Source organism: Carboxylicivirga sp., assembly GCF_982718395.1.
In genome coordinates, this window is record NZ_CEXQWX010000022.1 from 1 (window position 1) to 53,776 (window position 53,776).

At 38.6% G+C, this 53,776-nt stretch carries 34 protein-coding genes and 1 pseudogene; 13 read left to right on the plus strand and 22 right to left on the minus strand.

Features of this window, described 5'->3' with window-relative positions:
* Together AC4MRQ_RS06460 and AC4MRQ_RS06465 are read right to left on the minus strand one after the other, a co-directional pair.
* The coding region (locus AC4MRQ_RS06460; protein ID WP_491196840.1) for an ATP-binding cassette domain-containing protein at positions 1 to 1,081 on the minus strand (1,081 nt) is incomplete at its 3' end.
* A gap of 106 nt (positions 1,082 to 1,187) precedes the next feature.
* Complete coding sequence (locus AC4MRQ_RS06465; protein WP_491196841.1) at positions 1,188 to 2,000, minus strand: hypothetical protein; 813 nt, start codon at positions 1,998 to 2,000, stop codon at positions 1,188 to 1,190.
* A 583-nt stretch (positions 2,001 to 2,583) separates the two neighbouring features.
* On the opposite strand from AC4MRQ_RS06465, the gene AC4MRQ_RS06470 reads away from it, so the two are divergent.
* A complete protein-coding gene (locus tag AC4MRQ_RS06470; RefSeq protein ID WP_491196842.1) occupies positions 2,584 to 3,483 on the plus strand; it encodes a DMT family transporter in 900 nt (299 codons plus the stop codon).
* On the opposite strand, the gene AC4MRQ_RS06475 is transcribed toward AC4MRQ_RS06470, so the two are convergent.
* The gene (locus AC4MRQ_RS06475; protein WP_491196843.1) at positions 3,480 to 3,893 is read right to left on the minus strand and encodes a DUF6146 family protein; all 414 of its coding nucleotides are present in this window, start codon (positions 3,891 to 3,893) and stop codon (positions 3,480 to 3,482) included. The two genes, AC4MRQ_RS06470 and AC4MRQ_RS06475, sit on opposite strands and share 4 nt — an antisense overlap.
* 310 nt (positions 3,894 to 4,203) lie before the next feature.
* Between AC4MRQ_RS06475 and AC4MRQ_RS06480 the strand changes: the two genes are divergently transcribed.
* Positions 4,204 to 5,511: an acetyl-CoA hydrolase/transferase family protein gene (locus tag AC4MRQ_RS06480; RefSeq protein WP_491196844.1), complete on the plus strand. Its 1,308-nt coding sequence runs from the start codon at positions 4,204 to 4,206 to the stop codon at positions 5,509 to 5,511.
* A gap of 146 nt (positions 5,512 to 5,657) precedes the next feature.
* Here AC4MRQ_RS06480 and AC4MRQ_RS06485 read toward each other — a convergent pair whose 3' ends face one another.
* The 8 genes and pseudogenes from AC4MRQ_RS06485 to AC4MRQ_RS06520 form a co-directional block, all read right to left on the minus strand.
* On the minus strand, positions 5,658 to 7,097 hold the full coding sequence (locus tag AC4MRQ_RS06485) for a sulfatase family protein (RefSeq protein ID WP_491196845.1): 1,440 nt from the start codon (positions 7,095 to 7,097) through the stop codon (positions 5,658 to 5,660).
* A gap of 26 nt (positions 7,098 to 7,123) precedes the next feature.
* Positions 7,124 to 8,146 carry a hypothetical protein gene (locus tag AC4MRQ_RS06490; protein ID WP_491196846.1) on the minus strand — a complete coding sequence of 341 codons (1,023 nt, stop codon included), beginning with the start codon at positions 8,144 to 8,146 and terminating at the stop codon, positions 7,124 to 7,126.
* Between the two features lie 82 nt (positions 8,147 to 8,228).
* On the minus strand, positions 8,229 to 9,368 hold the full coding sequence (locus AC4MRQ_RS06495; protein ID WP_491196873.1) for a glycoside hydrolase family 97 catalytic domain-containing protein: 1,140 nt from the start codon (positions 9,366 to 9,368) through the stop codon (positions 8,229 to 8,231).
* Positions 9,354 to 10,193, minus strand: a pseudogene (locus AC4MRQ_RS06500) (glycoside hydrolase family 97 N-terminal domain-containing protein); the annotation flags it as partial. The pseudogene AC4MRQ_RS06500 and the gene AC4MRQ_RS06495, both read right to left, overlap by 15 nt.
* 11 nt (positions 10,194 to 10,204) lie before the next feature.
* Positions 10,205 to 12,586, minus strand: coding sequence for a discoidin domain-containing protein (locus AC4MRQ_RS06505; protein ID WP_491196847.1), 2,382 nt, complete (start codon positions 12,584 to 12,586; stop codon positions 10,205 to 10,207).
* Between the two features lie 78 nt (positions 12,587 to 12,664).
* On the minus strand, positions 12,665 to 14,347 hold the full coding sequence (locus AC4MRQ_RS06510) for a RagB/SusD family nutrient uptake outer membrane protein (RefSeq protein ID WP_491196848.1): 1,683 nt from the start codon (positions 14,345 to 14,347) through the stop codon (positions 12,665 to 12,667).
* Positions 14,348 to 14,366: 19 nt separating this feature from the next.
* Positions 14,367 to 17,630, minus strand: a complete 3,264-nt coding sequence (locus AC4MRQ_RS06515) for a SusC/RagA family TonB-linked outer membrane protein (protein ID WP_491196849.1) — start codon at positions 17,628 to 17,630, stop codon at positions 14,367 to 14,369.
* A 156-nt stretch (positions 17,631 to 17,786) separates the two neighbouring features.
* Positions 17,787 to 18,773 (minus strand): FecR family protein, encoded by a 987-nt coding sequence (locus AC4MRQ_RS06520; RefSeq protein ID WP_491196850.1) that lies wholly within the window; start codon positions 18,771 to 18,773, stop codon positions 17,787 to 17,789.
* 128 nt (positions 18,774 to 18,901) lie between these two features.
* Between AC4MRQ_RS06520 and AC4MRQ_RS06525 the strand changes: the two genes are divergently transcribed.
* On the plus strand, positions 18,902 to 19,474 hold the full coding sequence (locus AC4MRQ_RS06525; RefSeq protein WP_491196851.1) for an RNA polymerase sigma-70 factor: 573 nt from the start codon (positions 18,902 to 18,904) through the stop codon (positions 19,472 to 19,474).
* A gap of 172 nt (positions 19,475 to 19,646) precedes the next feature.
* On the plus strand, positions 19,647 to 20,270 hold the full coding sequence (locus AC4MRQ_RS06530) for a carbohydrate-binding family 9-like protein (RefSeq protein ID WP_491196852.1): 624 nt from the start codon (positions 19,647 to 19,649) through the stop codon (positions 20,268 to 20,270).
* Between the two features lie 113 nt (positions 20,271 to 20,383).
* Here AC4MRQ_RS06530 and AC4MRQ_RS06535 read toward each other — a convergent pair whose 3' ends face one another.
* The 10 genes from AC4MRQ_RS06535 to AC4MRQ_RS06580 all read right to left on the minus strand — a co-directional run bounded on the left by AC4MRQ_RS06535 (position 20,384) and on the right by AC4MRQ_RS06580 (position 42,611).
* Positions 20,384 to 21,802, minus strand: a complete 1,419-nt coding sequence (locus AC4MRQ_RS06535; protein WP_491196853.1) for a sulfatase-like hydrolase/transferase — start codon at positions 21,800 to 21,802, stop codon at positions 20,384 to 20,386.
* 23 nt (positions 21,803 to 21,825) lie between these two features.
* A complete protein-coding gene (locus AC4MRQ_RS06540) occupies positions 21,826 to 23,349 on the minus strand; it encodes a family 16 glycosylhydrolase (RefSeq protein ID WP_491196854.1) in 1,524 nt (507 codons plus the stop codon).
* On the minus strand, positions 23,342 to 25,576 hold the full coding sequence (locus tag AC4MRQ_RS06545) for a sulfatase-like hydrolase/transferase (RefSeq protein WP_491196855.1): 2,235 nt from the start codon (positions 25,574 to 25,576) through the stop codon (positions 23,342 to 23,344). Before AC4MRQ_RS06545 ends, AC4MRQ_RS06540 begins: the two co-directional genes overlap by 8 nt.
* Positions 25,577 to 25,616: 40 nt before the next feature.
* Positions 25,617 to 28,748: a beta-galactosidase, LacZ type gene (lacZ, locus tag AC4MRQ_RS06550; RefSeq protein ID WP_491196856.1), complete on the minus strand. Its 3,132-nt coding sequence runs from the start codon at positions 28,746 to 28,748 to the stop codon at positions 25,617 to 25,619.
* Between the two features lie 134 nt (positions 28,749 to 28,882).
* Positions 28,883 to 30,514 (minus strand): right-handed parallel beta-helix repeat-containing protein, encoded by a 1,632-nt coding sequence (locus AC4MRQ_RS06555; protein WP_491196857.1) that lies wholly within the window; start codon positions 30,512 to 30,514, stop codon positions 28,883 to 28,885.
* A gap of 209 nt (positions 30,515 to 30,723) precedes the next feature.
* Positions 30,724 to 31,482, minus strand: a complete 759-nt coding sequence (locus AC4MRQ_RS06560) for a T9SS type A sorting domain-containing protein (RefSeq protein ID WP_491196858.1) — start codon at positions 31,480 to 31,482, stop codon at positions 30,724 to 30,726.
* Positions 31,483 to 31,572: 90 nt separating this feature from the next.
* On the minus strand, positions 31,573 to 32,949 hold the full coding sequence (locus tag AC4MRQ_RS06565; protein ID WP_491196859.1) for a glycosyl hydrolase: 1,377 nt from the start codon (positions 32,947 to 32,949) through the stop codon (positions 31,573 to 31,575).
* Between the two features lie 77 nt (positions 32,950 to 33,026).
* Positions 33,027 to 34,580, minus strand: a complete 1,554-nt coding sequence (locus AC4MRQ_RS06570) for a RagB/SusD family nutrient uptake outer membrane protein (protein ID WP_491196860.1) — start codon at positions 34,578 to 34,580, stop codon at positions 33,027 to 33,029.
* A gap of 19 nt (positions 34,581 to 34,599) precedes the next feature.
* Positions 34,600 to 37,716 carry a SusC/RagA family TonB-linked outer membrane protein gene (locus AC4MRQ_RS06575; RefSeq protein ID WP_491196861.1) on the minus strand — a complete coding sequence of 1,039 codons (3,117 nt, stop codon included), beginning with the start codon at positions 37,714 to 37,716 and terminating at the stop codon, positions 34,600 to 34,602.
* Positions 37,717 to 38,537: 821 nt separating this feature from the next.
* Positions 38,538 to 42,611, minus strand: coding sequence for a hybrid sensor histidine kinase/response regulator transcription factor (locus AC4MRQ_RS06580; protein WP_491196862.1), 4,074 nt, complete (start codon positions 42,609 to 42,611; stop codon positions 38,538 to 38,540).
* A gap of 221 nt (positions 42,612 to 42,832) precedes the next feature.
* Here AC4MRQ_RS06580 and AC4MRQ_RS06585 point away from each other — a divergent pair, with 221 nt between their 5' ends.
* The 9 genes from AC4MRQ_RS06585 (at position 42,833) to AC4MRQ_RS06625 (ending at position 51,853) form a co-directional block, all read left to right on the plus strand.
* Positions 42,833 to 44,032 carry an Lcl C-terminal domain-containing protein gene (locus tag AC4MRQ_RS06585; RefSeq protein ID WP_491196863.1) on the plus strand — a complete coding sequence of 400 codons (1,200 nt, stop codon included), beginning with the start codon at positions 42,833 to 42,835 and terminating at the stop codon, positions 44,030 to 44,032.
* 105 nt (positions 44,033 to 44,137) lie between these two features.
* Positions 44,138 to 45,394 (plus strand): Lcl C-terminal domain-containing protein, encoded by a 1,257-nt coding sequence (locus tag AC4MRQ_RS06590; protein ID WP_491196864.1) that lies wholly within the window; start codon positions 44,138 to 44,140, stop codon positions 45,392 to 45,394.
* Between the two features lie 265 nt (positions 45,395 to 45,659).
* A complete protein-coding gene (locus AC4MRQ_RS06595; RefSeq protein WP_491196865.1) occupies positions 45,660 to 46,049 on the plus strand; it encodes a hypothetical protein in 390 nt (129 codons plus the stop codon).
* Between the two features lie 190 nt (positions 46,050 to 46,239).
* Positions 46,240 to 46,983, plus strand: a complete 744-nt coding sequence (locus AC4MRQ_RS06600) for a polyphosphate polymerase domain-containing protein (RefSeq protein WP_491196866.1) — start codon at positions 46,240 to 46,242, stop codon at positions 46,981 to 46,983.
* Positions 46,984 to 46,997: 14 nt separating this feature from the next.
* Complete coding sequence (locus AC4MRQ_RS06605; protein ID WP_491196867.1) at positions 46,998 to 47,696, plus strand: DUF4956 domain-containing protein; 699 nt, start codon at positions 46,998 to 47,000, stop codon at positions 47,694 to 47,696.
* Positions 47,697 to 47,796: 100 nt separating this feature from the next.
* The gene (locus tag AC4MRQ_RS06610; protein ID WP_491196868.1) at positions 47,797 to 48,441 is read left to right on the plus strand and encodes a DUF2490 domain-containing protein; all 645 of its coding nucleotides are present in this window, start codon (positions 47,797 to 47,799) and stop codon (positions 48,439 to 48,441) included.
* A gap of 10 nt (positions 48,442 to 48,451) precedes the next feature.
* Positions 48,452 to 49,879 carry a CotH kinase family protein gene (locus AC4MRQ_RS06615; protein ID WP_491196869.1) on the plus strand — a complete coding sequence of 476 codons (1,428 nt, stop codon included), beginning with the start codon at positions 48,452 to 48,454 and terminating at the stop codon, positions 49,877 to 49,879.
* A gap of 166 nt (positions 49,880 to 50,045) precedes the next feature.
* The gene (locus AC4MRQ_RS06620; protein ID WP_491196870.1) at positions 50,046 to 51,143 is read left to right on the plus strand and encodes a sensor histidine kinase; all 1,098 of its coding nucleotides are present in this window, start codon (positions 50,046 to 50,048) and stop codon (positions 51,141 to 51,143) included.
* A complete protein-coding gene (locus AC4MRQ_RS06625; RefSeq protein ID WP_491196871.1) occupies positions 51,140 to 51,853 on the plus strand; it encodes a LytR/AlgR family response regulator transcription factor in 714 nt (237 codons plus the stop codon). The genes AC4MRQ_RS06620 and AC4MRQ_RS06625 overlap by 4 nt, the downstream gene beginning before the upstream one ends.
* A 249-nt stretch (positions 51,854 to 52,102) precedes the next feature.
* Here the strand turns inward: AC4MRQ_RS06625 and AC4MRQ_RS06630 are convergent, their stop codons facing one another.
* Positions 52,103 to 53,113 (minus strand): helix-turn-helix transcriptional regulator, encoded by a 1,011-nt coding sequence (locus tag AC4MRQ_RS06630; protein ID WP_491196872.1) that lies wholly within the window; start codon positions 53,111 to 53,113, stop codon positions 52,103 to 52,105.
* Between the last annotated feature and the right edge of the window lie 663 nt (positions 53,114 to 53,776).

Here is a 53,776-nt window from a genome sequence, read left to right on the forward strand (position 1 = left end):
CTTTCTCAAAATGACTAAAACAAAGGCGTGCATTGAAATACAGGTTCTCAAATACGGTTAATTCCTCTTTCAATAAATCGTCTTGAGGTACATAACCAATGACACCTTCCAACGTTTCTGCATCTTTGTGTAAATCAAACCCATTAATATGAATCCGGCCTGAATTATATTTAAGATTACCATTCAACACATTGAGAAGTGTTGATTTTCCGGTACCACTTCCGCCCATTACGGCCACTAATTGCCCCGACCGTCCTGAAAAGCTGAATGGATGAATACCTATTTGATTATTATTAAACTTATACGAAACATCAAGTGCGCGGTAAAGTATCCTTGCCCGTCCGGGACGAGCAATAAAGTTTTCGGCTACGCGACCATAATACACCGGTGCCATCCGGGAAGTTTTGATTACTGCACCTGGCCGGAATGCTACACCTTTATTCTGCTCAATGATGTGTCCGTTAAGGTATAAATTTCGGTTCCCTGAATAACGAAAAAACAGCAGGTTGGTTTCTTGCACATGTAACACCCACACAAATATTTGCTGTTTTGGATTGTAAATGTGCTTTATATTCTCATCAGGTTTTTCTTTCTGACCACTAATTAGTAAAAGACGTTCTTTATCCTCTACCTCTAAAGGATACTCCAGAATAAAAGTCCGAAGGTTACTATAATCCTGTTCATCCAGTTTCAGGAATTTGGCCAAAGCATCTGTAAACACACCCTCTTCATCAGAAACATGTCCATCACGCATAATATAATTCAACATGTTTGTGATTAACATGTATTTCTCCGACTGCTCCAGTTCCTGATTAAGTTGTTCACTGATTTCAGCTAACCGATCCAAATTCGATGAGGCTTGTTTATCCCTGATCTTCTGGTCCTGACTATATGAATCTTTGTGGTATTCACTAATGTAAAATTCATAACGAGCTAAAGCCTGATCGGCAAATTCTTTATTCAGGTTACGAAGCAAGAAGTTTCTGACTTCCACAGTACCATCCCCTGTTTTTTGCTCTTCCCGCAAATCGGTCAGAAGAGCAAAAATTTGCATCAAGGCATCCAAAAAAAGTTCACTCATTATAGTGTATTATGGGTTGGTTTGAAAGATAGTAATTTTATTTTCACAGAAGAAAAAAGGGAAACCGATGTTGGCTTCCCTTTCATAATTTTATATTCTAAGCTATTTACGATACATACTTCTCACGTAAAACAGCAACGTTTTTTTCAATAGCTTCTAATTGCTCAATTGTAATACTTCCGGCATCAATGCTATTATATATTTCATGAAGTATTTTAAGATCATCAATGGTAGACTTAACATCTTCATTTGCAGCATGAACTTCAAGCATAGTCATCAGCTTATTCAATGGCTCCTTTTGCTTCATAATAATGGCAACCATTTCTTTATTGCTAAACGTTTCGTCCGAAATATGGCAAGCAATATACAAAGCTTCAACCCAGCTTCCTGATACAACCAATAATGAAACAGGTGCACGATCATTTTTATTTAAATACTCGTAAGTGTTATAGAATGAATTAGAAATAACATTAACCAACTCATCTTTATTATCTAAATTATTCTCAATTGCTTCCAGTAATTTACCATCCAATGCAGCTGAAATATCCAGTTTATCGATCAATGCCTTCGAAGCATTCATAAAATCCAAAGTCTCCTGCTGTTGACGATAGGTGCTGGCGTAACTTAAATCGGAACTATAGATACCTAAGTTTAAAGCTTGTGATTTCTCGGTTAAATACTTGTCAACATTTGAAACCGGATTCGACAATGAAAGAATATAAGAAGCTTCAATTCGATTGAGCATTTCAGCTACTTCAAATGAGGTAGGTAAGGGATAAACAAACTCTCTTACTTCTTTTTCAACGTTTTCTTTTTTTATTTCCGGCGCCTTGCTCTGTTTTGTTTTTTTACTGTTACAAGCCGTCAACATCATAGTAGCAGCGACAATCAAAGATGCTATTCGAATAGTGCTTTTCATGTGTTTAAATTTTTCTTCATTTACCACATAGAACTTCCATGAATTTTAATCATTCTTCTTTCAGTATCTTAGAATGCTAAAATTCGTGTTCGTTTCATGTGTTTAATATTAATTTCACTTGACACATTTCTTTTAGCTTATATGTGTCTATGGTTTTGGTTTTATTTTAATCGAAATCCAGGATTTTCCAAGCCAGAATCTTTAGTTTCAATCCATTGATATAAACACGATTCTTAGTATCTATTCAGGATAAAAAAATCCTGAAACAAATATAAGTGATTTTAAAAATAATCTATTCTGCCGCTGTTATTATTTAAATGATTAATGCATTTTTAATAAGTTCTGGCTAACAAATCATTGTTTTATTCAATTCCAGCACCAATTTTTGCAATCATTTTATATAAAAAATCGCACTTCAGTAAACCAAATAGATGTTTTGATGTAGTATTATACTGGAAGTATTGATTTTTAGAAATACTTGTTGCCAGTTTAAAACAACATGATACCTAATTATTCAAACTGCAAGTGGCAACATTGTAAGTTTTATAAGCAATTCCAGATATGGAGATGTAAATATTAAAGTATGAAAGGAATATTATTAGCAGCCACAACAGCCATTTTGTGGGGTATTTTGGCCATTGCACTTAAGGTTGCATTAAACTATTTTGATTCATATACCATTGTATGGTCTCGCTTTTTGGTGGCAAGTGTAGTTTTAATAGCTTATTATGCTTTTAAAAAGCCAGATTTTTTGAAAATATATAAAAAGCCTCCAATCATGATGTTAGCTGGTGCCGTCTTATTGGCCGGCAACTACATTGGCTACGTACAAGGCATTCATTATGCTGGTCCCGCAGCTACACAGGTCATTATTCAAACCGGACCTGTAATGCTTGGAATTATTGGATTTACCGTTTTCAAAGAGAAAATTACTTTTATTCGAATGATTGGTTTTGTAATTGCGACCATTGGGTTCTTTGTTTTTTACTACAATCAGATCAATGAACTTATAACGCAAAAACAAGCTTTAATCAGAGGTGCTCTCTGGACTCTTGGTGCTGCAACAAGTTGGGCCGGATATGCGTTTTTTAACAAAAAGCTTGTACGCAAATATCACCCTCAACACATTAACCTGATTATATTTGGTCTACCAGTTATCTTATTTACACCAGCGGTTAACTTCGAATTGTTTACTCAAACCTACGACTTGTGGGTATGGATATTATTAGTTGCATTAGGCTTAAATACAGTGGTTGCATACGGCACCTTATCAGCGGCTTTCAAATACACCGAAGCCAATAAGATCAGTATTGTCATCATAATGAACCCAGTTATTACTTTTATCGTATTAGAGCTTTTGGTAGCACTTAATGTGAATTGGTTTCCTATTAATAAGGTAACACCAATGGCATATGTTGGTGCACTATTGGTAATTATTGGAACAATACTGGCTATTGGCCTGGTAAATCAAAAAAAGAATTAGCGCCCACGTCGACTTATTAACACAATACCATATTCTCTATCAATAAATTGAAAATACTGGTAAAGCGTGAAATTAAAATCAACTCCATAATCAACACTAAGATCATAGGGAATTTCCGTTTGGTAAAAATCGCCATAACGAATCGGATTAGAATGGCGAATATTCCACTCAACACAGTAGCGGTAGTTCCAGTTTTGATAATAATCGTTCGAATAAAACTCTTTAGGATATGGTTGTGTAGCTAAAAAGGTATCAAACCTAGGATCAAAAACGATCAACTCATATTCTGTTGAATCGCTGGCCTCAACGCTCAACTCCTGAGCAGGTGCATCAGAAGCTGACACAGGCTTGCTTGATTGACATGAATACAATGCAAGCGTCAGAACAGATATAAATAACAGGTACTTCATGGCATCAGTCGTTAATAGTTATCATTCAAGTTAAGCAAATTTTGAGCCAATGAGGTCAAATACACAGGCCTTTTTACTGAATAGTTAAAATTACTTAAGCACATGAGAACCTTTACAGTAAGTAATTGATTACAATCTGGTATTCTTACAATTTCACTTTCATTTCTAATCGTTAAAAAGTGTTTTATTTCAGATTTGTTTTAAATATTGAGTTTCTTCTTAATAATTATTAATTAACGCTTGCATCCACCTTTATTTTCCTAAATTTGCAGCCTTTAAATAAAGAAAAATATCTATAAATAATAAAGTCATGAGTTATAAAGCGATATCGGCTGAAGAGGCAGTAAAAGTGATTAAGACAGGCGACCGTGTTCACCTTAGTAGTGTGGCTGTAACACCGCACAAATTAATTAAGGCTATGGTTGACCGTGGACGCAACAAGGAATTCTATGATGTTAAAATTCAGCATATTCATATTGAGGATAAAGTAGACTTTGCTGATCCTGAATTTGAAGGTGTTTTCGTATCAGAGCAATTCTTCGTTGGAGGAAACCTTCGCAAGCAAACACAAGCCGGTTACGCTGATTACATTCCTGTATTCTTGAGTGAGACGCAAAAGTTGATTCGTGAAGGTGTATTGAAAGTAAATGTAGCCATGATTATGTGTTCAGTTCCAGACAAGCACGGCTTTGTTTCACTTGGAACTTCTGTTGACGCTACCCGTGCTGCTATTGAATGTGCTGATATCGTAATAGCAGCTGTTAACCCAAATGTTCCTCGCGCATGGGGTGATGCTATCTTCCACATGAGTGAAATCGATTACTTTGTGGAAGACGACAGTCCGCTGTATACACATGATATGGGGGCATTAACTGATATGGATATTGCCATTGGTAAAAATGTAGCCGAATTAATCGAGGACGGAGCTTGTCTTCAAATGGGTATCGGTGGTATTCCAAATGCTGTGTTAGCGCAGCTTGGTAACCACAAGGATCTTGGAGTACATACAGAGATGTTTGCAGACGGTATTCTTCCATTGGTTGAAAAAGGAGTTGTAAACGGTAAGCGCAAGCAACTTGATCCTGGTAAGATGGTTGCTTCTTTCCTAATGGGTTCACAAAAGCTTTATGATTTTATTGATGACAACCCAATGGTTGCCATGATGGATGTTCGTCACACTAACAGTGTGCACATGATCCGTCAGAACGATAAGGTTACTGCTATTAACTCTGCACTTTCAGTAGATATTACAGGTCAGGTTTGTGCTGATTCAATTGGTACCACACACTATTCAGGTGTAGGAGGTCAGATTGACTTTATCCGTGGAGCAGGTTATTCTAAAGGTGGTCTGCCAATTATCGCAATGCCATCGGTAACCGGTAAAGGTATTTCAAAGATTGCTCCAACATTATTACAAGGTTCAGGTGTTGTAACCACTCGTGCCAATATGCACTGGTTTGTAACAGAGCATGGCGCTGTTAATTTGTATGGAAAAACCATGCAGGAGCGTGCTAAGCTAATCATCTCTGTTGCTCATCCAGACCATCAGGAGATGCTTGACAAAGCAGCATTCGATCGATTTGGAGGACATTTTCACTATGTAAATCCTAATATTTAATCGAAACCAAACATTCGATATATTCCAAGAGTCATCCTGATTGGATGGCTCTTTTTTATATAAAAGAAGCCGACTCTCTCAAGCCGACTTCCAGACATTTATCACACTAATTAACACTAAAATTTTACATCAGGATTAAAGTCTATTCAATTATTTTTAAACTGTTCATATTCCGGATTAACACACCTATCACCCCAACGATTGTACATAAAACGTAATCCTTCTGCACTTTCAGGATATTGCCCTTTATCATCAGTTGCTTTTTCCCACTTCGCCAGAATTTCCCGCATTTTTACCAATTCTGTATGGTAAGTTGTATCTCTTGCCAGATTATTAATCATATGTGGATCATTTTCAACATCATATAACTCTTCAACAGGCCGTTTATTTCCCCAAAAGATAGCAGGTACTTCTCCCAGTTTATTTTCTTGTGCCAACTGGCGCATACGTTGTGTGATCTTCCACTCATCACGGTAATTGGGCTGCATATAAGGTCTATCCGGATAATAGTTTTTGATGTAACGAAAAGCTTTTGTTCGAACCGAGCGAATGCGATCAATTGTAAAATCACAGCGATCACGTGTTGAAATCACGAATTCACGTGGATCATAATCAACACTTAAAAAATCATTCCCTTCGGTATATGCAGGAATTTCAATGTTGGCTAATCCTAAACTTGTAGTCCCAATATCCAATCCGCTAATCAAATCGTCATTAACCAAGCCTTTTTCTATACGCCCATCATCTCCATAATATGCTAATACAAAAGGCACTTTTGTTCCTGCATCGTATAAAAACTGTTTATGACGCCACAACCTCATCCCATGATCGGAGAAGAAAAAGATATAGGTGTTTTCCAATAGACCATCTGCTTTTAGTTGCTCGACAATTGTACCAACCTCCTTATCAGTCAGTTCAACACATTCTAAATGATTCGTCATATCTTCTCGCACAAATGCTGAATCAGGATAGTAAGGCGGTACCTCAATCAAATCAGCATCTATTGGACGAATGATCTTCTCTTTGAACTTCTGGTTATAGATATGCTTATTGCCATACAATTGAATCTGACCAAAAAATGGTTGATCACTATCCCGCTCATTCCAATCAATTTTGAGCTCTTGCATGCCATACATCCCAATAGAACGAAACGGTCCTTCATACAGGTTTCGCCGATCGTACCAGAAATTATAATCATCTTTACCATAGTTAAAGGTGAAATAACCTGCCTCTTTAAATAACTCTGGCAATGTTTTAATTGTATCTGGTAAAAAAATAGCGGAAGCTAAATCACGACTACTATGATGGTTATGCAATCCCAATGTTGTTGGCATCATCCCCGTAATTATAGCAGAACGTACCGTTGAACAAACACTCGAAGGCATATGCACGTTGGTGAACATTATGCCATTTTCAGCCAGTTTATCAACATTAGGAGTTTTCACAATAGTGTTGCCATAACACCCAAATTCCGGGCTCAAGTCTTCAGCATAGATCCACAAGATATTAGGCTTCTGAACCTCTTGCCTGCAGCAAACTATTGTTAAGCATAATATGATGACTAACAACAATGGAACTTTATTCATTACAAATGATTTAAGGTTCAGTTAGATTATTTCACCAAAGCACTTTCACGAACAGTATATTTTAAGAATGCCTCGGGACCAATACCACAGTAGGTATTACCTGTGCCTAAATCCTTCACCTGACCACTCATAAAATCACTGTACCAATCCATCCATGGGTAAGTATAATGGTATTTTTCGGCAGCGTGCAACACTAATCCATCACTGCCCTTTTCGGGTAATCGTTCACCACAATCCTGAAAGTAGTTTTCACCTACGGTATGTAGCCATTCATGCACCCATACGCCAGGATCATTTTCTTTATACCAATTGATATTTTCCTGAATATCATTACCTGCATCAAACTTAATGGTGATGTATCCTGTCTGTATTGGATCATTAATAGGATCAGTCCAGGCCAAACCAAAGTAAGAGCTCTGGAAACTGCATGAACCATCCTTCTCGCGCCAGAATACAAAAACTGCATCATAATTGCCAGGCTCCACTTCTGGTATTAATGCGGTGATTGATTCCGGTTCCAGGGTAAACCAGGTATTGCTGGCCTTGTGTAATTCTATAGGGGTGATAATATCTTTTCGCTCAACTTCCCATTGAGTTGTATTGAATGAAAATGGTTCGAAATGATTCTCAATGCTCCACATAAAGAAATCATAACCTGCATCTAACTCTTCCTTACTAAATTGAGAACTACAATGTCCTGAAACAGAAACACCAGTTACTTCATGTACCCCAACCCATAAAGCTTTCCATCTTTTCGGCTCTGGTTTATCTGAAGTCGTCAGGTTAATTTCAGCATCGTCTTCTATGGTTAGCGTTTTTCGAAAATATTCTTTAGATGATTCCGTTGCAACACCAATAATATAATCTCCCTTGGTCACTTTTATTTCAGCAGGAGTTGAATAGCCAGTAAACTGTCCATCCAGGTAGATAAAACCCTTTTCAGATGCGGTTACTTTTATCCTTGGTGTAGTTATGCTTTTCTCACTTTTTGAGTCACAAGCTTGCAGAACGAGCAGTCCTAATAAGCATGTAAAAATTATTATTCTCATTTTTTAAGCTGATAATTTCCAGGCAGAGGTAACATGCCGAAGCATGACCTCTGCTGAAATATGATTTACTAATAAACTCTAATTATTTAACCGGATGCAGCATAGCAGCAACGCCACCACCTGCTTTCATATCAATATCTGCTTTATAGTTCTTATCTACTATAATTTCTTTCATATCGAAGTCGTTGCCATCGCGATCAGCATTGATACCATCCTGATAAATGATCATTTTGAACTGTTGCCCTTCTGGTAAGAAAGATAAATCAAGTGGCAACACTCTTTCTGTCCAGTCTGTCATGCCGCCGATATACCATTTATCTCCCAGACGACGAGCCATTAACAGGTAATCACTTACCTTAGCATCTATGACTTTTGTCTCATCCCACACTGTTGGCACTTCAGATAAGAATTCCATACATTCCGACTCGCGGTAATAACGCGTAGGGCTATCACACAACATCTGAATCGGACTCTCGTATATTACAAACATGGCCAACTGATGACAACGTGTTCCCATGCTCATCGGTGTATCAAATATCGGTTCGAAATCTTTATCCTGTGCATTAGCCATAGCACCAGGCGTATAGTCAAGTGGCCCGGCCAACATACGTCCAAAGGGTAAGATCAGATCATGTTCCGGTGTTTGACGCAGGCTCCATTTAAATTGCTCACCTCCATTGACTCCTTCACGCGTCATTACGTTGGGATACATTCGGCGTAACCCTGCAGGTTTATATGAACCATGAAAATCGACCATTAAGTGGTAATCGGCAGCTTTGGCAGCGATCCGATGGAAATAATTCACCATCCATTGGTCATCTCGGTTCATAAAATCTACCTTAATTCCTTTAATACCCAAATCTCTGAACAATTCAAATGCCTCATCAATCTGGTCATCCAATGTTTTCCAAACACACCATAACATGACACCAACATCTTTACTATCAGCATATGCAATCAGCTCTTCCAGGTTCAACTCAGGTTTTACGACAGTTATGTCTCCTAACTCGTACCAGCCTTCGTCTAGCATGATGTTTTCAACGCCATATTTTGCAGCAAAGTCAATATAATATATATAGGTTTCTGTATTAAATCCGGCTCTGAAATCAACTCCATAAACATTGTTTGCATTCCACCAGTCCCAGGCTACTTTACCAGGCTCAATCCAAGCTGTATCATCAAGTTTGTTTTCTGATGACAGGATATAAGTCAACTGGTTCATCACCAGATCACCATCATTATCAGCAATGGCAAAAATTCGCCAAGGGAAGGTACGTGTGCCTTTTGTATTGGCAATGTAATTCTCACGTTCACGAATAGGCAGATTACGATCACTCAATTCATCAAAGTGCTTCACACATTTCGGTGATGTTCCTTCGAGCACAAGTCCTTCAGCACCTTTGATCCATAATCCGGGGTAATCAACCAAATCCGTTTCAGCAATGACAATTTTGGGACCATTGGCCGGATTCAGTATCAATGGCAGACTGGCCAGATCGCTTTCACCTTGTTTTTGCAGTGATGTATAATCGTAATACACCTGGTTGTGTGATTGAAAACTTTTCTCTCTACCCCACCAGCACATATAATTCTCAGGAAAGGCGTAAGTTCCTTTTTCACTTAAAACGGTTATCTCACCCGGCAAACTGGTTTCGAAACGGTAGGCTACACCTTCATTATAAGCACGAAAGCTGACAGCATAATTGCCTTTAAATTCCAATGTCAATTCATTGCAAACATTAGCTATTTGGGCTTCTTTAATTTTAACAACCGGAATGATGGTCTCATTAATTGAATGACGTTTCACATTCTTCACAACTGCCATTTCTCCAAGCTCTTGTTCTTCAAGTTGCATGCCAATGGTTGAAGGACTTACAATGGTTTGACCTTCCATTTTAACCAAAAATTGTATATGCTCGGAAATCAATACCTGTAGTTCAATCGTTTTATCCGGCGAGCTTACTTTATATGTTTTTGTTTTGGCTGATGCAAAAAACGAAATGCAAACAACAACCAGTAACAAACTAATTTTTAATAATCTATTCATTGGGTAAATTCTTATTTGCGATTCAACTCCAATTTAATTGATTGATATGGTTGTGGATAAGCGGTGATCCACACTTCTGGCTTCAAATCCAGGTTTTCTTTATCATAGCCCATCACATACACCTCAATCTCTTTTCCTATATCATCCTTTGATACCGGAATATAGTAAGTGTAATTCTTATCTCGTTTGGCATTGATGTATTCCCATGTATTGGAAGGGTAGGAAACAGCACGATTAGGGGCACCACGAAGTTCTCCATCTACTTTTACTGCAGCGTAAGCACCTTCAATACCATGCATTCCGTTAACAGCCACGCACAAATAGCTATTTTCAGCGACTTCATCCAGACTTATTGTACTCATCCAGACTTGTTGTGCTTTCATTTTATCGACATGAGCAAACAGGTTAGAAGCCCGCCACTTGTTGCGTTCAACTTTCTGACCATCTTTTATGCCTTCAATTTCAACAATACGTTGAGGAAATTCTTTAAAACGCAGATATCTTACCGGCTTTTCAAGGTTGATAACCATCTTCTCACCTGCCAAATAAGTTAAGGTTTCCCACGACTTCAGATCGGTTGATACTTCAACATAGTTACCTTCCTCGCGCAATAGTGGTTGTAATGAAAAATCATCAGGTACATATAAAATAACCTTGTCAATATCTGTCACCTCACCTAAATCTAATCGGAAGCAACCACCTTTCACTTTCTGGTCGCGTTTATATTTAAATGATGGCCAGAAACCAGTAGCATGGTCACCATCAAACAAGTTTTTATCCCATATACCTCTTTTAACAAAAGTTGGTTGATTGAAAAAAGCATCTCTTGCGGTTTGAACAGCTGGTATCTTTGTTTCTCCTGAACGTTGAACTGAACGCACTTCCAGAGCATTATTATCTGCTGAAAATACAGTTGCTTCATAGAGTGCTTCAACATCATCAGGAGTTTTACCTAATCTCAGATCCGTTAATTTACGATGACTGTTTTGTTGCAACTTCTCGCCCGGGAACTTCACTTTCAATTTTTTACCTGCTATCAATTTAGCATTTGACTTTCCATTAAGCGTTGCCGATTGATAGTTATCGAACGATGGAATGCTAAGGAACGCAGATTCACCCGGACGCCCCAATAACTCCAACTCAACAGGTGCTCCTTCCACATTACGAATCACCTTGTAATCAACTCCTTTCACAGCCGGCTCATCATATTCTTCGCTTGTTGCCAATAACATTGACGCTCTGAAAGGCAATACTGGTACACTCACTTTTTCACCTTGTTTGAAAGTCCCGATCACTTTTTCAGTTGGGTGTAATTGAACTAATGTAATGTTTTCACCTTCTTTTAATCCAATTTCTTCATCGAGCTGAATAGTATAGCTGGTTTCATTCCAGTCCAGGTTTCTAAGCGTTAACATACGAGTTCGATCATCACCACGTGAAACGGCATGTGGTCCATACGACTCAGGCAGTTCCATGCCGTTGACCAATATATGACCATACTTGCGATGCAAATTGAAGAAACGTGCTAATTGCGAAAATTCATCATCACGCAGCAACCATGGATTACCATATAGTTCAGGCGCCAGAATCAATGAACGATTAAAGGCCTGTAACACCAGGTCGTCTTCCCAATAATCCAGACAGGAAGAAAGGCATACGCCATGATCTTCAGTCAAACGTTTCATTTCTGGTGGTAAGCCCCTGGTAAGTGCTCCTGCTCTGTTGTGAGGAGCTGTGATATCGTTTGTCATAAACACATCGATGTATGTCTCATACCCTTCCCATAAAAAGGTTGTGGCATATGGCTCTGATTTCTGAAGACCTAATCGATGATTCAACAAGATCAGATCGGGACTGTATTCACGACATTGCTTCATCATGCGGATAAACGCATCTTCTTTCTCCAAAGGTAATGGGCCGCACACTGCATCAAATTTAAATAGTGCAAACTCATAATCACGGCAAAGTTTTACCATCTGATCAATGCGCGCTTGTTCCTCTTCCACCATGGTTCCAAAACCATCAGGACCGCCCCAAACACCTAAGCGGATACCTAAATCTTTTGCTTTTTCATAAATCGGGTCAAAACCATTGGGGAATTGTTTCTTAAAACGATCGGAATAAATACTGCCATAAAAGCGTTTACCATCGATGGCTCCTGCATCAAATGCATAAATATCGAGTTGCATTCCGTAGGTTTCTTTCAACCACTCAAAAAATGCAAGATTGATCATGGTGTGTGCTTCTGTAGCACCTTCATTGGTGTTATTTATCCAGCTAAAGTACTGCGCCTTCGATGGTGTATTTTCATCTGCTCCAGGAAAGATTTTTTCCTGGCTAAAGCCACTCAATACAAAGAAGGCTAATATGCTAATTAATAGAATTTTTCTCATCTGTCCTCCACAATAATGTTGTATTAAAGCATAAGCTTACCCGGAACGCTTTCCGGGATAAGCTTTCTAAGTTTCAATTTACCAATTGTTGTTCTGAGAGATACCTGAAACATCAATTTCTGCCTGTGGAATAGGCCATAAATAATGTTTTGCAGCATCAAAGTTTCTGTTACCACCAGATAGGGTTACTTGTTCGCCACTATCCGGATCGGTATAAGTTAAACCTTCAGCTTCGCCAGGCATTACCTGATCAGCAATTTGCCAGCGACGAATATCATACAGTCGGATACCTTCGAATGCCAACTCAACACGACGTTCACGACGAATAATATCGCGTAATTGATCAGTTGACTTTCCGGTTGTTATTATAGGCATCATTACATCGGCACGCTGGCGTACCTCATTAATAGCATCATAAACTGATTGGTCAACATCTCCGGCTTCTACTTTGGCTTCGGCATACATTAGTAATACCTCGGCATAACGCATAATGATAAAATGAATACCACTATCCCAGTAATTGGCATCATCGATGTCCTGCTGAGAAATATATTTTAACCAATTGTAACCGGTTGCAGTTTTGTTCCACTGTCCGCCTGTTCCATCCGTCAGGTCATCACCAGCTACAATATCCTGTCCAGGATAAGTCGCGCCAGGAATGGTGTTATAAACACCCCATTGCCATTCGCGACCCGGATATAAAATTGAATGGTGCAAGCGCGGATCTCGGTTAGCATATGGTTGCAACGGATCGTATATAGATGTCGGATCGTCTATGGTTTTACCATCCGTTGTTTCATAAGTATCCACCATTGATTGTAAAGGACAAGAACAACTCCATCCTCCAACAGAGTTCGGACCATAATTAGGTAACCAAAATTCACCTTCCCAAACATCTTTCATCACCTGAATGTCGAAAATCACCTCGTTATTATCAACTCCCTGGTAGTCGAACATATTTGCATACTGAGAATAAATAGAATACACATCCAAATCCATCACGGCTTTAGCTGCAGCAGCTGCTTCCGTCCATTCTTCACGATACAAATGAATACGTGCTTTAAGTGTTAAAGCTGTTCCTCTAGTTACACGACCTTTGTTATCCCCATCATATGACTTTGGTAGATGATCAGCAACCGATTCCAAATCTGCAATTAATGCATCCATAATGGTATTCTTATCTGTACGAGTGCATTTAGGGTTTGGTGTCACGTTGCCGCTTTCGTCAACTATTGGCTCACAATCATCAGGAATAATGCTTGAAGTTAAGAATGGCACATCGCCAAAAAGATATACTAAATCGAAATAGAAATAGGCGCGTAAAACTGTCGTCTCAGCAACCAATCGATTACGGTAATCCAAATCCATGTCTTCTATATTGGGTGCTCCTTCCAGAATGCGATTTGCACGTTGTATACCACGATAGCGTTCCTGCCAGCGGTATTGCACATACCAGTCGTAAGCATTAGCCGTACCATTACCTAATTCATAACACGCATTCCACGAGTGATGATCCACTGCATTATCTGTCAATACTTCGATTCGTAATAAATCGGTACCACTACCATAAGATCGATCCCAACTGTTAAAGCCAATTAAATCGTAAACGGCATTAAGCGCATATACAATGTCTTTTTCCTGCTGAAAGAACGTAGCAGAAGAAACCTGGTCACTCGGTGTTCTTTCCAAAAATTCGTCACTACAGTTACTTGCTCCAAGAACTACAACCAGGGCAAGAAAGTATATTTTTAATGTCTTCATTTTTCTCATTTTAAAACCATTAGAATGTTACTTGCATACCAACCAGATAAGTGGATACCGGTGGATAGTAAGATGGTCGACCATCATATGTCTCCGGATCCAATCCACTTTCAACATCAGTAATTGTAAACAGATTCGTTCCTCCTACATACAATCGTAAGCGTTCGATTTGAATTTTATCAAGCACATTATTATTAAATGAATAACCTATTTGCAGATTCTTCAACCTTAAGTACGAAGCATCTCGAATCCAAAAGTCGTTATACAGGTAGTTATTTTTATTGGATGCATCTTCCAATCGCGGGAATGAAGCATTCGGGTTATCAGGCGTCCAACGATCCAAAGCACGTGTTGTTGTGAAAATTTCGAAGTTTGGCCCTTCGTTAGGCGCACCATAGAAATAGTTTTCAGCCTGCGATACACCTTGTAGTAATGCCGTCAGGTCAAAACCTTTGTAACTCATATTCAAATCAATGCTATAGGTATAACGTGGTATATCCGAACCAATAATTGTCCGGTCTTCATCATCAATCACCTCATCGCCGTTAATGTCTACAAGTTTAATATCTCCTGGTTTTAAGTCGGCATGATTGGGTTGCTCAGGCGCATCATTAATTTCCTGTTCCGACTGGAACAATCCATCTGATTTATACCCATATAAAGCCCAAACAGGTTCGCCTTCCTGTAATATCTTCCAGCCACTGATTGTGGCTTCCTGACCAGCTAAGCTAACCACCTCATTCTTGATATCTGAGATATTAAAACCAACACCGTATTCAAAATCACCAATACGGTTTCTATGTGTAACCGAAATTTCCCAACCAACATTGCGGATGTTACCAACATTCGATTCGGCAGGTGCCAAACCAACCATGGTTGAAATTGGCAAGGTCATTAATACATCATGTGTATCCTTTTTAAACCAATCAGCCACAATGCCTAATTTGCCTTGCCACATGGTTAAATCAAAACCAATATCAAGAATCTGTGTTGTCTCCCAGGTCACATCTTCGTTAGCATAGTACCACTGAGAATATCCGCTGGCTTCCTTGTCATTAAACGAATAATCATAACCAGGGAATACAGGAGAAGAAAAACGGTAATAACCAATATCCTGGTTACCCAACTCACCCCAAGAGGCTCTTAATTTCAGGTTGTCCAGAAAATCTGTTGTTGATAAAAAGCCCTCTTCAGAAATACGCCATCCAGCAGAGAATGATGGGAAAAAGCCCCACTTATTACCTTCAGCAAATCGAGATGAACCATCATATCGGAAGTTGGCTTCTAACAGATATTTCTGATTATAGTCATAGTTCAATCGTCCAAAATACGAAACCAAAGCCCAGTCTTCTCGATAGCCTCTGTTATCTTTCGTTTCCGGATCTCCTGTATTCAATTCGGCATAATCAGAACTGTAGATATCTTTGCGGGCACCTTCCAACAGATAGGCATTGTGCTCAATGGCTTCAAAACCAGCTAACGCAGTTAAGTTGTGTGCGCCAAATGCTTTGTTATAGTTTAATAGTGAACGGAAAATGGTTTCTTTCTCTGACCATCTGAAATCAAACAGTTCACTTGGATACCATTGTGTTACCAAACGATCTTCTTCAAACGGATCATAAAACTTGTATTCTGATTTGAAGGTATGCGTACGCTTATTCAGTGATTTATATGAAAGGTCACTTGTCCATTTTAATCCATTAAGGATTTTGTAATCAAATCCACCTTTCATATTTAATAACTCCGTTTCTCCTTCTGACATACCTCCCACTTCGAGGAAAGCTAACGGACTCTTATTATCCTTGTTCAATCCATATAAACCATTTGGATACTTCGATAAAAATACCGGCGAAGTTCCAACAATACTGGAAATAGCATCATCTACACGAGAAGGGCTCTCATTGTCACGACGATTAAAACTAATATCTGTGCGAACGTTTAAACGGTCATTAACAATAAAGTCCGTGTTTAATCTTAATCCATAGCGTTTAGTATTGATATTCTTTAGCATACCATCCTGATCCAGGTAATTTAAAGAAAGTGCCAGACGGGCTTTATCTGTTCCTCCACTTAAACGGAGTGAATGATTCTGCATTGGGGCAGTTTCATACAATTCCTCAAAAAGATTCGTATAAGGATAATTGACCGGATCTGTTCCAGATACGGTATTATCAATATAATCTTGTGAATATTTTGGCTGCAAGCCTGCATTCACTTTTGCTTCATTGACCAACATTAGGTAATCTCCTGCACTAACCAATTCTGGCAGTGTTGCCGGCGTTTGCCATCCCATATGACCATCATAACTTACCCTGAAATCACCTTCCTTACCACGTTTAGTTGTTATCAAGATAACACCATTTGCTGCACGAGAACCATAGATAGAACTGGATGCCGCATCTTTCAATACGGAAATACTTTCAATATCTGCCGGATTAACCTCTTTAATTGGCATCTCAACACCATCTACTAAAACAAGCGGATCACTGCCTGCTGATAAAGAGGTGTTTCCTCGAATCTTAATACTCACTTCTTCTGAACCGGGAATACCGCCTCGGTCAATTACCGTAACACCAGTTGCTGCACCTTGTAACGCAAGACGTGTATCTGTCACAGTACGTTTAGCCAGGTCATCGCCTTTTACTGCCGATACGGAACCAGTCAAATTGGCTTTCTTTTGAGCACCATAACCAACGACCACTACCTCGTTAAGATCAGTCATTTCTTCAACCAATACAACCTGAATGGTAGTTCGGCTAGCAATCGCTATTTCCTGCTCTTCAAATCCAATAAATGAAAAAGTTAATACGGCGTCAGGTGATGAAACATTGATTGTATAGGCTCCATCAATACCTGTAATGACACCATTGGTTGTGTTTGATTTTTCAAATACATTCACACCAGGTAAAGGCTCTCCATTCACATCTGTCACCTTACCTGTAATAGTAATTTGTTGTTGTACAGAGCTCATTTCTAAAGGCGTTTCAGGCACGATCACAATGTTTTCTTCGATCATTCGATAGGTAAGTCCGGTACCTTCTAATACCGTTTCCATTATTTCTGCAATGGAAGACGATTGTGCATCAATGTCAACTTTTGCACCTTGTGGTATCATTTCCGACTGGAAATAAATATCAATACCCAAATTGCTCTGAATGGTTTTCAAAGCTTCCTCAATTGTTGCATTTTTTACCTTCAACGAGATATTGTTCTTACTTTGTGAGTAAGAGTTCGCCGCAATTTGCATAAAAGATGCAATCAACATGACCATGGTTAGTCTCATAACCCTCACGAATTTAGTTGTAGTCCTCTCCTTAAAGAGGAAGCAACAGTTCCACTTTTTTTTCATAAATTTGAAATGTTAAATTACTATTGTGATGTCCTGCAAGACATCATTACTGAATCGGGAAATGTTGGTAGCATCTCCCGATTTTTTTGTTTATCTCATTCGCTTTATCGTTACTATCTTCCCTTTAACTGTATAATCTATCGGAGTCATCAGTTCCATCAGACTTAAAGTCTCCTCCAATGGTGACGAACGCTTTATTACACCATTGAAATGCTTGCCTTCAAACTCTTTAGCATTCCATTTAACTTCCACACCGTACCACCTTTCAATAACAGATATAATCTCTTCGAATGGCGCATCTTCGTATTGATACCTGCCCAAAGCCCACTGCTTAATGCTATTGACATCAATCTCCCTTTGCTCAATACTTTCCTTTTTAGAGTCATATACCACCTGCATGCCTGGTTTTAATGTAATATGCTGACCTTCCAGTTCCCAGCGAACAACTCCTTCTTCAAGACTTGTAATCATTCTGCTTTCATTTTTATAAGCCCTGATGTTAAAGATTGTTCCCAGTACTTTTACTTCCTGCTTACCAGATATCACAGAGAACGTCAAATCCTTATTCTTGCTGACTTTGAAATAGCCCTCGCCATCCAGATTCACTTTACGGTTTGTTTTGCCAAACTCTAACGGAACTTTTAGCTGAGAGCTTTCATTTAAAGTAATTTCAGAACCGTCTGCCAACTTAATAGTAGTTAACTGACCAGCTGGAGCGGTAAATACATGTGCACTCGCAAAGTCCAATTCAGTTTTGTTTACACTATCAAATACATTACCGATAAAGAATGCTAATATTAAAGAAGCAGCTATTCCAACAACTCCGACAACTCGCCTAAACCTGATCTGTCTGTTCTTCACGAATGGTATCTTTACTGAAAGTTGTTCCCACTCTTTTGATGCATTATAGTCATAGGCATTCGTTTTAAGAGCTGCATAATCCCAAACATCTTTCAACTGAAGGTACTGTAAATACAAACTTTCATTTGCATTAATCTGCTCATCAACAAAGAGCTTCTCTTCATCCGTAAGTTCTCCCTTTATATGTTTAATCAGAATATCTTCACTCACTTCCATACTGTGCTTTTTTAATAAGTTCCAGAAAACAAGTTTTACCCTACCTCAATAGTTGTGTTTTATTCAAAAAACTTTTCTCAGTTTGTTTTATAGGATGATTCCTTATATTTGATGCCAAGTGTAAACCCATGAATCCATCTGAAAAAATCATTTTACAGTCCATAAAAGGTGGCGATGTGAATATATACCGGGAGCTATTCTCGAAATATTCGCAATCGCTTTTTTACTATGCTTGTAAATTTATTTCGGATGACGAAGCAAGAGATATTGTTCAGGAGGTTTTTATGGCTCTTTGGCAACAACGAAACAATCTGGAAATATCCACTTCTTTAAATAGTTATTTATTTGGTGTTACCCGCAACAAGTGTTTAAAACAACTTCGACAACTTGATGGAAAAACCGATGCGCTATCGATTAAAGAAGCTGAATATTATGAAGGTAATTCAAACACCATTAGCAGTATTATTGAGCAAGAGCTAAGTGACAAATACCAAGATGCTTTAAAGCAATTACCACCCAAATGTCTGGAAGTGTTTTTATTGAGCCGTCAGTTGGATTTGAAAAACAAAGAGATTGCTGCTCAATTGGAAATTAGTGAGAAAGCCGTTGAAAAGCACATTAGTAAAGCACTAAAACATTTAAGGAAAGAGCTTAAAGAATATTTACCTTTACTTAGCTACATTGGTCATTTTATGGGATAAAACTGATGTCCCGATTTTATTAACAGTAGCTCATCGTCAGAACATCATTTGTTTGCATTAGTTGAAGCAATATGCTTCCGGCATTTCTCGGATATAAAAAATAAATTAGTTTCTTTAACTTTTGTGCTTCATTAAGTACTTGAACATATTTCCTTAAATATTTTATATAGAGATGAACCAATTAGAAATTAAAGAGATTGAAAAAACAGATGGAGGAGAATTAATTTTTCCTGAGGCTATCATCCCAATTGAGCATGACAATTGGAATTATCCGGTGGATAGCAAGGTTAATTTTGGGATGGCTTACGATTCAGACAATCTGTACCTCCGTTACAAGGTAAATGAACAACATCCAAAGGCTGTAAGTACCGATACAAACGGACCTGTTTGGGAAGATAGTTGCGTGGAGTTCTTTCTGGCATTTTCAGATGCTGAATATTACAATATGGAATTTAACTGTATCGGCACGCGCCTCGTAGGTCTTGGAACCAGTAACAAAGATCGCGAATGGTTACCTGAATCAGTAGTTGAAAGCATTGAGACACAACCTTCACTCGGACGCGAACCTATTGATCTGGAAGATACGCCTACCGAATGGGAAATGATCATTAAAATACCAAAAGCAGTTTTTGGAAATAATGTTGAAAACTTCGCTGCAGGACAAAACTACAAAGCCAATTTCTACAAGTGTGGAGATAATCAAAAACAAACTCATTTTCTTTCATGGAATCCGATTGGCCATGAAACACCTAACTTTCATTTACCGACCTTTTTTGGTAACTTGAAGTTAGTATAGCTATAGTATTAAAAAAGAGTGGTCCGAACGACAGGTTCGGGTCACTCTTATAATACTCTATCGGTTTCAAATAGTTGCTCAGAATCCCTGATATATTAATCACATTAAAAACTTTAATTATTCTTAAAACTTTTAAGTTGTTCAGGGTTCTTCACTTTCACTTCTTCGTTATTATACAAATCATTGTGGATCATTCGTGTAATTTCATCCCATTGGGGACCTTCGGTCCACCATGGATTGACCAACCCGTTTTCCCATTCTCTTAACTTCGTATTTAGTAGCTCAAAGTTCTGCACTTCAACCTCAACTAAATCGTTTGTTTCCTGTAAATCATTTTCAAGATTATACATACGGTAGCCTAATTTACTGACTCGTATTATTTTATGATCACCCAAGCGAGCAGCTGCCATCTGATCCTTCCTCCAAAATAGTTTATCATGAGGGTCACCTGTTTTTTCACCTTTCAAATAAGGAACAAGGCTGACACCATCTAACGATTTATCAACAGGTAATCCGGCAACATCAATACTAGTAGCAAAAATATCAAGTGCGGAAGTTAAACCATCAAACTGTTTTCCAGTACTGATGACTTCAGGCCAGTGTACAAAAAACTGTACCCTGTGACCTCCTTCATATTTGTTTCCTTTAAATCCTTTCAATGGCAAATTTGAAGATTGATTATTATGCGCACCGCCGTTATCACTTAGAAAGAATATCAATGTATTATCCAACAACTCTTCTTCTTTCAACTTTGTAATAATCTTACCAATCGCCCGATCAAGTGACCAGGTCATAGCAGCTAATGTTTGCCTTTGGTGGCCACCGAAAAGAGCCAGGTCTTCTTTTGTGGCTTCCATTGGCGTGTGCACTGCATTGGGAGCCCAATACATAAAGAATGGCTGCTCTTTATGTTTTTCGATGTATTCAACAGCTTTATCCCCTAAACGATCAGTTAGGTAACCCTCAAATTGTGTAAAAGTATCGTTCTCACGAATGCTATGTTGCGTTCCTTCTCTATCCTGCTTTTTATTAGGAAAGTAACTGCGACCTCCAGCTAAAAACCCCCAGAAGTAATCAAACCCACGTTTATTTGGACGATATTCTGGTCCTTCACCCAAATGCCACTTACCAAATGCAGCTGTTTGATAACCAGCTTTCTTCATGGCATCTGCCAAGGTTTTTTGGTTTAAATCAATACCTGAATATTCTGCCGGAGGGTTACATTCAAACCCGAAACGTTGTTGGTACCTGCCAACCATTAGCCCGGCCCGACTTGGCCCACATACCGAAGCTGTTACATGAGCATCCGAAAAGCGCATTGCATTGTAAGCCAACCTATCAATATTAGGAGTTTTTAAATCTTTGCAACCGGCAAAACCAAAATCAGCATAGCCTGCATCATCCAATAACATAACAATGACATTCGGTTTTTTGGTAACAGTTGAATCTGGTTTACCTTGCTGACATCCAAATATCAACAATGTCATTAAGGCAACAATCGCAACCGATCTAATTAGTTGTATAATTCTCATACCACACAATATAGTTTTCTAATTTAATATTTTCTGAGTTTGAATACTTCATCTTTAATGCGAATCAGATATAATCCTTCGCTAAGTTGATCAACTTTAACCTGATTTTGAGTAATAGCCTGCATGACCTGAATACCAGAAATGTTATATATCGAGATTTGCGTTGGTTTTTCAAGTCCTGATATTTTCAACATTTTGTTAGTTGGATTTGGATAAATGCTTAGTTTATTCGCATTTTTATTTTTGGCGACTGTTGCGACAATGTTGGTTCGACTGTTGATGGTAATTTTATCAAAAGAACCGACGTAACCTGACGAAGCATTATCTTTCCCCTCACATGTCAGTTTTAGCTGATAGGAACCAGCATCAAGTTGAATCTCATCGCTGTCTTGTGTTATTTGTGATGAATTAGTATAGTAAAAATCAATATTTAGACCTAAACTTTGCCAGTCACCATTTGATGTTTTAATGGCACAGCTATATTTTCCAAATGATGACCAGGTTAAACCTTGAATAGTCAGCTTATGATGACCACTCTTTTCAATTGGCACATCAAATATAATAGCGTTCCCAACTGAAGTACTGGATAGTTTAACATGCTTTTGTCCACTGGCTCCTGCATTATTAATAATCTGGATATCTGTCTCGCTTGGTGACGAGCTGTTTAAGTTTTCACATTCCAATTCTGTTGAAGAATCATAGAACTCACTTTTCCATACCCGCACATAATCAACAAAAGCGTATGTTAATGTTCCAACAGGCTCGCTAGTAAAGTAATCACCTTTAATTCCAAAACTTGCGCCATCAGATAACCACAAAAACTCTGGAGACTGAACAACCCATTTAGGATCATCGTAACGAACTTTAAACTCACCATCGTAATAGGTATCCATAAAATCTTCAGTCCAGTGAAAACCCCAGGTATGGTAATTTCCATTATGAATACCGGGTATAGTATACTTCTTTGTATTCGCCTGGTGATTGGCTCCGTAACCATCGATATGTATCACCGATTTGGTGTAGTCGTCCAGCCAAGCTGATTCGAAAACATCTATCTCGGCTCCATCATTAGCTGTTCCATCTACATTGTCCATGTTATCTCCCTGAAACCAGAAAGCCGTATGTGTTCCTTTTGATGCATCTGCAATTTTTATCCGTGCCTCAAAAAAACCATACTTTGTTTCATACAAGTCGTTGGAATTAACTGATCCACAATGCATGGTATTATGATCTTCTTTAGTTACCCGTAAGACTAAATCCCCATTTTCCTGCCACACATTATCTTCTGTCCACCACCAGTCATCGATACCTAAATCGGGACGAGGTGCTCTGCTTTTTGAACTTTCCAGTACATTCCATTTTAATGAATTAACTGTTGATTCATTGAACTCATCGCTAAAATCAAGCAACCAGTTATCAACTGTGGCATTTAGAAGAAGAGGCAAAGCATTCGCCGGAGTTGCTTCGTCAATCATTTGGGCATATACACTTTCCAGGTTAATAAAACTTGATAGTGCCAGACATAAATAAATCTTTATTCTAATCATTTAATTTATCGTTACGCTTTTGAAAAACACGCACATAGTCCACCTCAAACTTTCTTGGAAATGTGGTGTTAGATGGATCACCACCATTAGATCCAATAGCCAGATTTAGAAGGATATATTGAGGTTGATGGAATGGATTACTACCATCGGCATTGATGGTCTTGGATAAATCAATTTCATTTAAGAGCTCTTCATCCAGATAAAGATGAATGTAATCCTCGGTCCACTCCATCTTCCATATATGGAATCTTTGCGCCCAATCAGGTTCACGTTCTAAAAAGTATTTAAAGAGTATTTTAGCTGAATCCCAAACAGGCTTCATCTTCGCATTTGCCCAGGCAGCATTTGCCAGTATTTTGGCTTCACCTTCATGACGATAGTACTCTAATTGATCCACCTCGCCGTTCGCAGGCCAGCGGTTTTCAACACCTAAAGTCCAAATGGCAGGCCACATACCAAAACTTGTGTCGATTCGAGCCCTTACTTCCATAATTCCATACTGAAAAGAAAACTTATCATTGGTTTTGATACAAGCAGATGTATATTGAGCCTTTGGTCTCTGTTGGCGCCAATCTGAACTGGTTTTATCATAGTTCTTATTGCAAACCTCCTCACGTCTTCCTTCTATTACCAATACGCCATCTTTAATATTGGCATTATCTGACTGATACCATTGCAACTCATGATTACGCACGAGACCTTCTTCATAATTCCAGTACTTCTCATTGGGTTTACCATTGACATTAAAATCGTCTGACCAGATTAATTCATAACCATCCGGCACCTTAATGGTATGCGAATCTGGATGATAAGGATTAAGTATTTTGTATCTATCCGGGTTTTGCTTGCTGTATTTCTTGTCCTGCAATAAGCCCAGAAAAACAGGATCCTTCATCTCATCCACCCATCGTTGATAAGCCTCTTTTATGGTACTATAATTTTGATCAGCATTAATGTCCAAAGGTTTTTCTTCACTTATGTCATCAGACAGATTGTAAAGCTGATCCCGGTCGCTCTGGTATTTAATCACCTTTAAGTCACCTTTTCTTATTGCGTATGCTTTCTGATCATATTTCCGCCAATATAAGGCCTGATGAGGTTCGTCTTGTATTTTACCACTTACAAAAGGCAAGAGATCAACACCATCGAGCTGATTTTTTGCGGAAGCGTTAGCATGTTTAACAGCAGTAGCAAACATATCAAGCGATATCACCGGTTTTTCGTACACCATTCCTCCTGGAATTTTTCCTGGCCATTGCATAGCAAATGGCACATGAATTCCTCCTTCAAATAAACTGCTTTTACCTTCGCGTAAGGAACCATTATCGGAGCCATTTTTCTCTTCAGGTCCTCCATTGTCGGACAGGAAGAACACGATTGTATTTTCCTTGATACCTTTCTCTTCCAACTTATCAAGCACCAGACCCACGCCATCATCTACAGCACTGACCATCGCAGCATATGTCCTTCTTTTTTTGTCGTCAATATGTTTGAAACGCTTCAAATATTTTTCAGTAGCCTGCATTGGTGCATGAGGCGCATTATATGCCAGATAGATAAAAAAAGGCTTATCACTATTGCGATCAATAAATGATACAGCCTCACGTGACAGTGCTTCGGTTAAGTATTCCTTCTCATTAATACGCCCATTGTTGCGCATCAGCTTCGTCCGGTAACCATCAAACTGCGATTTAACTTCGGATATATCATTTAAAGTCCACTCTTCCGGAAAATAGTGATGACCTCCTGATAAAAAACCGAAGAATTCATCAAATCCTCTATTTAAAGGATATTGACTTTTGTGTACTCCCAAATGCCACTTACCCAAAGCCATACTGGTATAACCTGAACGCTTTAGCACAGTTGCAAGAGTTTCTTCAGATGAAGGCAACCCTTGCAGCGTATCGTTTGGTGCGAGCAAGGGGTTTCTTCCAAATCCAAAACGATCCTGATACCGACCAGTCATGATTCCGGCCCGACTTGGCCCACACACAGCATAAGTCACATAGGCATTGGTAAACTTCACTCCATTATCGGCAATACGATCAATATTTGGTGTTGGTATATCCTTACATCCATTAAAACCAACATCTCTATAGCCTTGATCATCTGTTAAGATAATGATGACATTTGGAGGCATTTCTGATTTTGGTTTGGCTTTGAGGTTACCAAATGTGATCCAAATAGTTAAGAAACATATCCCAAGTTTTATGCTACATTGTATCATAATTCTTTGTTTTCAAAATCAATACATTAGGTGCTATCTATCACTTTAAAAGTGGTTCAATCTTATAAGAGAAATTATAATCTGCATTCATTATTCTGTAATCTTTACGCGGGAATGCTTGCATTAACCAACTGGTTGTGCCGCCAATACCCATTTGCTTATAATCCACATTTAAGAAAATATCTGGTTGCTTAACCAATTCAAATGAATAATCACTTTTTTGGATATCTTTTTTACTATAATGTGATGCACCAAAAGCAACATGAGGCGCTCCAACAAACCGTAACCCTTTACCGTTTGAATTCTTCAATGTAAACCATCGGACATCCATCTTATAGCCGTTCTCCTGAGGCTTCGAGTACTCAACCCATTGATCGGTAACCGTAGACGTATATATCCCCACTTTCTCAATATTTCGATCGGCATAAGTTGGGTTTTGGCCTGGACCATACCATTGAATATTCTCATAATCAGGAGTAATAACCATATCAGTTCCGATTCGAGGAATCATTGGCAGTTGCTCATCACCAGCTTTATATTGACAGTTAACCTCTACTTCTCCATGGTTATTAACAACGTATGTTTGCTGATAGCTGGCATCAATCAATGGCAGCTTTCCTATTGCCTTCAAAACGATATCTGTCCCTATCGTTTCAATAGTAAAGTCATCAATCAACCAAGCAGATGCCTTTTCCCAAATACCTAACTGTGGTAACTTGCGATTTCCGCCTTTCACGGCACCACGGTCATTATCCGTAGGTACACGCCAGAAATCTGGACTTGGACCACACTTAATTATTAAGTCTTCACCTAAATAATACTTTTCCAATCGACCGTTTAGCTTATCGAACAAAATTGAGAATCCATCGCCCCAAACATACACCTCACGACCTTCAATGCGATACTGAGGAATGCTTGATGGAGCTCTGCTTTCCGACTCAATTTTACTGTTTGTCAATTTGAACTGATCCCAGGCAAGTTCATGTCCTTTTTCAGCAAAGAACGTATCCTTGTTAAGTACAAAACTAAAGGTCAGGTGGTATTCTTTACCCGGCTTAAGTTGATAATCGTTTACATTAACCTTAACCGTCTTTGAGGCTCGTGCTGGTATGTCCAGTGCAGACATATTTCCATTGCTTACAATTTCACCATCTTCCAGCAATTGCCATTTACCATCGACCCAATCACTTGCATTTGAAAATTCATACCAATTTGTGATCTTAAATTCCAAATACTCAATATCTATCGCTTCAACATGAATATTGCGATAGAAATATTTTATTGTATTTAATCCGGGGTGAGGAGTCCAATCTGAAGCTAAAAGACCATTCATACAGAAGTTTCCGTCGTGGTGAACACCTCTGGCATTTTCCCACCAACCACCGTAGGCATAAAAATGCTCCTTACCTGAACTTGCTTTATATTTAGCTGGCACCTCTTGTTTTAATCCCTGATCCATCCAATCCCATACAAAACCACCTTGGAAATTGTTATCGGCATACACCAAATCCCAATATTCCTTTAGATTACCGTTACTATTCCCCATTGCGTGTGTATACTCACACAAGAGAAATGGCATGTGAGCATATTTTTTAATGATTTGCTGACACTCATCAGGAGTAGCATACATGCGTGAATAAACATCAGCATAATCGCGCCCTCCTTTGCGGGTTGTCCCTTCATAAAGGTAAGGACGCGAAGCATCTATCTGATTCACCCATTCATGAACCTTTTTTGCATTAGGCCCATCTCCACTTTCATTACCCATTGACCAGATAATAACTGAAGGGTGGTTGCGATCACGATATACCATGCGGGCAACGCGATCAATATAGGCCTCTTCCCACTCAGGTGAACATGTCAAACGGTTATCGCCCTTATTACCAAAACCGTGGGTTTCAATGTTTCCTTCATTGATCAGATAGATTCCATATTCATCACATAAGGCATACCATTCCGGTGTATTGGGGTAATGTGAAGTTCGAACCGCATTGATGTTATTTTGCTTCATCAAGACAATGTCGCGCATCATGTCTTCTTTCGTTACATAATGCCCTGTTTCAGGATGGTGCTCATGACGGTTTGTTCCTTTAAACAACACTTGCACCCCATTTACCAAAAGCTTACCTTCTTTTATTTCAATGCTTCGGAAACCAACTTTTTGAGGGATCACCTCCAACACTTTGTTATCCTTATCTTTTAGAGTTAATTGGAGTTGATACAGGTAAGGTGATTCTGCATTCCAACTATTAACATTCTCAATTGAATATTCGTCTGATGAGAATTCTACCAGTCCTTTTCTGGCATTTACGGGTAATGATCCTTTTAACTGAGGTTTGTCACTTGCATCCAGTAATTCAAAATCAATTGTTATGGCAGCTTTAGATTTTGAAACAAGTTCTCCGTTTAATTGGAAAAGTCCTTTTTGATAGGAATCATCCAAAGTAGCACTTACCACAAAATCACGGATATGTGTTTTCGGTGTAGACCACAAATAAACATCTCTGAAAATACCGCTCAATCGCCAAAAATCCTGATCCTCAAGATATGAGGCATCACTCCAGCGATATACTTCAACAGCTAACTGGTTGTTTCCTTCTTTCAGATATCTGGTGATATTAAATTCGCCTGGAGTGCGACTCCCCTGACAGTATCCTACTTTTTTACCGTTAACCCACACATAATACGCTGACTGAACTCCATCAAAATTGATGTATACCTCACGACCATCCCAAGTTTCAGGAATACTAAATGAATGACGGTAAGACCCGACAGGATTCCATTCTTTCGGAGCTTTTAATTCATCCTTCTCAAAAGGATAAGTATCATTGGTATAGATAGGTATGCCGTATCCGTGTAATTCCCAATTGGATGGAACCGGAATACTTCTCCACTTTGAATCATCGAAACTTGTCTGGTAAAAATTCTGTGGACGGCTGTCCTGGTTCTTTGACCAATTAAAACGCCACTGACCATTCAGGCTTTGATAAAAATCGGATTGCTCTTTGTCATAACTTAGAGCCGACTTAGCTGATCCGTAAACCATCATTGTTGTATGCGGTTCTTCCTTATTAATATGCAAAACTTTTACGTTATCCCACTCAGGTCTCTTATCGGCAAAAGTTAAACTCACAACCAGCATTAAAACATGTACCATTAAAAGCTTCTTCATCTTTCCTATATTGTTATATCTTTTTATGTTATGGTAAGGTTGGTAAAATCGGTCATTTTTATGCGTTTATTATAAACCGTAGATTATTGTCACTTTTCTTAAGGCTCGCATTCGTTTAATTCAATATTAAACCATTAGTCCACCTCAATTGCCCCTAAATCAGGCAAAGCTTTTATTTTGTTACCAAGTATATCATATGGAACTTCTAAACCTATATAAATACCGATACTATCGTTAGGGATCAATGTAATCTTAACACCCTTGTCCTTAATCAGATTAGTTTTTAACGGACGATAATCTATAAGTTGCTGACCTTCTGCATTTGCAAATTGAGGGTTACCATAGAACGGGTTTTCATCCTCAATTAAAACTTCATCCGGCCAATTATTCTTCTTCAGGTAGAGGTTATTTTTAAAAACAATGTCGCGAACTTTTGATGAACCAGATTTCTCGGGATTATACTGATCGCCTAAAACAGCCTTACTATCGCCTTTAATACAGAAAATGTTATTAGCGATCAACAAACCTGTCGAAGCCCTATCAATTGCAATTTTGGCAACTATTCCTTTACCTACATAGATAGTATTGTTGTAGAAATAGCTATTAAAAGGGCCGCTTCGTTCCCTTTTCCCTCGGTATCCACTTAACCATAATATCTTCCCCTCCTGAAAAGCACCGTTTTCCCCTTTCACACGATACCCGTCATTAACACTGACATTATAGCGATAGGCGCAATTATAATTGTTCCCCAGTATTTCGCAGAATCCGCCGGCATTATTAACACTAAGATTACACTGAACAATCACGTTGTTACAATTATAATCGATATGACAGCCGGCTGAATCACCCGGCCCATTGGCATTTTTAAATGTATTGTGCTCGATAATTACATTGGAGCTTCCCCATGTCCAGAGGCCACTGCCTCTCCCCCATTTACGCGAATCATTGTTACTTCCCGAAGAATTTACCTGGTTGCCTTTAACGTGCCCCTGGTGAACTTCAGACATTTGTATACCAGGTCCTCCAGTTTCTAAGATCCTATTATCAAACACATGAATATTCTGAATATTTTTATCTTTTCCGGTAAACTTTATTCCGGTGTGTGCCACGTTAGAAATGTGACAATTTTCTACTGTCAGATTATTCAGCTGAGCATCGGGAGTTATATTGATGAAGCGGATTCCCCATCCATAGTTTTGGCGGCCATTGGCAGTTTTCACCTCATCTGCACCTCGTTCAAATCCAGGCTCTTCATAAAACACATCACGAATAACCAAGTCACTCAGCCTGATATTAATAAACTGACCAGGTTCAGATGTTGTTACCAGTACGCCGCAACGCATTTGCTTTTGTTGCTGAATTGTTTTGTTTTCACCTCCATTGGCCGATATTTCAATACCTCTTAGCTCAATATGACTGCAATTATTAATAAAAATACCATTCAGAAATCCACAGGCATCAATAACAGGCCGATGGGTTTTGGAAGTTTTATCAGTCGAATAGCCTTCAATCATTACCGGACTACCTTCTTCTCCACTTATACTCTGCAATATCAGACTTCCTTTAAAAGTCTGACCTTCTGCTAACAATATTTTATCACCTGCTTTTAGCCGTATCGTATTCATTTTATCCAGACTTTTAAATGCATCGCTTTCTTTTAAGCCAGAATTATTGTCGCTCCCCATTAATGCGTTTATATAATAATTCGTCGACCAAACCGAAAGACTAATGAAAACTAAAATGAGCACTAAGGAATATCTTTTCATACGATGATTGTTAACACAATGAGATTTCAACATTTTTGCGACCTGGGCGATACCACCTCCATTAAGGCATCCGGTTAAATACATCCTTTCACTCGCAGATAATTACCAGAATAACTTAAGATCAAAAAGCAGTACCAATCAAATGGCAGCCAGCTGCTAATCGCAGATGACTGCTTTATTGGTACTGTAAACTATTAAGTCTTTGTTCCTTATTTCAGCATTATTTTTTTAGTACAATAGTTACCATTGGCAGATTCCAGCTTTAGCACATATAAACCGCGCGAATAAGCACTCATATCAAGAGTCACATCATCGGCATTACCGGCTGTCTGCTTTTTCACCAATTGACCAGCCGTATTATATACTTCAACAGAATTCAATGTTTCTGATGCCGTTATTCTGAAAATACCGTTTGATGGATTTGGTGTGACTGTCAGGTTGATTGTTTCATCATCCTTAATTGATGTAGGTGTATCCTGAGTCAATTTCATATCATCTACATACATGGTGAGTTCTTTAAAATACATGTATGTTGTTAATACCACATCTTGAGTAACAGATGGGGTGAAGGTAATTGATTTACTTTGCCATGATGTATTTGTACCTTCTGCTTTTAATGTGGTTCCATCAACAACAACCTGAATAAAATGTTTCTTCCCTTCAGCCTGCATTGTGGATGCAGAATAGGTGTATTGCTTGCCACCCTCAAGCTCAATAGTTTTTCTCAGGTAGATATTTAATGTTGATCCTGGGCTACATTTTGCAACATTAGCACCAGAAACAGCAGTAATTCCGTTGGCTGCTGCATCTACTGCATTTACAGTACCCTCCCATACTTCGTAACCTTCTGTTACCAGGTTAGTCGGTGCTGTATAACTATCGAAGTTGTCGGACCAAACAGTCGTTTGAGCTTTTGTTGCTACACTAAAGGCCATAGCAAGGGCCATGAAAAGTAAAGATTTTTTCATAATATAAAATTTAGTTAAAATACTGATAGCGGAGGAGATTGAATCCCCCCCTTTATTGGTCTGATAGAGACTATTTCTGGCAAAAACAGCTTATTTCTCCTTAGCTATTACTTCGTCAATTAAGCACGGTGATGTTCCTTTTCCTTTCCAGAAAGTAAAACGCAGATTAGAAACCCCGTCCGGAACAGTAAATTCATAAGAAATAGTTTCCCACTGATTATTTTCAGATGCTTTAACTGGCACAGCTTCTGCCGGTAAAGTCAGCTTCGTATTGGTATCGTGATCCTTAATAACCATTTTAATACCGCCATCGAGGCCTAACCACTTTACCGAATAGGTGATGCTCAATGTTTTACCGGCTGTAACAGGAAACTTAGTGTTAAGACCTGAATCACCGCTCCAACCGTTTAACATTTTGCAAGCCCATCCTTCAACTGCATCATCAGGCTCAGCTGCGAACTGATAGCCATACCATCCAACAGTTTTGGCAAGTGCCTCAGCCTCCGACAGGTTATCTGTTGTTCCATAGACATTGTAGTTACCAAAATTTCCGTTTTCAACTAAGTTACCCTCAACATTATCATAGATAGGAGCTTCCACACCTGGTCCTATTTCTTCATTTGGTGTGTAATAGGCATAATACTGTCCCAGTGGTGTCAGGTTATTATCAGCATCAAACAAAGCAGATGGTGCCAGGGCATTATTATCAGGCTGACCTGAGAACCATGCGTATCTTTCAACATAATCAAGTGCATCCAGCTGAGGCAGAACAGCTTTCATAAAAGCCAGTACCTGCTCTGGCGTATATCTATTATCCTCAACTGTAGTCGCATTCCAGTCAGCCACTGCAAACTCTGTAATCCAGATTGGCAATCCATAAGCCTCATATACCTCTTTTACTTTTTGCAAAAAAGATTCTGCATTTGGACCAGGGTATTTATGCATGGCAACAAAATCGATGCGTAAACCTTCTGCTTTTGCACGTGTCATAAACTCGTTCATCCATTCATTGGTGCCGCCAACAGGAGCCGGACTACCAAGTGGCAAACCAATTGACTCTAATTTAGGCCATAATGCGATTGCCTCATCAACAGTCATATTTGCCTGGTCTTCACCATCCGGTTCGTTAAAACCTAAAACATATTCGATTTTACCTTCAGCCTTTAACTGCTTCAGGTACTCCACCTTTTCATCGCTTACCTGACGGCCCCAGAACATAGGTACAAACTCAATGTTTTCCGGCTCCATATCCTTCAACTCGTGTCCCCATGAATAATGCCAATGTCCTTTTAAATCAGAAACACGTGACGACCAGGTAAACCCATTGGTGGTTAAACATACACCTTTCTTGGTAATTGTTGTCGGGATATCTTCTTTTGGAGGTAATTCATGATCAAATCCCGGTGTCTCCTTCTCACATGCCGTTAAGAATACCACGGCACTTAATATCATTAATAATTTCTTCATTTCAATATTGTTTAACAGATGAAAAGAGAGGATAAAACTAAACTTCAGGTACTCTTGCCCCGTTTTTATCACTTTACCTATTGCCAGGCCGGATGCTGAACAAGATTCTTATTCACATCAATTTCTTCCTGCGGAATGGCAAACACCTCAGACTTCTTTCCCTGATACAATGGCAGATATCCTTGGATGGCGTCAGTGGCAATTCGATTGTATCCTTCCTCCATTTCACCCCATCGCTTAAGGTCATAGAAACGAAGACCTTCGAATGCCAATTCAACACGGCGTTCGTGACGTATAATCTCTCTTAACTGATCTTGTGATAATCCATTGCCCTCAACAGATTCAACTGTTGGCATATTAACTCGCTGACGAACAGTATTAATTAAATCATAGACTTCCTGACCAACACTTCCTGATTCCACCAAAGCTTCTGCACGCATTAGCAATACATCAGCATAACGAATCAGATAAAAGTCCTGCGAACCAGCCTCAAAAACGGCTCTTTCATAAACGTCTACATCATCACGGACGTATTTCTTCAAACCAAACTTGGTGTTTGTATTCCCTGTAAAAACTTTCTCAGGATCTTTAAGGAAGATATCTCCTTTAAAATATACAGATGCGATGGCACGCGGATCGCGATTCTCTTTTGGATCATCCGGATTGTAAATTGATGCAGGATCATCAATTGGTAAACCATCATTACAGTAATAATCATTCACCATATTTGGCATAGGTTGTACATCCACTTTTGGCTTCGGCAGGAATGTGGCAGAAAATTTCTCGCCATTTGAATATAGGTCACCATATAAGAATTTAACCGGAAAAACAATCTCATCTGAGTTTTCACCAGCATAGGTGAACAACTGCTCGTAATCAGGATCTAAACTATATCCTAATGATAGTAACTCCTGTGTTGCTTCAAGCACATCATTATGCTGTCCTTTGTATAAAGCAACTCGGGAAAGCAGTCCCAATGCTGCACCCTTGGTTGCATAACCATATTCTTTTTCATCCTGATCAGCAGGTAATGGCAGAATTTCAATTGCCTTATCAAGATCATCGAATACCTGTTGCCAAAGCTCAGCCTCAGTATTTTTCGGTACATAAGCCTCCTCCAGTGTTTGTGGTTCTGTAATCAGTGGTGCTTCTTCAAAATACAATGCCACGTGATAATAAAATAAAGCCCTCAGAAAATAGGCCTGACCCAGATAGTTATTTTTATCCTCTTCTGAAATAACTGACTCATCCATCATCCCAATATTCTTTATAGCAGAATTGGAACGCACAATACCCTTATAAAGGTCATTCCATAAACCACTGAAGAACCAATGTGATGGATCAATACTACCAACGACGAAAATCCCTCCGCCTTCCCACTTCCAGGCGTTGTATTCATTATCAGATAAACAATCGTATGCCGGCATTCCCATGCCTCCATTCAAATGACCACCATACATACCGTTAGCTTGAAGAACCGTATAAATACCATTAATTCCCAAACGTGCATCATTGGCACTTTGCCAAAAGTTATCTTCTGCAATATTTGTCGGGTCCTTAAGGGTTAAGAAATCCTCCGAACATCCCAAGCTAAATATGGCTATTGCGATATATATTAAATACTTTTTCATTACTTCTTCACTTTTCAAATTAGAATGATAAATTAACACCAACTGTATAAACCTTGGTTAACGGTACATTTCGTGCATTCACGTTGGTTGATTTCCTTTCGGGATCGAAATTGTCCATTTTGGTAAAAGTCAAGAGGTTCTGTCCTGAAACAAATACTCTGAATTTATCGATGCCCGCCTGTGACAATATCGATTTTGGTAATGTATATCCAAATTCCAGGTTTTTCAACCTCAGGTATGAACCATCTTCCACATAAAAACTTGAAACTCTGTCATTCTGGAAATTTCGTCCTAATCGAGGTAATGAGGCACTCGGATTATCTTCGGTCCATCGATCTTTCCAATAACTCAATACGTTTCTTCGGTCATCGGTCATTGGTGTTTGTCCGTTACCCATCATGATACGATCCACATCTGCTAACCCCTGGAAGTTAAAGCTCATGTCAAATCCTTTATAAGATGCCGAAGCATTAAAACTATAGATCCATTTGGGATGAGGATTACCAATCACAACTCTATCGTCATCATTAATAACGCCATCACCAGCATCAGGTATACCATCGCCATCGGTATCAACTGTTAATTGATCTTTATAGCGGATATCTCCCGGTGAAGTGGTTGTTCCTCCAAATTGTACAGGTGCGTCAGCAACTTCTTCGGGTGTTTGGAAGATGCTAATGGCCTCCAATCCATAATATGCGTTAAAAACTTCACCAACTCTAACAATAGAAGAATTAGTAATTGTTTCCTCACCTCCCGCTCCAAGGCTGGTTACTTCATTCAGGAACATATTGGTAACATTACCTCCAATTGAAAATTCAAAATCACCAACTTTTTGGAAGTAATTAATCCCTAATTCCCAACCTTTATTAATAATGTCTCCGACATTCTGTGCAGGAAGTGATGATACACCTAATGTTGATGGTATAGGAAAGTTCTGATACAATACATCCTTACTCTCTCGCTCGAAATAATCAGCAACAAGCTGAAGCCTGTTGTTTAAAAACCCGGCATCCAAACCAATATCAAACTGAGTAGTCTCTTCCCAAGCTATTGCAGGATTGGCAAGTGATGTGAGGGCAACGCCTCCAACCGGTGCTTCTTCAACGCCCAATACATAGTCCAATCCAGAGTTATAAGCCTGGCTATATGCATATCTTTTGACTGCACGGTCATTACCACTTACTCCCCAGCTACCTCTTAACTTCAGATTAGCAAAAATATCGGAAAGGTTATCCATAAATGGCTCTTCACTAATACGCCATCCTCCTGAGAACGATGGAAAAACACCGTATTTATTATCGGGACCAAATCGGCTTGAACCATCTCGTCTTAAGTTAGCTTCTAACAAGTAACGATCTTTAAAACTGTAGTTGATTCGACCAAATACCGAGAACCATGATTCTTCCCACTTGCTTCCTCCAACCGATGGATCTAAGACACCACCTGCACCTAACTCTTCTAAATCATCCGAAGGAAAGTTTGAAAGGGAAGCATTAAAACCATCACTCGTTTCATAGATTACCGATGTTCCCATCATTCCGGTAATATTATGCTCTCCAAACTGGCGTGTATATTTGGCAACATTTTCATTCATCAGCTTATAATAGAATGCAGCCTCATTCCTTAGCGAATTAAACTCATTGTAGTTAACCAGGTCACCATTCCAGTCACGCATCTCCCAGCGTGGTGTGAAATTAGAAGTGTTGGTAAATCGCATATTTATAGTTCCACTCGACTCAATGGATAGCCCTGATAATGGGGTGATATTAACAGCTAAACGATCGTTAATCGTGTATTGATCCTGCTCGTAGTTACCAAGATTTAATTCCCGAACTGCATTCTTAGTCATTAAGGATGCATTCTGATTGTAAAAAGCCCCATCAACATGTCCGTATTCACCATTTGATAGATATACCGGAATCGTTGGAGCATTACGCGAGAATTGATACATAATTTCATTAACTGCATCGGCGCCACCTTTAGGGCCGTTAAAGGCCTTCCAATATCCGTTAAAGTTATTGTTGATAGTTAACCAATCTTTAACCTTGCTATTTAAGTTTAGTCTGAAATTGTAACGCTGTGATTTGTATTTTCCAACCAAAATCGCATCCTGATCCAGGTAACCCAATGATAATCGGAACTTAGTTTTTTTATTACCTCCTGACAACGACAGATAATGATTTTGTATAGGTGCTTTTTCAAGAACATGATCAGCCCAATTGGTTTGTGCAAACTGGTCAGGCGCATTGCCATTCTTAATTAATTCAAGCTGTTCTGGTGTATAACGTGCCACTTCACCTTCGTTGGCAAACTTTTCATTAATTAACTCTGCATAATCAACAGCGTTAAGGTATTCAGGCATAATGGTAGCCTCTTGTAAGCCAAAGTAGTTATTGTATTCAACCTTTACATCACCTTCTTTGCCCCCTTTAGTGGTTACAATGATTACCCCGTTAGCTCCGCGTGCACCATAGATGGCACTGGCCGATGCATCTTTTAGTACAGAAATTGATTCAATATCAGATGGTGCCAGATTATTAAACTCTGTCATTGATGAGAACTGCATACCATCTATCACCACCAGGGGATTCGTTTCTCCCCCGAATGTACCAACCCCACGAATCTGAATGGATGCACCATCATTACCAGGTAAACCATTACCTTGTGTTAACTGAACTCCGGTAAATCGACCATACATTAGTTGAGAACTATTGGTGACCGGCTGGTTAACAGCTTCATCCATCTTTACTGTGCTAACTGCACCTGTAAGGTTCACCTTCTTTTGTGTGCCGTAACCAACAACCACTACTTCATCAACCCCTACCATTTCATCTTGCAATACAACATCAATTGTTGACTGACTGCCAACAATAATTTCCTGGGTCTTCATTCCAATAAATGAAAAAGTAATAACTGCATCACTGGTACTAACAGATATGTTATAATTACCATTTATATCAGTAATAGTGCCATTAGTTGTTCCTTTCACTATAACGGATACGCCTGGTATTGGCTCGCCTTTTGTGTCATTTACTACTCCACTTACTGACCTGCCTTGTCCGAATACTGACAAGCTACAAGTAAGAACTATTCCCACTAGCAGGAGTAACTGTTTTAGTTTTAATCGTTTCATTTTCATAAACTTGAATCTAAAATATTTAACTTTAGTTATTGCAATGTGTTGTATTCATTGGAATACTGTTCTTAAGGCCATATTAACTTAAAGCACCACGACCATAAGGACTATCGCAACCAAAATCGCCAGTACCATGTACAGCAGCACTTTGGTTTTCTTTGCACTCTTAAGCTGACTTTCTATTTCTTTACTTTCCATGATTGTTTCTTTTAAAGATTGAATTTCAACAGGCGGAAATTTAATTTGAATTCAGCCCTTTTATCATTGTGCAAGTTGAGAATTAAACGCACAGCTTTCTAAGATGAAAGCATCATTTAAAAAGGCAAATACTGTCAAAAGAGGCAATTCAAAATTTTCAGAAACAGGGGGGCACATTGGCAATACATCATCATAATCACCTGACATACAATACATATTAAAATTGATAACAAATGTTAACAAACTGCAATTTTTGCTATAATTTTAAGTTAGCACATAACTGATCAGCTCGCAAACTGATAAAAAACCGAACTAATAGTGGAATGACTTTACCCTAATTAATGAAGTCGAATTGCAGGAAATAATCTAAAGAATTAGATATATCCCAACTTCGTTATCCCACTGAATAGAATTTTTGATTACAAAAGAAATACGATGTAGTTACAGGACGATATGTTTTCTCTACAGGAGCGTGAAAATATTATATTTTTGCTCTCCTGCTTAATTTCGTCTATTCCTGTTATACTCTTTGGTATTCCTGCTAAGAATTTTTGCTTCCTGTAGCATTATTTTATCCTCCTCAAGACAATTTTGCTATGCTCAAGATATTTGCAATAACCTCAGTCATCTTTATTTTCCTTTCGAAAATCAGAAGGTGTCATATCATATTTTTGCTTGAAATTGCGTCTGAAGTTCTTAATATCCTGATAACCGACGTTCTCTATTATTTCTGAGACAGTGAGGTTGGTTTCCTTAAGATACTGGGCAGCACGTTTTAAACGAATTTCTTTAACAAATTCACCAGGTGTTTTCTTTGTGAGTTTCTTGATCTTACGATAAAATGTTGAAGTACTCATTGCCAACTCTGAAGCCAGCCTTTCAGGATCAAAACCTGAATCACTCATGTACTTCTCTATAATTTTAATCGCTTTCTCCAGAAATTCCCCTTCTTCTGATTTGATCTCTGCATCGGTAGGTGCAAGTACAACTTTTTGTGAGAACTTATCACTTAGCTGCTTCCTGCTTGCCACAAGTTGCTTTATCTTTTCAATCAACAGCTCTGGTTCAAAAGGTTTTGTTACGTAGGCATCAGCTCCTTTTTTTGTACCAAACAGTTGATCCTGGGATGTACCTTTAGCTGTTAATAACAGTACCGGTGTATGAGAAGTCAGTTCATTTGATTTCACTTTTTCGCACAATTCAAATCCATCCATTCGAGGCATCATAACGTCGGACACAACAATATCCGGCTTTTGGTCGATGATTAAATCAAAGGCAGCAGCTCCATCTCTGGCTTCCAGCAGATCAAACTGATCAGATAATAAATCAAGCAGGTATGAACGAACTTCTGCATTGTCCTCAACCACCAGCACTTTAGCCCCTTTGGTTTTTACATTAATGGATCTTGTTTTGTTTTTAGTCTCTGATAACGGTTCTATCACTGTCGCTTCCTTGCTATCATCATGTTCTTTGATCTGATCATCTGAAAAATGATTTTTACCCTTTGGTAAGATCACGGTAAAAGTCGTCAACTTGTTTGGCTGACTCTCCACCTCAACGCGTCCATTATGAAGCTCAACATAACTCTTAACAAGTGCCAGTCCTATACCTGAACTCCCAACTGTTTGCTTTCCAGGAACCTGATAAAATCGTTCAAACAAGTGCTTTATCTGCTCGCTTTTAATGCCTTTCCCATTATTACTAATACTAATTAATACCTCTGTGGAATTTTCTGTTACATTAACTTCAACCACGCCTGGCTCACCAACAAATTTAAAGGCATTTGACAATAAGTTATTGAGTACAACGCTAATCCGCTCTTTATCAAAAAACAATTCTCTTTGCTTAATCCTGAACTTCTTTTTAAAAGATATCTTTTTGTTATCAGCCAGATCATCAAACGCCTGACAATATTCATTGATGAATTCAACAATATCTTGTTGAGAGGCTGATATCTTAATTTTTCCAGCTTCAATTTTTCTAAATTCCAACAACTGATTAATAAGATTATAAAGACGCACAGTATGCTGGTGCACCAATTGCATTTTGTTTTTAACAAAGGAGGCCGGTAAATCTGACAAATCTTTCTTAAGCAATTCATTTACAGGAGCCATAATTAAAGTAAGCGGAGTCCTGATCTCGTGCGATATATTGGTAAAGAATTTTAATTTGTACTCATTAATCTGATGCTCCTGCTCTCTAAGCACTTTTTGCATTTTAGCCGCATTCATCAGGCGTTCCTGTTTCTTACTAATCATGGTAATAAAGGTCACGACCAACATAATGAGAGCAATATAAATTACAACTGCATACCATGATCGCCAGGGGGCTGGCAGTACTTTAATGTTAATAGATTTTTCCTGATCACTCCATCCGCCATTGCTATTTGTTCCTTTTAGATGTAAAGTGTACTGTCCTGGCTTCAGGTTATTAAATGATATGTGTCGGCGCGTTCCTATATTAATCAGCCCCTCATCTCCCCCCTCTAACCAATATGCATATTGATTACGTTGCGGAGCATTATAATCCAACGATGCCATCTCAATTGAAAACTCCGACTCCCTATGAGTAAAAACCAGGTTATCAGCTTCATTAATTGAAGTGGGTAATAACCCATCTTCTTCAATGGGCACCTCCTTATTTAATATTTTAAAGCTTGTAATTACAATTGGAGGCGAGGTTTTATTCTTCTTTATCTTCCCCGGTTTGAAGAAGGTTAGATCTGAGAATCCACCAAAGTATAATGTGCCATCTGGTGATTTGAAACAAGCTGCCTCCGAAAAATTTGATCCACCTACGCCATCTGACTCGTCATAGTTACGAAATGTCTCATTTTTAGGGTTAAACCTCGAAATACCAGCATTGGTACTCAACCATAAGTTACCTTTATCATCATTTAAAATCCCATTGATGTAATCATCTGAAATACCATCATTAACGCTGTAGTCATTCAGGCTGTATTTATTTTCATCTACTTTCTCTAACTTATTAAGACTACAGGGCGTACCAAACCACAAGGTATTTGAATCATCAATCCACGTACTTAAAATGATATCGCATATGGGCTTTTGATTGTCGACAAGTAAATCATTTAGTGAAATAAAAGTTGAATCACTCGTATGAAATTTGAATAATCCTTTGTAGGTGCCAACCCACATATCATCATTATTATCTAATAATAAAGTTGTTATCCGATCAATGGGCAGATGCCCATTTTCATTACCTGAGATAAACTGCCGGATAAGTTTACATTCTGACCCTGTTATTCGATAATGAAATAATCCTGATTGCTGAGTAGCAAACCAAATATTATCGCCATCAAATAATATCGAATGGGCTTTTTTTACATTCCTTAATTCAGGGCTTTTAAAAAACGCAGACGCATTCAACAAATAATATGACCCTTCTGCATTTACTTGAGCAATATATAATCCTTCGTTAATACTCACCCAAATGTTGTGCGCCTTATCTTCTCGAATTCTTTTTACAACAATACCTTCTTTACCATATAAGCGATCAGAAGGTAAAAAATCCACTTTTTCAATGCGTCCATCTTTCTCAGACACAAACACTCCACTCCCTTTGGTACCGATCCACAGATTTTGCTTCGAATCTTTACAGACGGTGTTAACATGGCGCTCATGCGAACCATTTTTAAGGCTTGCTCCTAAGGTATTAAACTGACTTTTTGACGATAGTTTTACAATTCCTCCTCCATCGGTACCAATCCAAATATCGTCTTCTGCATCCTCATAAATATCAAGTATTACGTCGAAATCAATGGTTGTATCCGAAATTTCTTTAGGCTTAATATCAACGTGTTCAAAAGTCTGTAACCGCGTATCAAAACGAAATAATCCATCGCCCCATGTTCCAACCCAAATATCTCCATTTTTATCCTGCCGTAACGAATAGGCTTTTGGTGATAGGTTATTTTTATCCCAGGGCAAATTATATTGGGTAAAAGTATGATCCTTATAATTGAAACGAACAAGATTCAATTCCCAGCCAACCAACCACAAATAAGGTTGGCCTTTTTCATCGATAATTATTTCGGTAATTTCATTATATCCTGATGCAAACTGCAAGGTTTTAAATGCCTCACCTTCTTTGGCGTAGCGTAACCCATCGTTTGTCCCGCACCAAATGATACTGTCTTTTGTTTGTATAATAGAGTTGACTCTTGAATTGCCAAGCCAATGTTTAATAGAGTCGGTTCGTGTATCAATTTCCCACAAGCCCCCTGTCCAACCACCAATCCACATTGAGGATTTTACTCCTGCTTTAAAGGATACAATTCGATTGGGAACTGTTTCGTAAAACTTATGTGTAAAAAATTTCTCTGTTCTAACATCATAGATATTGTATCCACCGGATTTGGTTCCTATCCAAATATTTCCAAGCGTATCCTGATACAAACGTTCGATGGAAGGATTAACCAAGCTCGTTTGTTTATTTCTTTCTGGTTTAAAATGTTTAAAAGTATAGCCATCATAACGATTTAACCCACCCCTTGTTCCAAACCACATAAACCCATACATATCTTGTATGATTGATGTGACTTCATTCTGTGATAGCCCATCTTTTACCGATAAATAACTAATTTGGTAATCCTTCGCTAAAACTGATGAAAATAACCCTGTAATACAGAGAAGTGCCGATATGAGGAAATTATACCTGATTTGACTTTCCATAAATCCATTTGAGACTAATACAAAAGTAAGAAACAAATTTTATTCATGGCTAATGAGTCGAAAATCAACCTTCTGTACATTGTTAACCTTTAAGGATGAATCTTTTCCTCAATTAATTGATCAAAACACCTGATCTATTGATTTGTTTCTCCAATCAATTGATTGCTTTTACTAAAATCAATTTCCTGAATTACATTTGGTAATACATAAATCAATCTGATATGAAAACATATTCAATTATAATCATTGCCTTATTTATCTTCCAATGGACTATCAATGCGCAAACTAAAAGCTACCCAATCGTTGATACTGGTGTCAGTATATGTTACAATGATAAAAGCATCATAAAAGCTCCAAAAAAAGGTGAAGCTTTTTTTGGACAAGATGCCCAATACAACGGTTATCAACCATCTTACACCAACAACGGGGATGGCACAATTACGGATAATGTAACCGGCTTGATGTGGGCCTCCGAAATGGGAGAGAAGGTCAGTTATAATGAGGCCTTCGCCAAAGCCGAAAATTCATCATTAGGTGGATATAACGACTGGCGCGTTCCAACTATAAAAGAACTGTACTCGTTGATTTTGTTTACCGGCCAGCTGACTAGAAATAAAACCGCTAATCAATTATATATTGATACCAGGTACTTCAAACAACCACTTGGGGACATATCGAAAGGAGAGCGAGAAATTGATGCACAAACATGGTCAGATACTAAATACACCGGTACCACGATGCGTAAAAGCGAAACAGTGTTTGGGGTGAATTTTATTGATGGACGTATTAAGGGCTATCCGGTTTTTAACCGTCGTAAGAATAAAGACAATCAATTGTATGTGCGTTTGGTAAGGGGTAATCCTGATTACGGTATCAATAAATTTGTTGATAATGGCAATGGAACCATATCTGACACGGCTACAGGACTAATGTGGCAACAAGCTGACGATGGTATTGCCTGTAACTGGGAAGAGGCCCTTTCTTATGCCGAAAATGCAAACATTGCAGGCTATAGTGACTGGCGTTTACCTAACGCTAAAGAGTTACAAAGCATTGTAGACTATGCCCGCTCTCCACAAACAAGCAATTCTCCAGCTATCGATCCCCTATTTTACACTTCTGAAATAAGGTATCCCGATGGCAGCAAAGGTCATTATCCACAATTCTGGACCAGTACCACACATCTGGATGGTCGTAACCCATATGCCAGTGCCGCGTATATTTGTTTTGGTGAAGGGCTAGGCAAGATGCATAACCAAATAATGGATGTGCATGGTGCCGGGTGTCAACGAAGCGACCCAAAATCAGGTAATGCAAAACTCTACCCACAGTATCATGGTCCCCAAGGCGATATCAGGTATGTGTATAATCATGTAAGACTGGTGCGCGATATTAAAGCAGAGAATAGTCAAAACAGATAACGATATGAATCTACCTATTCATACCACATTTCTGATAATATAAACGCTATACTACAACTTATTAGTGCAGCTAACAACATTAGAAACAATTAAAACCTGAAAGTCATGAAGAATATTTTTATTTTATCAGCCTTACTATCTTTATCATTATTCAGCTGTGAGAGTGATGAAATTACAGATGAACCAAATGACGATAGTAATAATGGATACAAAGAAGTTGAATTGACAATTAATTATCCCATTGTTGACTCAAAACAATCCTCTTACTATGATAATGATGCACAAATGTCGAGCACACCAGCTAAAGGCAGCACATATTATGGGCAGGATGCACAGTTCTCAGGTAATCAACCATCTTACACAAAAAATTCAGATGGTACAATAACAGATGATATCACCGGTCTTATCTGGGAAAAAGGTTATCAGCGAATGACACATTCTGAAGCACTGGCATATCTGGATGAGAAAAATAATGGAGACTATAACGATTGGCGAATTCCAACAATCAAAGAGTTATACTCACTGATACAATTTAATGGTACCGATGTGAGCAGTCAGGATATGGAATCTCAACCTCCGGGCAATGCCGTTCCATTTATTGATGATGAATACTTTGATTTTGATTATTTTGCGAATGGCGAACGAGCTATCGATGTGCAATACTACAGCAGCACAAAATATACGGGTTATACTATGGGACAGGACGAAACCCTGTTTGGATTAAACCTGGCAGATGGGCGTATCAAAGGTTATCCCTATAGTTCAAGAGGAACAGAAAAAGATTATTCCGTGAAGTTAGTAAGAGGCAACACTTCATATGGTATCAATGATTTTGTGGATAATGGAGATAATACCATAGCAGATAAGGCTACCAACTTAATTTGGGATAAGGAAGATAGTGGTCAGGCAATGGAGTGGGCCGATGCTCTTGAATGGGCACAAACCATGAATGAGCAAAAACACAGGGGTTACGACGACTGGCGTGTTCCTAATGCTAAAGAACTACAGAGCATTGTAGATTACACACGCTCACCGCAAGCTACCAATAGCGCAGCTATTGATCCGATTTTTAATATTTCAAAAATTATAGTCGAAGGTGGGTTGGAAGATTATCCCTTCTTTTGGAGCAGCACAACTCACTTAAACCTTCACTCTGCATCATCTGCGGTATACATTTGCTTTGGTGAAGCTCTAGGTTTCTTTCCAAACGGAGCCACAACGCCAATAGATGTACATGGAGCTGGTGCACAACGAAGCGATCCAAAATACGATAATGGGATCGACTACAGTTCAGGACATGGTCCGCAAGGTGATGTTGTCAGATTCGAACACTTTGTTCGCCTGGTAAGAGATGCTGAATAAGTTAATTGAGTTAATAAACTTTTTCTTAAAATGCCACCAAATTCAGGTGGCATTTTTATTGTTTCCAACTTAGGTGGTTGTAGCTAACAACCAATCCCCTCCAATTCTTCATCGACCAATTCCTCCAATTCGTAGATGATTAATCCCGATCCATTGATTGCTTTTTCATACCCACAGGCTTCACGGTACATTTGATATATAACATTAGAACACACAAAATCTGCATGTGTATCATCTGTAACTCTAACAATTAAAATTAATTACCATGAAGAATTTCAAAAACAACAAAAAGCTAAACTTACTATTAGTAGCTCTAATGGTATGCACTTTATCTATTGCGCAAGGACAAAAGAAACAAAAGGGTCATCGTCCTTTGCCGGATGCAGAACAGATTGAAAAAATGGTTGATAAGTTAAGTGATGAGCTTTCCTTAAGCGAAGCACAAAGCACTAAAATTGGAGCATTGTACACAGATCATTTTAAACATGTCGAAGAAAGGCTAAAAGAGGGACGTCCTCCCAGGGAAGAAATGGAAAATCTGAGAAGTGAATTTGAAAATAAAGTTCGAAATGAACTTACCGAAGCACAGCAAGAAGCATACACAACTTTCCTCGAGGAGAGAAAGGAGCAAAAACGCAAACCTCAGAAACGATGAACAGGGAACGTCTATATCAATTAGTGCCACTGCTCTATGTGGTGGCCTTTATCCTCTTGCTACTATGGATTCTTAAAGACGGGATTGATAATCATCTTGATACTGAGACAAAAGAGTCACAAGCTACTTATCGTCACCGTCATACGTCAGCGAAACATTAAAGCACACTATACCCTTAATCCCAATTCTTATGACTCTTCCATATTATGATCCAATACAGCTAAAAGACATAGAACAGGTTCAGCTTATGAACCGGGTTGATACCAAATATTGGTTTCACAGCAGCAAACTGGCAGAGATACTAAAGCAATGTAGCGACCATTATTACATACTAGAAATCGAAAACAAGCAGCTTCTGTCTTATACAACCATATACTATGACACGACGATAAACAGTATGTACAAAGCTCACCATAACGGAAGATTAAATCGCTTTAAAGTCAGGCACAGAACATATGTTGACTCTGGCATCTCATTTCTTGAAATCAAACGGAAAAGCAATAAAGGACGAACCATAAAAGAACGAATATTGACAGATATGGAGAGCACAGTATTTGGTGCGGATGAGCAAATGTTTTTAGACTGTAATTGTCCTTTTTCTGCAAATGATCTGGTACCGGCCACACAAAATCAATTCCGCCGGATTACATTGGTGAGTAAATCATTCGATGAGCGTTGCACAATTGATATCAACCTGCGTTTTCAGAGCAATAAGCAAAAGATTGATCTTGATGATCTGGCCATTATTGAGGTTAAGACAGATGGCGGACCAGCCAATTCAAAACTTTCTCAGCTTCTATTGAAGATGGGCATCAAGAAATCGGGCTTTAGCAAATATTGTATTGGTCGTGCACTAACCGACGGCCACCTTAAACACAATGCCTTTAAACCAAACCTGCGACGACTATCAAAGACATTGAAAAACTCTAACTAATCTAAATTACACACATGGCTATTGAACAAATTATACAAACTGGCATTGAGCAGGTTGGCCAAACTGTCAACCAATTACCAGATTGGGAAGATAATTTTCGCTTATTGGGAATTAAACTGATCAATGTCAACGACTTTACCGAGTTGTTATTAAGACTGGTACTTAATACAATCCTTATTTTTTCGGTGGTACATTTTATGTATGCCAGGCGAAGCCGACGCAAAGACTTTTACTTCAGCTTTATTGTCATCGGCGTTATTGTATTTCTTTTATGCTACCTGTTGAGTAATGTAAAGCTTGAATTAGGGTTTGCACTGGGGCTGTTTGCTATTTTTGGTATTCTGCGCTATCGAACCGATGCTATTCCAATCAAAGAAATGACATACTTATTTATTGTCATTGGCATTTCAGTTATTAACGCTCTATCCAACAAAAAGGTGAGTTATGCTGAGTTGGTTCTTACGAATATGGTTATCGTTTTTGGCCTATGGTTCTTAGAAAAACGATTGGCACTTAAGCAAGAACTTTCTGTGCAGCTTACCTACGAACATATTGAAAATATTCACCTTCTCAAGCATGATGAGCTATTGGAAGATATTCGTAACAGAACAGGTATCAATATCAGCCGCTATGAAATTAATAAGATTGACTTTCTGCGCGATGTAGCCGACATCACCCTCTATTACAGTGCAAACGGAAATAAAACTAAGTAACATGAAACGAACATGAATTTAGCATTCTAATATTCACACAAGAGAATGATTAAAATTCATCGAGAGTTCCATGTGACAAATGAAGATAAAATATATACACATGAACTTTAAAAAGATATATATAATAGCATCCATTCTATGGATAAGCACTCTGGCAAGTCAGGCACAGGATGTAGATAACACTTATCAAACCCGCACCGAATTTAAGTTGAGTTATAAACTTTTGGATAATCTAAAACTGGTTGCAACACCTGAACTTCGTTTTGATGAAAGTTATTCCATAGATAAATACATTATGGAACTGAAGACCGTTTACAACCCGTTTAAACGTCTTGCTCTTGGTGCCAGTTATCGCTTTGTGGCTAACAAGCGTGAAACAAAAGATACAGAGTATCTGCAACGCTACGCCTTTGATGCCAAATACAATTTTAAAATCAACAGGTGGAAACCAGAAATTCGTCTACGCTATACGAATTATTCAGAGGATAATGAAAATGGTGAATTCCTCCGCTATAAAGGTGGCGTTGAGTACAATATCCGAAAGTGTAAGCTGACACCATATGCAGGGGCAGAACTCTTCCAGGAATTCACCAACAGTGAACTTTTTAAAGTCAGGTACACTTTGGGAACTGATTATAAAATCAACAAAACCAACTCAATAAGTTTGGCCTACAAACTCGACTACTACATGCAGAGGTATGAAAACAAGCACATTATGTATGTTGGTTATAAATTCAAATTTTAAACTCTATAATATGAAACTCACAAAAAAAATCAGCTTTATCCTTTTCGTCAGCAGTTTGTTGATAACCTTTACATGCTGTCGAAACGATGACAACATTGAACCGGATGACACACAGGAAGAAGAAGTTATTATTGATCCTGAAACTTATCCTGACTGGACAGAAACAACCCACAGTAATAATGTAAACCCGGATTATAACATTGTATTTGAGCAAAATACTGTGCTTCGATTTGATATTGCAATTAAGGAAAGTAACTGGAGTACCATGCAATCTGATTTGGCTTCTAACCTCGGTAATTCAAGTGGAGGACCAGGGGGAGGTGGACCGGGAGGAGGTGGACCCGGCTCTGTAGATTTTGATCCGGTTTGGGTACCCTGTACTTTTCAATTTAATGATACCGAATGGTACAATGTAGGCATCCGCTTCAAAGGAAACTCTAGTCTACGCTCGGCTTACCAATCAGGTAACAACAAACTTTCCTTTAAACTTGATTTTGATGAGTTTGAAGATGATTATCCGGCATTGAAAAATCAGCGTTTTTATGGCTTTAAACAACTCAATCTGAATAACAACTATGATGATGGTTCACTCTTGCGTGAAAAAGTCACTGCCGATCTGTTTCGCCAGTTTGGTTTAACATCAGCACAAACCACTTTTTGCGAAGTTTATGTGGATAAAGGTAATGGTTCTGAATATTATGGTGTTTATACCTTGGTGGAAGAAGTTGATGATACAGTATTGGAGTCACAACTGAACGATGACAGTGGAAACCTTTATAAACCCGACGGTGATGCTGCGAGCTTTGCTAATGGCACATACGATGAAAGTGAGATGGAAAAGAAAAGCAATGAAGAAGAAGGTGATTATTCAGATGTATATGCGCTGTATACAAAGATTAATTCATCAACAAGAACCAGTGATACAGAGCAATGGAAAACAGAACTGGAAAGTGTTTTTAACGTGGATGGTTTTATGAAATGGCTGGCTGCCAACACCATTATACAGAATTGGGATACTTATGGTCGGATGACACATAATTATTACCTCTATAACAATCCGGCCGATGGTTTACTGACCTGGATTCCGTGGGATAATAACGAAGCTTTACAATTTGGTAAACAAGGCGGAGCATTGAGTCTATCAATGGATGAAGTAGGTAATAATTGGCCATTAATTTCTTACTTAATTGACATTCCTGAATATGAACAGATGTATGAGGAATACTTACTCGACTTTGTCAACCAGGTTTTTATACCGGCCGACATGATCAATCTGTACGATGGATATTACGAACTGCTAAAGGAATATGCTTACGCTGAGCGTGATTCTTACACTTTCCTTACCGGAAATTCAGACTTTGATAACAGTATTGAAGAGCTAAAAAGTCATGTGCAAGAACGTAACAACGCCGTTGCTGACTATTTAGAAAACAAATAAGAGTGATATTCAAGAGGGTGCCTGAATGGGTTAGGTGCTATTAAATAGATCATTAGATTTAGACTTTATAAAGTATCAAGACGAATCATAATGAACAAAGGCACCCTCTTTTAAGTCCAATCAACCAATGGCAACGTATATCCATTGAATATTTTATATTTGTCATATGCCTAAAAAAGATAAACATCCCTCGCTCCTTCTCACAGAGCATATAATCTTAGCAACTATCTGGCTGTTTATTTTCGCTTCACCATTAGTTTTCACTGATAGTAATGATACGTCGCTTTGGCGAAAACTTTTTGGAACCTGGGCACGACTTCTGCCTTTTTTGGCACTGTCTTTACTCAATCATTTTGTACTAGTTCCGTACATTCTCTTTAATAAAAAACGGTGGCTTTATTTTTTAACTGGCTTTGCTTGCATATTTGCTTTTGTATTGCTCACCGACAGAATAGCACCCCTGGAAGCTCAAAGGAGACCACCGGAAATGCATCAGCCACAACACGGATATCCGCGTGACAAGCATCTTCCTCCACCTCATCGACCTCAGCCGCGCGATAAAGGCCCGGTTATACCACCTCAGGTCAACACCTTTTTACTGGCCATCCTTATTCTGGGTTTTGATACCGGATTACGAACTGCATTCAGATGGACACGACTTGAACAGGAAAGAGACGTGTTGGAAAAAGAAAAGGTGAAAAGCGAATTAGCCTTTTTACGCAATCAGGTCAGTCCGCATTTTTTTATGAATACACTAAACAACATTCATTCACTTATCGATTTTGATACGGAAGAGGCAAAAGACTCAATTATCCGCCTGTCGAAATTAATGCGACACCTGCTTTATGATTCAGAAGCTGAAAAAATACATATCTCAAAAGAAATAGAGTTCATCCGTCATTATATAAATCTGATGAAATTACGCTATTCGGATAAAGTGAAGATTGAACTGAATATTGATTCAATCATTCCTGATACATTTATTCCACCTTTGTTATTTACCTCATATTTAGAGAATGCTTTTAAACATGGTATCAGTTACCAGAAAGAATCCTTTATTGCTATTGATATCACATTTACCGGTGAGCAGCTGGTTTTTACAATCAGAAATTCAAATCATAAAAAGAAACAGGATGATGACTCTTCGGGTATAGGAATAGTTAACTCCCGTAAACGATTAGATTTATTGTATGGTAAAAAATATCAGCTTGAAGTTAAAGACACCAACCATGATCACATAGTTAAACTAACATTACCGCTATGATTCATTGTATTTGTATAGATGACGAGCCGTTGGCATTGAAACAAATGGCTGCTTACATTGAAAAAACACCTTTCCTTGAGCTTAGCGGTCAATTCGAAAGTGCTCTAAGTGCCATGGATTTTGTCGCAAGTAATAATGTCGACCTCATGTTTGTTGATATTAACATGCCCGACTTAAGTGGGATGGAGTTTGTAAAAACATTGAGCAATGGACCTAAAGTGATTTTCACCACTGCTTATAGTGAATATGCACTGGAAGGCTTTAAGGTAAATGCTGTCGATTATTTATTGAAACCCATTTCGTATGCCGACTTTCTGAAGGCTGCCAATAAAGCCAAGGATCTGTACTTCTCCGAACCTGAGGAATCCGAATCAATCGGCCATGGTGATGATTTCCTATTTATCAAATCGGAATACAAGGTAGTGCGCGTCAACTACCGCGACATCAAATATATTGAAGGCATGCGCGAATACGTTCGCATTTACCTGGACAATGATGCTCCTGTGATGGCCTTAATGAGTATTAAAAAACTGGTGGAGCATTTACCGGAAGCCAGCTTTATGCGTGTTCATCGCTCATTTATTGTCAACCTTGCTAAGATTACCACTATTGAGCGTAACCGCATTGTTTTTGATAAAACCTACATTCCCATCAGTGACCAATACAAAAATGCTTTCCAGGAATTTCTGGATAACAAGTTTCTTCGATAAAGTGTAATCTGCATTATTCATTATCACCCACCCGGGCGGATTCAGACTCTTTGGTAAAAGAGTAGTTTAGGAGATTGAGATGATTCTTCTTTTATTAAAGCTTACTTCACACAAGAGTGACCTTGCTTCCTGTTAATATAGAGCCACAGCTAATGCGTATAGGGATCGGCAATATGTATATAAAATAGATAAGGGTTTGAAATAAATACAAATGACACTATGTATCCTTTCCAAAAGCTATTATTCAGGTTACTTATACATTTCACCTGCATTAACCAATATATTGCCTATTCGTTTTCTCAGAGATGGAGGACTAAGAATTTCAATGCCTGCTCCATAACCAAGGATTAATCGTTCCAATTCATAATTGGGCACCACTTTTATGGTGATTACAATCCCATCAGATCTCTCTTCGATAATGTGTTGTGACCAATGAAGTGGTTTGGTTAATATGTAAGGTTTGTTATCATTGTTGACAAAGAGTTTAATCATTCGCGGCATTAGTCCCGAGTTGATTGTAACACCGATTACATTTTCGTAATAAGTATCCGGATTAAACGTCGGATCATCTTTAAAAGGCATATGCTCCATCACTTCAAAAGAATGAATCCGGTCAAGCGCCAGATTCATAATCATTTCACTCTTTTTCATTTTACCTATCAAAAACCATCGATTATTGTATTCTTTTAACATAAATGGATTAAAGTAGATGCGCCCTGGCCGTATGGCTTTGAAAGATTGGTACTCAACTTTGATTACTTTCTTATTAAGCACAGCCCGATATAAATCATTCAGGTGTTCCAGTCCTTTTAGTTTCTCATTTCGCTCAATGTGTATAATAGGGCGATTGGGGTTATGCTCAGTATAAATTTTGTTTTCCAGCTTTTGAATTAAGCCAGTCATCTCTTTAAAATGGCTAAAGCCCTGAAACTGCTTTAAAATTTCAACAGCATCACCCAGCTTTTCAAGGTCTTGTTCTGATAATGGCAGTTGCGTAATCGAATATTCCGGATTCTCGTAGGTATAGTATTTCTTCTCCTGAACAATGATGGGGGCATTATAACCCAGCTTCTCACTGCGCATCATCTGAATATCCATTTGCACCGTACGTCGACTGACACCTTTATCAATGCCTTCAAATTCATAAAGTGCATCTGAGCAGGCATCAATCAAATCCTTCAAAGTCCATTTACGGTAGCGGTTTCGCAAGCATTTGTCAATGGTTGTATAGCGAATAAGGGCATTTCTGTTGACAGGCATAATGCATTTTTTTAAGAAAAATAGAAAAAAACATTAAGTACGCAAAAAGACTGCGCAGGAGCCTTTAATCTTTGTTTCGTCGATATGACAAAACGTTCTTTGAAGATGATTCTCTTTATGTGACAAACAATATTTCTCCAATAGGAGATCAAGAAATGATGAAGGAAGAACACAAACGAAATGCAAGTTTCTGTATAGCTTCATAGTATTGGCTTGGTTAAGTTCAATGTACTGTTTTTGTTCCAACTGATTCATGTTGAGATGTGTGTCGAAGGTTCGAATCCTTCTCCCGTTAATCAGGGATAGCTTAGCTTGGTTAGAGCAACATCAATTATGGTAAGCCTTTTGGCGGTCAGGTTCGATTCCTGAGATTGAGGAGGCATCCTCACCTTTTAAATGCTCACATGAAAGTAGAATGACAAATGGCCGGTTGACCCCTTCGATGGGAATACAATCTTTGGATAACCAGTGAAAGCGATGAAAGCATTATCAATGGCAATTACTTTCTCTCTTGCTTTAGTGATAAATACATTCATGCAAGCAACAGACAAACTAATTGTTCGGGTATAATACTTCCCGTGTTCCCGTTACCAAAGATGGCTCTGTCAGCCTGCTTTCATTTTTAAAACGAATAATAACAAACTAAATATACCTTAAGATGAA

Excerpts from the sequence above, each read along its gene's own strand:
- AC4MRQ_RS06625 (WP_491196871.1), top strand. The coding sequence starts at position 51,140 with ATGATTCATTGTATTTGTATAGATGACGAGCCGTTGGCATTGAAACAA.
- AC4MRQ_RS06605 (WP_491196867.1), top strand. The coding sequence starts at position 46,998 with ATGGCTATTGAACAAATTATACAAACTGGCATTGAGCAGGTTGGCCAA.
- AC4MRQ_RS06505 (WP_491196847.1), bottom strand. The coding sequence starts at position 12,586 with ATGAGAAAAATTCTATTAATTAGCATATTAGCCTTCTTTGTATTGAGT.
- AC4MRQ_RS06530 (WP_491196852.1), top strand. The coding sequence starts at position 19,647 with ATGAACCAATTAGAAATTAAAGAGATTGAAAAAACAGATGGAGGAGAA.
- AC4MRQ_RS06525 (WP_491196851.1), top strand. The coding sequence starts at position 18,902 with ATGAATCCATCTGAAAAAATCATTTTACAGTCCATAAAAGGTGGCGAT.
- AC4MRQ_RS06620 (WP_491196870.1), top strand. The coding sequence starts at position 50,046 with ATGCCTAAAAAAGATAAACATCCCTCGCTCCTTCTCACAGAGCATATA.
- AC4MRQ_RS06535 (WP_491196853.1), bottom strand. The coding sequence starts at position 21,802 with ATGAGAATTATACAACTAATTAGATCGGTTGCGATTGTTGCCTTAATG.
- AC4MRQ_RS06495 (WP_491196873.1), bottom strand. The coding sequence starts at position 9,368 with ATGAACCAGTTGACTTATATCCTGTCATCAGAAAACAAACTTGATGAT.
- AC4MRQ_RS06615 (WP_491196869.1), top strand. The coding sequence starts at position 48,452 with ATGAAACTCACAAAAAAAATCAGCTTTATCCTTTTCGTCAGCAGTTTG.
- AC4MRQ_RS06470 (WP_491196842.1), top strand. The coding sequence starts at position 2,584 with ATGAAAGGAATATTATTAGCAGCCACAACAGCCATTTTGTGGGGTATT.
- AC4MRQ_RS06570 (WP_491196860.1), bottom strand. The coding sequence starts at position 34,580 with ATGAAAAAGTATTTAATATATATCGCAATAGCCATATTTAGCTTGGGA.
- lacZ (WP_491196856.1), bottom strand. The coding sequence starts at position 28,748 with ATGAAGAAGCTTTTAATGGTACATGTTTTAATGCTGGTTGTGAGTTTA.
- AC4MRQ_RS06630 (WP_491196872.1), bottom strand. The coding sequence starts at position 53,113 with ATGCCTGTCAACAGAAATGCCCTTATTCGCTATACAACCATTGACAAA.
- AC4MRQ_RS06585 (WP_491196863.1), top strand. The coding sequence starts at position 42,833 with ATGAAAACATATTCAATTATAATCATTGCCTTATTTATCTTCCAATGG.
- AC4MRQ_RS06485 (WP_491196845.1), bottom strand. The coding sequence starts at position 7,097 with ATGAATAAAGTTCCATTGTTGTTAGTCATCATATTATGCTTAACAATA.
- AC4MRQ_RS06560 (WP_491196858.1), bottom strand. The coding sequence starts at position 31,482 with ATGAAAAAATCTTTACTTTTCATGGCCCTTGCTATGGCCTTTAGTGTA.
- AC4MRQ_RS06555 (WP_491196857.1), bottom strand. The coding sequence starts at position 30,514 with ATGAAAAGATATTCCTTAGTGCTCATTTTAGTTTTCATTAGTCTTTCG.
- AC4MRQ_RS06545 (WP_491196855.1), bottom strand. The coding sequence starts at position 25,576 with ATGATACAATGTAGCATAAAACTTGGGATATGTTTCTTAACTATTTGG.
- AC4MRQ_RS06575 (WP_491196861.1), bottom strand. The coding sequence starts at position 37,716 with ATGAAACGATTAAAACTAAAACAGTTACTCCTGCTAGTGGGAATAGTT.
- AC4MRQ_RS06540 (WP_491196854.1), bottom strand. The coding sequence starts at position 23,349 with ATGATTAGAATAAAGATTTATTTATGTCTGGCACTATCAAGTTTTATT.
- AC4MRQ_RS06580 (WP_491196862.1), bottom strand. The coding sequence starts at position 42,611 with ATGGAAAGTCAAATCAGGTATAATTTCCTCATATCGGCACTTCTCTGT.
- AC4MRQ_RS06515 (WP_491196849.1), bottom strand. The coding sequence starts at position 17,630 with ATGAGACTAACCATGGTCATGTTGATTGCATCTTTTATGCAAATTGCG.
- AC4MRQ_RS06490 (WP_491196846.1), bottom strand. The coding sequence starts at position 8,146 with ATGAGAATAATAATTTTTACATGCTTATTAGGACTGCTCGTTCTGCAA.
- AC4MRQ_RS06565 (WP_491196859.1), bottom strand. The coding sequence starts at position 32,949 with ATGAAGAAATTATTAATGATATTAAGTGCCGTGGTATTCTTAACGGCA.
- AC4MRQ_RS06590 (WP_491196864.1), top strand. The coding sequence starts at position 44,138 with ATGAAGAATATTTTTATTTTATCAGCCTTACTATCTTTATCATTATTC.
- AC4MRQ_RS06475 (WP_491196843.1), bottom strand. The coding sequence starts at position 3,893 with ATGAAGTACCTGTTATTTATATCTGTTCTGACGCTTGCATTGTATTCA.
- AC4MRQ_RS06610 (WP_491196868.1), top strand. The coding sequence starts at position 47,797 with ATGAACTTTAAAAAGATATATATAATAGCATCCATTCTATGGATAAGC.
- AC4MRQ_RS06465 (WP_491196841.1), bottom strand. The coding sequence starts at position 2,000 with ATGAAAAGCACTATTCGAATAGCATCTTTGATTGTCGCTGCTACTATG.
- AC4MRQ_RS06510 (WP_491196848.1), bottom strand. The coding sequence starts at position 14,347 with ATGAAGACATTAAAAATATACTTTCTTGCCCTGGTTGTAGTTCTTGGA.
- AC4MRQ_RS06520 (WP_491196850.1), bottom strand. The coding sequence starts at position 18,773 with ATGGAAGTGAGTGAAGATATTCTGATTAAACATATAAAGGGAGAACTT.
- AC4MRQ_RS06480 (WP_491196844.1), top strand. The coding sequence starts at position 4,204 with ATGAGTTATAAAGCGATATCGGCTGAAGAGGCAGTAAAAGTGATTAAG.
- AC4MRQ_RS06595 (WP_491196865.1), top strand. The coding sequence starts at position 45,660 with ATGAAGAATTTCAAAAACAACAAAAAGCTAAACTTACTATTAGTAGCT.
- AC4MRQ_RS06600 (WP_491196866.1), top strand. The coding sequence starts at position 46,240 with ATGACTCTTCCATATTATGATCCAATACAGCTAAAAGACATAGAACAG.